Annotated in this window: 47 protein-coding genes (1 of these 47 only partly in view); 20 read left to right on the forward strand and 27 right to left on the reverse strand. The window is 63.7% G+C overall.

Features of this window, described 5'->3' with window-relative positions:
* Together stpA and R3F72_RS11015 are read left to right on the forward strand one after the other, a co-directional pair.
* Positions 1–506, forward strand: partial view of a glucosylglycerol 3-phosphatase gene (stpA, locus tag R3F72_RS11010; RefSeq protein WP_332779645.1) — the end only. The gene continues 790 nt to the left of window position 1, outside the view; only the last 506 of its 1,296 coding nucleotides appear in the window; its start codon lies beyond the left edge, outside the window; its stop codon occupies positions 504–506.
* A 75-nt stretch (positions 507–581) separates the two neighbouring features.
* Positions 582–2,030 carry an NAD-dependent succinate-semialdehyde dehydrogenase gene (locus R3F72_RS11015; protein WP_332779646.1) on the forward strand — a complete coding sequence of 483 codons (1,449 nt, stop codon included), beginning with the start codon at positions 582–584 and terminating at the stop codon, positions 2,028–2,030.
* Between the two features lie 98 nt (positions 2,031–2,128).
* Here the strand turns inward: R3F72_RS11015 and pgm are convergent, their stop codons facing one another.
* Positions 2,129–3,793: a phosphoglucomutase (alpha-D-glucose-1,6-bisphosphate-dependent) gene (gene pgm / locus R3F72_RS11020; RefSeq protein WP_332779647.1), complete on the reverse strand. Its 1,665-nt coding sequence runs from the start codon at positions 3,791–3,793 to the stop codon at positions 2,129–2,131.
* A 149-nt stretch (positions 3,794–3,942) separates the two neighbouring features.
* Entirely contained in the window at positions 3,943–4,665 is a 723-nt protein-coding gene (locus tag R3F72_RS11025; RefSeq protein WP_332779648.1) for a hypothetical protein, read from the reverse strand.
* Positions 4,666–4,745: 80 nt separating this feature from the next.
* Here R3F72_RS11025 and R3F72_RS11030 point away from each other — a divergent pair, with 80 nt between their 5' ends.
* Positions 4,746–5,723 carry an AraC family transcriptional regulator gene (locus R3F72_RS11030; protein ID WP_332779649.1) on the forward strand — a complete coding sequence of 326 codons (978 nt, stop codon included), beginning with the start codon at positions 4,746–4,748 and terminating at the stop codon, positions 5,721–5,723.
* A gap of 10 nt (positions 5,724–5,733) precedes the next feature.
* On the opposite strand, the gene R3F72_RS11035 is transcribed toward R3F72_RS11030, so the two are convergent.
* Positions 5,734–7,152, reverse strand: a complete 1,419-nt coding sequence (locus tag R3F72_RS11035) for an amidase (RefSeq protein ID WP_332779650.1) — start codon at positions 7,150–7,152, stop codon at positions 5,734–5,736.
* Positions 7,149–8,447, reverse strand: coding sequence for a Zn-dependent hydrolase (locus R3F72_RS11040; RefSeq protein WP_332779651.1), 1,299 nt, complete (start codon positions 8,445–8,447; stop codon positions 7,149–7,151). Before R3F72_RS11040 ends, R3F72_RS11035 begins: the two co-directional genes overlap by 4 nt.
* Positions 8,448–8,703: 256 nt before the next feature.
* Between R3F72_RS11040 and R3F72_RS11045 the strand changes: the two genes are divergently transcribed.
* From R3F72_RS11045 to R3F72_RS11055, 3 genes are all read left to right on the forward strand, one after another.
* Positions 8,704–9,198, forward strand: a complete 495-nt coding sequence (locus R3F72_RS11045; protein WP_332779652.1) for a YkvA family protein — start codon at positions 8,704–8,706, stop codon at positions 9,196–9,198.
* 105 nt (positions 9,199–9,303) lie between these two features.
* Positions 9,304–10,689, forward strand: coding sequence for a uracil-xanthine permease family protein (locus R3F72_RS11050; protein WP_332779653.1), 1,386 nt, complete (start codon positions 9,304–9,306; stop codon positions 10,687–10,689).
* A 96-nt stretch (positions 10,690–10,785) separates the two neighbouring features.
* Entirely contained in the window at positions 10,786–11,058 is a 273-nt protein-coding gene (locus R3F72_RS11055; protein ID WP_071230896.1) for a hypothetical protein, read from the forward strand.
* A 4-nt stretch (positions 11,059–11,062) separates the two neighbouring features.
* On the opposite strand, the gene R3F72_RS11060 is transcribed toward R3F72_RS11055, so the two are convergent.
* On the reverse strand, positions 11,063–11,713 hold the full coding sequence (locus R3F72_RS11060) for a hypothetical protein (RefSeq protein ID WP_218776975.1): 651 nt from the start codon (positions 11,711–11,713) through the stop codon (positions 11,063–11,065).
* Between the two features lie 208 nt (positions 11,714–11,921).
* On the opposite strand from R3F72_RS11060, the gene R3F72_RS11065 reads away from it, so the two are divergent.
* Positions 11,922–12,497 carry a gamma-glutamylcyclotransferase gene (locus R3F72_RS11065; protein WP_332779654.1) on the forward strand — a complete coding sequence of 192 codons (576 nt, stop codon included), beginning with the start codon at positions 11,922–11,924 and terminating at the stop codon, positions 12,495–12,497.
* 65 nt (positions 12,498–12,562) lie between these two features.
* Here R3F72_RS11065 and R3F72_RS11070 read toward each other — a convergent pair whose 3' ends face one another.
* The 5 genes from R3F72_RS11070 to R3F72_RS11090 all read right to left on the reverse strand — a co-directional run bounded on the left by R3F72_RS11070 (position 12,563) and on the right by R3F72_RS11090 (position 15,611).
* Positions 12,563–13,495, reverse strand: coding sequence for a DUF808 domain-containing protein (locus R3F72_RS11070; protein WP_332779655.1), 933 nt, complete (start codon positions 13,493–13,495; stop codon positions 12,563–12,565).
* Between the two features lie 51 nt (positions 13,496–13,546).
* Positions 13,547–13,873 (reverse strand): thioredoxin family protein, encoded by a 327-nt coding sequence (locus R3F72_RS11075; protein WP_332779656.1) that lies wholly within the window; start codon positions 13,871–13,873, stop codon positions 13,547–13,549.
* A 181-nt stretch (positions 13,874–14,054) separates the two neighbouring features.
* Positions 14,055–14,591 (reverse strand): gamma carbonic anhydrase family protein, encoded by a 537-nt coding sequence (locus tag R3F72_RS11080; RefSeq protein WP_332779657.1) that lies wholly within the window; start codon positions 14,589–14,591, stop codon positions 14,055–14,057.
* Between the two features lie 187 nt (positions 14,592–14,778).
* On the reverse strand, positions 14,779–14,952 hold the full coding sequence (locus R3F72_RS11085; protein WP_157957066.1) for a hypothetical protein: 174 nt from the start codon (positions 14,950–14,952) through the stop codon (positions 14,779–14,781).
* Positions 14,953–15,086: 134 nt separating this feature from the next.
* The gene (locus tag R3F72_RS11090) at positions 15,087–15,611 is read right to left on the reverse strand and encodes a DUF6438 domain-containing protein (protein WP_087718576.1); all 525 of its coding nucleotides are present in this window, start codon (positions 15,609–15,611) and stop codon (positions 15,087–15,089) included.
* A gap of 299 nt (positions 15,612–15,910) precedes the next feature.
* On the opposite strand from R3F72_RS11090, the gene mqo reads away from it, so the two are divergent.
* Positions 15,911–17,515, forward strand: coding sequence for a malate dehydrogenase (quinone) (gene mqo / locus R3F72_RS11095; protein WP_087718577.1), 1,605 nt, complete (start codon positions 15,911–15,913; stop codon positions 17,513–17,515).
* A 117-nt stretch (positions 17,516–17,632) separates the two neighbouring features.
* Here the strand turns inward: mqo and ampC are convergent, their stop codons facing one another.
* Both ampC and R3F72_RS11105 read right to left on the reverse strand, forming a co-directional pair.
* Positions 17,633–18,820 (reverse strand): class C beta-lactamase, encoded by a 1,188-nt coding sequence (ampC, locus tag R3F72_RS11100; protein ID WP_332779658.1) that lies wholly within the window; start codon positions 18,818–18,820, stop codon positions 17,633–17,635.
* 142 nt (positions 18,821–18,962) lie between these two features.
* Complete coding sequence (locus R3F72_RS11105; RefSeq protein WP_332779659.1) at positions 18,963–19,634, reverse strand: helix-turn-helix domain-containing protein; 672 nt, start codon at positions 19,632–19,634, stop codon at positions 18,963–18,965.
* Between R3F72_RS11105 and rhtA the strand changes: the two genes are divergently transcribed.
* The 3 genes from rhtA to R3F72_RS11120 all read left to right on the forward strand — a co-directional run bounded on the left by rhtA (position 19,633) and on the right by R3F72_RS11120 (position 22,205).
* A complete protein-coding gene (rhtA, locus tag R3F72_RS11110; RefSeq protein ID WP_303853766.1) occupies positions 19,633–20,526 on the forward strand; it encodes a threonine/homoserine exporter RhtA in 894 nt (297 codons plus the stop codon). The genes R3F72_RS11105 and rhtA overlap by 2 nt on opposite strands.
* Before the next feature lie 119 nt (positions 20,527–20,645).
* Positions 20,646–21,482, forward strand: a complete 837-nt coding sequence (locus R3F72_RS11115) for an AraC family transcriptional regulator (protein ID WP_332779660.1) — start codon at positions 20,646–20,648, stop codon at positions 21,480–21,482.
* A 117-nt stretch (positions 21,483–21,599) separates the two neighbouring features.
* Positions 21,600–22,205 carry a LysE family translocator gene (locus R3F72_RS11120; protein ID WP_332779661.1) on the forward strand — a complete coding sequence of 202 codons (606 nt, stop codon included), beginning with the start codon at positions 21,600–21,602 and terminating at the stop codon, positions 22,203–22,205.
* A 31-nt stretch (positions 22,206–22,236) separates the two neighbouring features.
* Here the strand turns inward: R3F72_RS11120 and R3F72_RS11125 are convergent, their stop codons facing one another.
* From R3F72_RS11125 to R3F72_RS11140, 4 genes are all read right to left on the reverse strand, one after another.
* Entirely contained in the window at positions 22,237–22,848 is a 612-nt protein-coding gene (locus tag R3F72_RS11125; RefSeq protein WP_332779662.1) for a cyclodeaminase/cyclohydrolase family protein, read from the reverse strand.
* A 232-nt stretch (positions 22,849–23,080) separates the two neighbouring features.
* Positions 23,081–23,233, reverse strand: coding sequence for an alternative ribosome rescue factor ArfA (gene arfA / locus R3F72_RS11130; RefSeq protein ID WP_087718583.1), 153 nt, complete (start codon positions 23,231–23,233; stop codon positions 23,081–23,083).
* Between the two features lie 100 nt (positions 23,234–23,333).
* On the reverse strand, positions 23,334–23,915 hold the full coding sequence (gene mntP / locus R3F72_RS11135; RefSeq protein ID WP_087718584.1) for a manganese efflux pump MntP: 582 nt from the start codon (positions 23,913–23,915) through the stop codon (positions 23,334–23,336).
* A gap of 398 nt (positions 23,916–24,313) precedes the next feature.
* Positions 24,314–24,874, reverse strand: coding sequence for a TetR/AcrR family transcriptional regulator (locus tag R3F72_RS11140; RefSeq protein ID WP_332779663.1), 561 nt, complete (start codon positions 24,872–24,874; stop codon positions 24,314–24,316).
* Between the two features lie 116 nt (positions 24,875–24,990).
* Here R3F72_RS11140 and R3F72_RS11145 point away from each other — a divergent pair, with 116 nt between their 5' ends.
* Entirely contained in the window at positions 24,991–26,220 is a 1,230-nt protein-coding gene (locus tag R3F72_RS11145) for an MFS transporter (protein ID WP_087718586.1), read from the forward strand.
* A gap of 325 nt (positions 26,221–26,545) precedes the next feature.
* Positions 26,546–27,787 carry a methyl-accepting chemotaxis protein gene (locus tag R3F72_RS11150; protein WP_303853657.1) on the forward strand — a complete coding sequence of 414 codons (1,242 nt, stop codon included), beginning with the start codon at positions 26,546–26,548 and terminating at the stop codon, positions 27,785–27,787.
* 122 nt (positions 27,788–27,909) lie between these two features.
* On the opposite strand, the gene R3F72_RS11155 is transcribed toward R3F72_RS11150, so the two are convergent.
* The 10 genes from R3F72_RS11155 to R3F72_RS11200 all read right to left on the reverse strand — a co-directional run bounded on the left by R3F72_RS11155 (position 27,910) and on the right by R3F72_RS11200 (position 37,455).
* Positions 27,910–28,608: a tellurite resistance TerB family protein gene (locus R3F72_RS11155; protein WP_087718588.1), complete on the reverse strand. Its 699-nt coding sequence runs from the start codon at positions 28,606–28,608 to the stop codon at positions 27,910–27,912.
* An 87-nt stretch (positions 28,609–28,695) separates the two neighbouring features.
* Complete coding sequence (locus tag R3F72_RS11160) at positions 28,696–29,316, reverse strand: NUDIX hydrolase (RefSeq protein WP_087718589.1); 621 nt, start codon at positions 29,314–29,316, stop codon at positions 28,696–28,698.
* Positions 29,317–29,482: 166 nt separating this feature from the next.
* The gene (locus tag R3F72_RS11165; protein ID WP_143543255.1) at positions 29,483–30,235 is read right to left on the reverse strand and encodes a hypothetical protein; all 753 of its coding nucleotides are present in this window, start codon (positions 30,233–30,235) and stop codon (positions 29,483–29,485) included.
* A 202-nt stretch (positions 30,236–30,437) separates the two neighbouring features.
* The gene (gene nrdF, locus R3F72_RS11170; RefSeq protein ID WP_442978346.1) at positions 30,438–31,421 is read right to left on the reverse strand and encodes a class 1b ribonucleoside-diphosphate reductase subunit beta; all 984 of its coding nucleotides are present in this window, start codon (positions 31,419–31,421) and stop codon (positions 30,438–30,440) included.
* 219 nt (positions 31,422–31,640) lie between these two features.
* A complete protein-coding gene (nrdE, locus tag R3F72_RS11175; protein WP_332779664.1) occupies positions 31,641–33,812 on the reverse strand; it encodes a class 1b ribonucleoside-diphosphate reductase subunit alpha in 2,172 nt (723 codons plus the stop codon).
* The gene (gene nrdI, locus R3F72_RS11180) at positions 33,794–34,198 is read right to left on the reverse strand and encodes a class Ib ribonucleoside-diphosphate reductase assembly flavoprotein NrdI (RefSeq protein WP_087718592.1); all 405 of its coding nucleotides are present in this window, start codon (positions 34,196–34,198) and stop codon (positions 33,794–33,796) included. The genes nrdE and nrdI overlap by 19 nt, the downstream gene beginning before the upstream one ends.
* Positions 34,199–34,280: 82 nt before the next feature.
* On the reverse strand, positions 34,281–34,505 hold the full coding sequence (nrdH, locus tag R3F72_RS11185) for a glutaredoxin-like protein NrdH (protein ID WP_087718593.1): 225 nt from the start codon (positions 34,503–34,505) through the stop codon (positions 34,281–34,283).
* 345 nt (positions 34,506–34,850) lie between these two features.
* Complete coding sequence (gnd, locus tag R3F72_RS11190; protein WP_332779665.1) at positions 34,851–35,753, reverse strand: phosphogluconate dehydrogenase (NAD(+)-dependent, decarboxylating); 903 nt, start codon at positions 35,751–35,753, stop codon at positions 34,851–34,853.
* An 80-nt stretch (positions 35,754–35,833) separates the two neighbouring features.
* A complete protein-coding gene (ubiM, locus tag R3F72_RS11195; RefSeq protein ID WP_332779666.1) occupies positions 35,834–37,042 on the reverse strand; it encodes a 5-demethoxyubiquinol-8 5-hydroxylase UbiM in 1,209 nt (402 codons plus the stop codon).
* A gap of 224 nt (positions 37,043–37,266) precedes the next feature.
* On the reverse strand, positions 37,267–37,455 hold the full coding sequence (locus R3F72_RS11200; protein ID WP_332779667.1) for a hypothetical protein: 189 nt from the start codon (positions 37,453–37,455) through the stop codon (positions 37,267–37,269).
* A gap of 281 nt (positions 37,456–37,736) precedes the next feature.
* On the opposite strand from R3F72_RS11200, the gene R3F72_RS11205 reads away from it, so the two are divergent.
* The 7 genes from R3F72_RS11205 to R3F72_RS11235 all read left to right on the forward strand — a co-directional run bounded on the left by R3F72_RS11205 (position 37,737) and on the right by R3F72_RS11235 (position 44,064).
* The gene (locus R3F72_RS11205; RefSeq protein ID WP_332779668.1) at positions 37,737–38,201 is read left to right on the forward strand and encodes a DUF2501 domain-containing protein; all 465 of its coding nucleotides are present in this window, start codon (positions 37,737–37,739) and stop codon (positions 38,199–38,201) included.
* Between the two features lie 49 nt (positions 38,202–38,250).
* On the forward strand, positions 38,251–39,354 hold the full coding sequence (locus tag R3F72_RS11210) for a serine hydrolase domain-containing protein (protein ID WP_332779669.1): 1,104 nt from the start codon (positions 38,251–38,253) through the stop codon (positions 39,352–39,354).
* Positions 39,351–40,967 carry a gamma-glutamyltransferase family protein gene (locus R3F72_RS11215; protein WP_332779670.1) on the forward strand — a complete coding sequence of 539 codons (1,617 nt, stop codon included), beginning with the start codon at positions 39,351–39,353 and terminating at the stop codon, positions 40,965–40,967. Before R3F72_RS11210 ends, R3F72_RS11215 begins: the two co-directional genes overlap by 4 nt.
* Positions 40,968–40,987: 20 nt before the next feature.
* Positions 40,988–41,920, forward strand: coding sequence for a 2-hydroxyacid dehydrogenase (locus tag R3F72_RS11220; RefSeq protein WP_332779671.1), 933 nt, complete (start codon positions 40,988–40,990; stop codon positions 41,918–41,920).
* 90 nt (positions 41,921–42,010) lie between these two features.
* The gene (locus tag R3F72_RS11225; protein ID WP_332779672.1) at positions 42,011–42,778 is read left to right on the forward strand and encodes an isochorismatase family protein; all 768 of its coding nucleotides are present in this window, start codon (positions 42,011–42,013) and stop codon (positions 42,776–42,778) included.
* 198 nt (positions 42,779–42,976) lie between these two features.
* Positions 42,977–43,810, forward strand: a complete 834-nt coding sequence (locus R3F72_RS11230) for an ABC transporter ATP-binding protein (RefSeq protein ID WP_332779673.1) — start codon at positions 42,977–42,979, stop codon at positions 43,808–43,810.
* Positions 43,807–44,064, forward strand: a complete 258-nt coding sequence (locus R3F72_RS11235; RefSeq protein WP_332779674.1) for a hypothetical protein — start codon at positions 43,807–43,809, stop codon at positions 44,062–44,064. Before R3F72_RS11230 ends, R3F72_RS11235 begins: the two co-directional genes overlap by 4 nt.
* On the opposite strand, the gene R3F72_RS11240 is transcribed toward R3F72_RS11235, so the two are convergent.
* Positions 44,052–44,342: IS66 family transposase (locus R3F72_RS11240; RefSeq protein WP_332778557.1), on the reverse strand; the 291-nt coding region annotated here is incomplete at its 5' end. The genes R3F72_RS11235 and R3F72_RS11240 overlap by 13 nt on opposite strands.

A 44,342-nucleotide genomic window follows, 5' to 3' on the forward strand; every position in this document is an offset into this window, starting at 1 on the left:
TCATACTCAACCGCTACTACCATCGCCATACCGGTCACTACCCGCTGGGCGAAACCTTCAACGCCCGGGAAGCGCCTCGTGACCACGCCGCACTGCTGCAGCTGGCTCGCGAGCATTTCGATCCCGCCCTGATGCCGCGTATCGTCGGTGTCGGGGATACCGTGACCTCGTTCGTCCAGCCGGGCGACCCGCAGGCCGAGCGCCAGCGCGGCGGCAGCGATCGCGGCTTCCTGACCCTGGTCCAGCAGCTGGGAGACGCGTTCGACAGCGGCAACCGGGTGCTCTACGTCGACAGCAGCGGCGGCGAAGTGCGGCGCGCCGGGGTGGATATCGAGCGGCTGTCACGCCATGCCGAGGATCCGGACATCGATGTCTGGCCGGCGCTGGAAGGGATCAGCGATGCCGACGATCCGCTGACGCTGGACGTGATCTTTCCCGGCGGCCACACCCAGTACATCGACTTCTTCTGTACGCTGACCGCGCGTTGGGCCAGCACGACGCCATAGCCGGCGTCGAACGGTTATGATGGCTGAACGGCGACGCATGGCACCGACAAACAACGCATCAATAAGGAGCATCGCATGTCCCTCGAAGCAGGATCCTACTCCGACGTAAAACTCTATATCGACGGCGAATGGCGCGAAGGCCAGGATGGCCGCCAGATCGATGTGGTCAACCCGGCTACCGGCGAAGTGATCGGCCGGGTCGCGCATGCCGCCACCAGCGATCTCGACGTGGCCCTGGCCGCCGCCGAACGCGGCTTCCAGACCTGGCGCGCCACTTCCGCGTTCGAGCGCTACAAGATCATGCGCAAGGCGGCCGAGCTGCTGCGCGAGCGCGCCGATGGCATCGCACGGCTGATGACCCAGGAACAAGGCAAGCCGCTGGCCGAGGCGCGCGGCGAAACCCTGGCCGCCGCCGATACCATCGACTGGCTGGCGGAAGAAGGCCGCCGAACCTACGGGCGCGTCGTGCCGGCCCGGGCAGCCGGCGTCGAGCAGCGTGTCGTCCGCCAGCCGGTCGGCCCGGTCGCGGCCTTCACACCGTGGAACTTCCCGATCAACCAAGTGGTTCGCAAGCTCTCCTCGGCGCTCGCCACCGGCTGTTCGATCATCGTCAAGGCACCGGAAGAGACGCCCGCCTCTCCCGCCGAGCTGATTCGCGCCTTCGCCGATGCCGGCGTACCGGCCGGCGTCATCGGTCTGGTCTACGGCGTACCGGCGGAAATTTCCAGCTACCTGATTCCTCATCCGACGATCCGCAAGGTCACCTTCACCGGCTCCACCCCGGTCGGCAAGCAACTGGCCGCCATGGCCGGCGAGCACATGAAGCTCGCAACCATGGAGCTGGGCGGTCATGCGCCGGCGCTGGTCTTCGACGATGCCGATGTCGAACAGGCCGCACGGCTTCTGGTCGGTTCGAAATTCCGCAATGCCGGTCAGGTCTGCGTCTCGCCGACCCGCTTCCTGATTCAACGCGGCGTGTTCGAAACCTTCCTCGAACGCTTCGTCGCCCTGGCCCGCGAGATCAAGGTCGGCAACGGACTCGACTCCGAGGTGACCATGGGGCCGCTGGCCAACGAGCGCCGCCGTCCGGCACTGGAAGCCCTGATCGACGATGCTCGCAGCCAGGGCGCGATCGTCCAGCTCGGCGGCAAGGGCTCCGACGGCCCCGGTTACTTCTTCGAACCGACGGTACTGACCGGGCTGACGCCGCAGATGCGTGCCATGAACGAAGAACCGTTCGGCCCGCTGGCGCTGCTGGTTCCGTTCGACGACCTGGAAGAGGCACTGGCCGAGGCCAACCGCCTGCCATTCGGGCTGGCCGCCTACGCTTTCACCGCCTCGTCGAAGACCGCCCAGGCGCTCAGCGACCGCCTGGAAGCGGGCATGCTGACCATCAACCATCTGGGCATCGCGCTGCCTGAACTTCCCTTCGGCGGCGTCAAGGATTCCGGCTACGGTTCCGAAGGCGGCAGCGAAGCGCTGGAAGCCTATCTCACCACCAAGCTGGTCACCCATATGGGGTGATTGGCATGACGTGATGGGTAGGGTTTAAACGCAAAAAAGAGCGGGCTGCATGCGCAGCCCGCTCTTGTTTTTCCTGCAGGGTCGTCTCGTCGCCGGATCTAGCCCGCCAGCACCTGATCGACCAGCGCCTTGGCCTCTTCCTGAATCCGCTTGAGATGCTCCTCGCCCTCGAAGCTTTCGGCGTAGATCTTGTAGACATCCTCGGTGCCGGAGGGGCGCGCGGCGAACCAGCCCGCCTCGGTGACCACCTTGAGCCCGCCGATGGCGGCGCCGTTGCCAGGCGCTTCGGTCAGCTTGCGGGTGATCGGGTGGCCAGCGAGCGTGTCGGCGGTGACCTGTTCCGGCGAGAGCTTGCCGAGCCTGGCCTTCTGCTCGCGGTTGGCCGGCGCGTCCACGCGCTCGTAGACCGGCGCCCCGAAGCGCTCGGTGAGCGCCTGATAGCGCTCGCCCGGATCCTTGCCGGTCACGGCGGTGATCTCGGCGGCCAGCAGGCCGAGAATGATGCCGTCCTTGTCGGTGGACCAGGGCTTGCCGTCCCGCGTCAGGAACGAGGCGCCGGCGGATTCCTCGCCGCCGAAGCCGAGAGTGCCCTCGATCAGGCCATCGACGAACCACTTGAAGCCCACCGGCACCTCGACCACGTCCCGGCCCAGGCCTTCGGCGACGTAATCGATCATCGACGACGACACCAGCGTCTTGCCGATGGCGGCCTTGTCGCCCCAGTCCGGACGATGAGTGAAGAGATACTCGATGGCGACGGCCAGGTAGTGGTTGGGATTCAGAAGCCCGGTCGAGCGCGCGACGATGCCGTGGCGATCATGGTCGGTGTCGCAGGCAAACGAGACGTCGAAGCGATCCTTGTTCTCGATCAGCCCTGCCATGGCGTGAGGCGACGAGCAGTCCATGCGGATCTTGCCGTCCCAGTCGACGCGCATGAAGCGGAAGGTCGGGTCGACGGTGGTGGAGATCACTTCCAGCGGCAGATCGTAGCGCTTGGCGATACGCGGCCAGTAGTGCACGCCGGCGCCGCCCAGCGGATCGACGCCGAACTTGAGTCCGGAATCGCGAATTGCGGCCATGTCGATGACCTTGTCCAATCCGCTGACATAGCTGTCGATGAAATCGAAGCGCTGGGTGGTCGGCGCCTTCAGCGCTTCGGCATAACCGACGCGACGAACGCCCTCGAGCCCGCCGGCGAGTAGCTCGTTGGCGCGCTCCTGAATCCACTTGGTGACATTGGTGTCGGCGGGGCCGCCGTTGGTGGGGTTGTACTTGAAACCGCCATCCACCGGCGGGTTATGCGACGGCGTGATCACGATGCCGTCAGCCAGACCGCTGGTGCGCCCCTGGTTGTAGACCAGAATGGCGTTGGAGATTGCCGGCGTCGGCGTGTAACCGACCTCACCACCGGTCTCCTCGCAGCCGGCGTCGATCCGCGTCTCGACGTCGTTGGCCGCCAGCACTTCCAGCGCGGAGACGAATGCCGGCTCGGACAGCGCATGCGTATCCATGCCGATGAACAACGGCCCATCGATCCCCTGGGCCTCGCGGTACTCGCAGATCGCCTGGGTCGTCGCCAGGATGTGCCACTCGTTGAAGCTCGTCTTCAGCGACGAGCCGCGATGGCCCGAAGTGCCGAAGGCGACCTGCTGGCCGGGATCGCTGGCGTCCGGGCGTTCGCTGTAATAGCGCGACACCAGACGCGGCAGATTGGCGAGACTGTGTTCATCGGGCAAGCGTCCTGCTTGGGGATCGATACTCATCGTCGGTTCCTTTCGATGGTCCTTGGGGCGGATTCCTTATAGCAGACCATCATCTCTGCCCGACAAGCAAGATGGGCTCACCCATCCTCCCGACCGAATCCCGGCCGAGACCCCGGCACCGCCGGCCGGATTTGCCGACGCTTTCACGTTTACTGACAGGTTGCCGTCATGGCGTCGCGATCGGCCGACGTCTCCGGCCGCGTCCTGACCGCCACCAGGATCAGCGCAGCAGCAGCCAGCAGCAGCGTGCCAGCCGTCGCACAGACGCCCAGGACCCCGCTGAGATCGAACATCACCCCGCCGACGGCCGCGCCCAGCGCGATTGCCAGTTGAATCGAGGCCACGATGAGGCCGCCGCCGCTTTCGGCTTCGTCCGGGACGACACGGGTGATCCAGGTCGACCAGGCGACCGGCACCGCGCCGAAGACGAAGCCCCATACCGCCACCATGATGGCGTCGGTGCCCATCGAGAAACCGCCCAGCGTGGCCAGCAACCAGCCCATTACGCCCATGAGCAGCGGCATCAGCAATAGCGTCAGTCTCAGGCTGCGCTCGAGCAGGAATCCCGCGACCAGCGTGCCGACGAAGTTCGCCACGCCGAACGCCAGCAGCACATGACGGCGATCGAGCCGCTGGGTCACTGCCGTCACCAGCAATCCTGAAAGCAGTGCCACGATCGCCGTTACGGTAACGGCCTGCCCGGTTTGCCCCTCGCTGATCGCGAGCGACTCCGCCATCGGCGTCAGCAGGCTGGCCGGCAAAAATTCCGCCATCACTAGGCTGAACACGCCCATCGTCAGCGAGAATACGGCGATCCAGCGCGAGGGCTCTGGCGCCGTCTGAGTCAAGTGTCGAGGTTCTTGCGTCGTCATTTCGAGATTTCCGATCAAGACTTGGGATGACGCCTAGACTAAAGTAGCATCTCAAGACCCTCTATCACTAAAGCTCCGACATGTTTGACCAAAAGTCCGAAAATGGGGCCAGCGTCGGCATCGAGGCCAGCTCCAGCGAATGGATCAACGAGCTGCTTCTCGGCATGCGACTATCCGGAGTGAGCTATCGGCGCGTCCAGATAGCGCCGCCCTTCGGCATTCGTTTCGATACCGACATCCGCTGCGCGCAATTCCACTTCGTCGCTCAAGGGCCAGTTCTGCTGCGGCTCGGCGACAGCGAGCAGGTGCTGGCATCCGGCGATGCCGTACTGCTCCCGCGGGGCGGCCGCCATGATCTGCTCTCCTCGCCGGAGGTGCAGAGCCGCGATATCGAGCAGATCGAGGCGCTGCCACTGTGCGAGGACTTCAGCTGCGTCGATGAATGTGCCGACAGGCTCGACGGCGCGCCGCCGGCTCGCCTGTTCAGCGGCTGCATGCAGTTCGACTTGGGGGGCATGCAGCCGCTGATGACGCTGATGCCGGGAGTGATGCATGTCGGCACGCTGCTCTCGCGCCATCCGGAGATGCTGCCGATGCTGGAGGCAATGGCGCGCGAAGCGAGTCTCGAACGCGCCGGTGCCGCCGGTATTCTCTCGCGGCTGGCCGATGTGGTGGCCGCCAGCATCGTGCGAGGCTGGGTCGAGTGTGACTGTGCCGATATCGGCGGCTGGGTCGAGGCGCTGCGCGATCCGCGTCTGGGCAAGGTCATCGCCGCCGTCCACCGCGAGCCCGGCCGCGACTGGACGGTCGCCGCCATGGCAGCGGAGATGGGCAGCTCCCGCTCGGTATTCGCCGAACGATTCCGCCACTCGCTGGGCGTGTCGCCGCTCGGCTATGTCACCCAACTGCGCATGCGCCTGGCCACGCAATGGATCGCCGAGCGGCAGCTATCGATCGAGCAGGTCGCCGAACGGCTCGGCTACGGCTCCCAGGCCGCCTTCAGCCGCGCCTTCAAGCGCGCCACGGGCAGGACGCCGGGCGCGGTGCGCAGCCATTGAGGGGGCTGACTCACTCTCTCGCCATCTGCGGCGTCAGCCGCGGCAACTGCGCCTCCAGCAGTCGCGCCACCGCCATCACCCGGTCATCGCGGTAGCGTGGCCCCACCAGATGCAGGCCAACCGGCAAGCCATGGTCATCCAGGCCACAGGGAAGCGATGCGGCGGGCTGCTGAGTGAGGTTGAACGGGTAGCTGAACGGGGTCCAGTCGACCCAGTCGACGTAGCCGCTGCCTGGCGGCACGTCGTGACCGGCGGCGAAGGGCGAGAGCGGCAAGGTCGGCGTCACCAGCAGATCGAACTCGCGGTGGAATTCGGCCATGTGGGCCGTGAGCGCCGTTCGCGCTTCGCGAGCGACGAGATAATCGGTCAGCGTGAGCGTCTTGCCATGCTCGGCGATGGCACGCAGACCGGGATCGAGCGCGTCCCGCTGGGCGTCGTTCAGCCCGTCCAGCAGGCGCGAGGCACCGGCGTGCCAGAGCGTATCGAAGGTCGCCTTGGGCGAGTCGAAGCCGGGATCGATCTCGACCACCTCGGCCCCCAGCGATTTGAGCCGTTCGACTGCGGCGTCAACGACGCGCAGGATGTCCGGCGCCACCGCGACATAGCCCAGATCGCGACTGTAGGCGATACGCATGCCTTCTAGGTTCCGTGGTCCGGTCGCCAGCCAATCGATCGGACAGGCGGTGCCGGCGTAGCCATCCCTGGCGTCGGGCCGGGCGATGACCGAGAGCATCAGCGAACTATCGGTGGCGGTGCGGGTCATCGGTCCCAGGTGTGAGAGCGTGCTCATGGCGCTGGCCGGCCATTGCGGAATCCAGCCGAAGGTCGGCTTGATGCCGAAGGTGCCGGTAAATCCGCAGGGAATGCGGATCGAGCCGCCAGCATCACTGCCCTGATGCAGCATGCCCAGGTTGAGCGCGGCCGCAGCGCCGGCGCCCCCGGAAGAACCCCCGGCCGTGAGCTCGGGATTCCAGGGGTTGCGCGTCACCCCGTAGAGCGGGTTGTCGGTGACACCTTTCCAGCCGAATTCAGGCGTGGTGGTCTTGCCCAGCAGCACCGCACCAGCCTTGCGCATATGGGCAGTCAACGGTGCATCGATCTCCCAAGGGCCCTCCGCCGGCGTGGTGGTCGAGCCCTTGCGCGTCGGCATGCCGGCGGTCAGGGTCAGATCCTTGATCGTGCCGGGTACGCCATCCAGCGGCCCCACAGGCTCGCCTCGTCGCCAGCGCTGTTCGGATGCTCGTGCCGCGTTCAGGGCACCCTCGGTATCGACATGACAAAACGCGTTGACGACCGGGTTGTGACGCTCGATTCGTGCCAGGCAGTCTCGGGTCAGCTCCAGCGGCGAGAGCTCGCCGCGCTTGAATAGTGCCAACGCCTCGTGCGCCGTCAGCTCGGCGAGCCTGGTCGCCTGGATATCGGGACTCATTCACCCACCCCGGCCAGACTCAGCGTTGCGTGCAGCAGCACGTTGGCGCCGGCAGTGATGTCCTCCGGCGTCGCGTACTCGGCTTCGTTGTGGCTGATGCCTTTCTCGCACGGGATGAAGATCATCGCGGCCGGTGCGATGTCGCCAATGAATACCGCGTCATGCCCGGCACCGCTGACGATGTCGCGATGAGCATAGCCGCCTGCCAGCGCACCCTGTCGCACCGCTGCGATGCATTCGGGATGAAAGTGCTGGGGCGGATAGTCCGCCGTCGGCGTGACGTCGATGCCGAGAGCGCTGTCGCCGACGATCTCGTCCAGTGCTCGCCGGAATTCGGCGACCATGGTCTCGAGCACTTCGCTCTCGCTGTGGCGAAAATCGACGCTGAGAATGACCTGGCCGGGAATCACGTTGCGGGAGTTGGGCAATAGCTGGAAGGCCCCCACGGTGCCTCGCCCGTCGGGCTGATGCGACTGGGCGATCCGATTGACCGCCTCGACGATCCGGGTGGCGCCGAGCAGCGCATCCTGGCGCAGATGCATCGGCGTGGAACCGGAGTGGGCGGCCATGCCGGTGATCGTGACGTCGAACCACTTCAGGCCCAGCGCCCCGGTCACCACACCGATGGTGTCGCCGGTATCCTCGAGAATCGGCCCCTGCTCGATATGCGCCTCGAGATAGCCGGCAAAGCGCGTCGGGCAAGCGGTATTGTCGCCAACGTAGCCGATCGCCTTCAGCGCCTCGCCGGCGGTGACGCCATCGGCGTCGGTACGCGACAACGCGTCTTCCAGTGCCACCTGCCCGGCGAAGACGCCGGAGCCCATCATGCAGGGCGCGAAGCGGCAGCCCTCCTCGTTGGTCCAGGAGACCAGCTCGATCGGCCGCTCGGTCTCGATGCCGCCGGCGTTCAGCGTGCGGATGACTTCCAGCGCCGCCAGCACGCCGAAGCAGCCGTCATACTTGCCGCCGGTAGGCTGAGTGTCGATATGACTGCCGATGACGATCGGGTCAGCGCTGTCCTCACGGCCGGCGCGCCGGGCGAAGATGTTGCCGATGGCATCGAAGCGCACCTCGAGGCCTTCGGCTTCACACCAGCGAATCAGCAGTTCACGCCCCTGCCGGTCGAGCTCGGTCAGTGCCTGACGGTTGCAGCCGCCCCTGGGCGTGCCGCCGATCTCGGCCAGTTCCATCAGCGTCTGCCACAGCCGTTCGCCGTCGACGTCGAGTGATTGCGTAGAATGTCGCGCCGGGCTTGTGCGCTGTGAAGAGTCCTGATTTGAAAGTGCCGAAGTCATGTCTTTGTCCTTGTTATGTTGGAGTGGATCCGCCTGGTTCGACGCCAGGCTTCCGGGCAGATAATCGCACTCCGAAAGCACCAGCCGTGAACGCGAGAAGTGTCGACAGTCGACGTTAGACTCAACATTAGCATGTCATCAGGATCCAGATCATCGGTATCGCCATTGCCGTCGGCGGATCGCCCTGGCCAGCGTTGTGCCCCCGCCGACGTGCTGACTAGACTGTAACGATTGCCCGCCACGACGGAGCACCATCATGCCCCTGTTTACCCGTGATTCACTGTCTAGCCGTGACCTGTTTTCTCGAGTCCGGGCTTCTCGCGATCGAGTGTCCGGCCCTGCTGGCGACATCGTCCATGACGATACCATTCACCTGCCGGAAGGCGACCTTGGCCTCCAGAACGAGAACGCCCATCACGACGTCTACAGCGACGAGCGCTTCTGGCGCAAGCTGACCCGCTTCGGCAAGCGGGCCGGGCGCGAGGTGGCACTGAAAGCGCTGCAGCTCTACTTCGTGCTCAAGCGGCCCGATGTCCCTCTCTGGGCAAAGTCGACGATCATCGGGGCGCTGGGCTATTTCATCTCGCCGCTGGATGCGATCCCCGACTTCGTCGCCGGCGTCGGCTATACCGATGACGCCAGCGTACTGGCGGCCGCGCTGGTGGCCGTGTCGATCTATATCGACGAGGACATCAAGCGCCAGGCGGAGTCCGTGCTGGCGCGCTGGTGGCCGGAGGACAACGGGAACTGAAGCCGGCGTCGCCCACGCCTTTCGCTTTAACGGTTTTTTTGTACACAAAAACGCTCTAGAGTAGTTCGACAAAGGTAGACAACAACAACGGACTTGGAGTTCCCGATGAGTCAGGATACAACCACGGTGAGCCGTCATGCCGGGCATGAGGACCGCCGCCATGCCGGTGAAAGCGACAGCCGGCTACGCGATGTCGACTACGTCCCGCCGCTCCGAAAGGCGATTCCACTTGGTATACAACATGTGCTGGCGATGTTCGTCAGCAATGCCGCCGTGCCGCTGATCATCGCTGGCGCGGCGGGCCTTTCGGGGGCGGATACCGTTTTCCTGGTACAGATGGCGATGTTCGTGGCGGGGATCGCCACGCTGATCCAGACGCTGGGTATCGGCCCGCTGGGTGCACGCCTGCCGATCGTCATGGGCACCAGCTTCGGCTTCGTACCAGTGATGATCCCGATCGCCGCTGCCCAGGGTCTGCCGGCCGTCTTCGGCGGCGCGTTGATCGGCGGCCTGGCCATGGCGGTGGTGGGCGTTTTCTACAAGCGCCTGAGCGTATTCTTTCCGCCGGTGGTGTCCGGCACTTTCGTGCTGCTGATCGGCATTCTGCTGCTACCGGTGGGTTTCGCCTATGTCGGCGGCGGCGTCGGCGCCGAGGACTTCGGAGCGCCGCATCACCTGCTGCTGGCCGCGCTGGTCTTCATCGTCACCGTGGCGTTTCATCAGTTCTGCCGTGGCTTTCTCTCCGAGGCCGCCGTGCTGATCGGCATCCTCGTCGGCTGTGCGGTCGCGGCGCCAATGGGCCTGCTCGACGTGTCCAAGGTCGCCGATGCCAGCTGGTTCCAGTTGCCGGTCCCCTTCGAGATCGGGCTGAGTTTCGATCCGGCGGCGATTCTGGCGATCACGCTGATGTCGGTGGTGACCTGTGCCGAATCGATCGGCGACATCTCCGGCACGGCGATTGGCGGCGCCGAGCGCGAGGCCACCAAGCGGGAGCTGTCCGGCGGCGTCATGGCGGACGGCCTCTCCAGCAGTTTCGCGTCGCTGTTCGGTGCCTTCCCGCAGATCAGCTTCAGCCAGAATGTCGGCCTGGTCGCCCTGACCGGTGTCGCCAGCCGTTTCGTCGTCGCCATCGGCGGCGGGTTTCTGGTGCTGGCGGGCCTGATCCCCAAGCTGGGCGCGCTGGTTTCGGCAATCCCGGCGGCGGTGCTGGGCGGCGCGGTCATCATCATGTTCGGGATGATCGCCAGTGCCGGCGTCAAGATGCTCTCCCGCGCTGCCTTCAACAAGCGCAACATGCTGATCGTCGGTATCTCCCTGGCACTGGCGATCGGCCTGCCGGCCCAGAGCGGGCTGTACGAAGGCGCGCCTCAGCAGATCGGCGTACTGCTGGAGTCGGGCCTGATCCCCGGGGCGCTGGCATCGATCATTCTCAACCTGATCCTGCCAAAGGCCGCCGGCGAAGCGGCAACGGCGGATGACCCTGTATCCTGAGCGCTCATGACCAACGGATTCGATCGGGGACAAGGACAAGCCGTCGCCGATCGGTCTACGCTGAAGGTTGGCTAATTCGGCAGCAAGGAGCATGCCATGGGCATTTACTGCCTGACCTTCGACAGACCGCTGGGAAGAATGGATAGCCATCGCCTGGAGTCGATGCTCGGACGGTTCGAATCCATCCCGCTGTTTCGCACGACCTGGCTGATCGAGTCGACCGACCCGATCGAGTTTCTGCGTTCGCGGTTGAACCGGGCGTTCGGCAAGCAGCCCCGCTTTTTCATCACCCGGCTGAGCGAGCCCTGGTGTACGGACGGCATCGGGCCGGTGGGCAAGTGGCTGAGCGACCCGAAGCGCCAGTGGTAGGCGCTCAGCCCTTGGCCGCGTCCCGCACGCCCTGGACATCCTTCTCCAGCTTGCAGCGCACCAGCGCGGCCATCAGCCTGGGGTAATCCTCGCGGGATACCTTGTCGGCGAGCTTATCGGCATCGGCCTTGAGCCCCAGTTTTTCGGCCGCGGAGAGCGCGGCCTTGTCGGCATAGGGGTAGCATTCGTCCCACACCAGCTGGATCTCGCGCAGAAAGATATCGGCGCCGGTGCCGCCGATTCCCTTGAAGGCCTTGAGCCGTTTCCGCAACGCCTTGGGGCTACCTTCCGCCGCTTCGCGCAACTTGCGCAGGTCGCCACCGTAGGTCTCCAGCAGCGCGGCGTTCATTTCCGCCAACTGCGTGGCGGTCTTTTCGTCGACGCGCGCGTAGCCGGACTCGTTGAGTACCCGCGCCCGGGTTTCCCAGTCGCTCGCCTGCAGTTTCTGCGGCGTCGTCCAGCCGGCCTTGGCCATCGCCCTGGTGCCACGCATCGCCAGCTCGGCACTGATCGGCGCACTGGTCAGCAGCGAATAGCAGAGCAGACGAAACAGTGGCGACGGTGTGTTCTTACGCAGGTCGATGCCCAGTTCGCTGGCGAAGGTGCGTCCATGACGCTGCATCAGTGCCGCGATGATCCGTTTTTGACTGGCCATGATGGCTCCCGGAAGCGATGACGGAGTTTCAATGATGATAGAGCTTCAACATGGCATCGCCGGGCCAACTGTCAAATCGGCAGGGGACTGCCACGATGAGTGGCGGAAAACGCGCGCCCCGCCGGCCTTGAGATCGAACACTCGCCACCGCATATTACTCTCCCGCCACGGCACACACCCGCTCGCCAGTCTTCAACACCGGAGTCTCATGTCTTTCGATACCACTGCCCACAATCGCCGGATGACCTACTTCGATGACCACGAATCGGTATGGCTGTTCAGTTACGGTTCACTGATCTGGAAGGCGGACTTCGACTACCTGGAACGCCGCCCGGCCTCGATTCGCGGCTGGACGCGGCGCTTCTGGCAAGGCTCCCACGATCATCGTGGCACGCCGGAAGCGCCGGGGCGGGTCGTGACGCTTACGCCGGATGCCGATGCGATCTGCCACGGCATGGCCTATCGCATCTCTCCCCGCGTGTTCGAACCGCTGGATATCCGTGAGAAGAATGGCTATCTGCGCGTCGTGACAGAGATGACCTTCGAGGACTCGCCCTCGGATCATGTCAGCCGAGTCGAGGGCGTGGTGTACTTGGCGGGAGAGGATAACGCCGCCTATCTCGGCCCGGCTTCGGAAGCCGAGATCGCGCGCCAGATCGCGGCCTCTCACGGCCCGAGCGGCCCCAACCGCGACTATCTGCTCAATCTGGCGGCCGCGTTGCGCGAGCTGGGATTCGAGGACGCCCATGTCTTCGCCCTGGAGCGCGCCCTGCTCGCGGGTTGATCCATGAGCTGATCATGGGTTGATTCGTGAGTTCGCCCGCTTCTCGCACGCAGCGCTTTGCCTTGTCAGTGGCCGCTGCCGGACCGAAGCTTCTTGAGCAGTTGCACCACGCCGAGCACTATCGCCCCCGCCACCAGGCCGCAAGCGAAGTTGAGCAACATGGGCGTCAACGGCTGGATGATCGCGCCCACGCCGGGAATATCGGCCGGCACTTCGGCGAAATTCTCGATGGCATGGTGAATGAAGGGAACGCCATGCGTCAGAATACTGCCGCCGACCAGAAACATCGCGATGGTGCCGACGATCGACAGCAGCTTCATCAGATAGGGCGCCGCCCACAGAATCCCGCGACCGATCGACTGGGCGAAGTTCGCCGAGCGTTCGGTGAGATAGACGCCGAGATCGTCGAGCTTGACGATGCCGGCCACCAGGCCGTAAACCGCCGCGGTAATGGCGACGGCGATGATCGCCAGGACCACGACCTGCTGGGTGAAACTGGCGCTGGCCACCGAGCCCAGCGTAATGGCGATGATTTCCGCCGAGAGGATGAAGTCGGTTCGCACGGCGCCCTTGATCTTGTCCTTCTCGAACGCCAGCCGCTCTTCCTTCGACTTCAGTTTCGCGGCGGCGCGGACGTCTTCCTTGCTTGCCTCGGCGCCACCGTGCAGAAACTTGTGGGCCAGCTTTTCCGCGCCTTCGTAACAGAGAAACGCGCCGCCCAGCATCAGCAGCGGGGTGATCAGCCAGGGAGCGATCACGCTGATCAGAAGCGCCGCCGGCACCAGAATCAGCTTGTTGCGCAGCGATCCTTTCGCCACGGCCCACACGATCGGCAGCTCGCGACTGGCGCGAACGCCGGTGACCTGCTGGGCATTGAGCGCCAGATCGTCACCCAGCACGCCCGCCGTCTTCTTGGCAGCCACCTTGGTCATGAGGGAAACGTCGTCGAGCAACGTGGCGATATCGTCGAGTAGTGTCAGTAGACTGCCTGCGGCCACGAAGAGTCCTCTATCGGTGAATCAGGAATGCGCCAAGCGTAGCGGAAATTCTCACGATGGCGTGACGACTTTCGCCAGCGCCTGCTTCAAGGGCGCCGCCGACTCCGGCCGGACACAGCGCGCGACCTCCTCGCCGTCACGCAGAAAGATCAGCGTCGGCCAGAGCTTGACCCGGAAGGCCCGCCCCAGCGGCCGGCCCTTGCCATCCTCGATCCTGAAGTACGGTAGCTCCTGCGCGCCTTCGAACGCTTCGGCGATCAGCGGCTGAGCTGCCTGACACCAGGGGCACCAGGGCGCGCCGAATTCGATCACGGCGGGCCCGGCGATGTCGTACAGCGCCTCCCGGGCGGGTTCGTCGGTCGTGTACTGGCTCGTCATGGCAGTCTCCTGAAACCGTTTTCTCGCCGTATTGAACACAAGCTAGCCGTGTTGAATACAAAGATAGTCGCAAATGACAAAACCCTCGCCGATGACGAAGGTTCATGCCGATATTCGGGAAGAAGCAGGAAAGCGGAATAGGTTTATCGGGTTGGATCAGGGGCTGGACAGGCCTCGAATGTCAATCGATGTCGAGCGGTTTCAAACCTCGAGAGAAGGCTTGCCAGCGTTCGACGTAATGCGCTGCCGAGGCCTTCAGCCCCTCGATTGCCTTGTCGTCCAGTGTGCGCACCGCCTTTGCCGGCGCGCCCACGATCAGTGAATTGTCGGGGAAAGACTTGCCTTCGGTCACCAGCGCGTTGGCGCCGACCAAGCAATTATTGCCGATCTGCGCGCCGTTGAGCACGGTCGCTCCCATGCCGATCAGTGTGTTGTCGCCCAGGGTGCAGCCGTGAAGAATGGCGTGATGGCCGATAGTGCAGCCACGGCCGACACGCAGCATGAAGCCGGGATCGGTATGCAGCATGCAGCCTTCCTGAATATTGCTGCCCTCGCCGATCAGGATCCGGTCATTGTCGCCACGGATCACTACGTTGAACCAGACGCCCACGTCCTCTCCCAGTTCGACCTGCCCGATGACGTGAGCACTAGGCGCGACCCAGGAGCGCCCCCTGTCCGGCAGATTCGGCACCGCATCGAAATAGGCATAGACAGGCATGGGCATGACTCCGGCTGAAAGATGACTTCATCCTCGCCTGCGGCGGCATCGACTGCCAGCCGACTTTAGGCCCAGAGATTCGACCCTGAGCTACAACGATAAACGTTACTGCCCACGCAGACGACGAGGCCCCGATATCGTGTCGACATCGGGGCCTCATCGTCATTTGCATCTCGCACATGGGGATTCAGGCCGACTCGTCGTCCTGCTTGTCCTCGCTGACCACGGAGGAATTGACGCTGGTGCCGCTGTAGGAACTCTGGTGCTGGCTGGCTTCGCTCTCCGCGGCCATGGAAAACGGCAACACGGCGGAGACGACGATGGCGGCCAACATCGAAAACAGTTTATTGAACGCTTTCATGACCACTCCTTCGGTAATGGCACGTCCTGCGACGTTTTGTCGCGACGCCTAATTAGCATGCTAAACGAATGTCCGCACGTCAAGCACTGAATGGTCGTAGCATCTCTGGTGCTTCGCCGTTCCCCGTTGGTCGGTCAGCGTTCGATCCAGGGCTCGATGTCCAACGTTTGCGGCAGAGCGCGAAGCTGCTCCGTCAACCGACGAGCCTCCGCCGAATGGCAGCCACTGTCATGCTCGAGGGTCGCCGTTTCTCCATCGCGGCTCGTCCACGTCACCGTGTAATGAGACAGGTCCGTCGCGCGCGGGCCACAATCCGGCGTGTCGATCGTCGTTCCCATCGTTGGCTGCCACGGGGCGAGCCGCCTCTCGATCCGCGTGAATCGCTCGGGATCATTGACGCGTACGCGCTCGCCATCGACAGCCGTGAATCGCTCCCCGGTGAAGCGCGTCGTGCCGTCTTCGCTGATTTCGACACTGTAAACCGGGCACGTACCGTGACAGGGACCGACCTGGTAACGAATATCAGTCACGGCCTGACCACTCCCGGCCGGCTGGCTACCTGCCGTTTCACCGTCCGGCAGTGTTCGAGACTGGGTGCATCCGGCGAGCAGAAGAATCGTGATCGCCACACTCAGATAGCGTGCTGCTTGTCGTGTCATGTCATTTTTCCTCGAGGTTCGATGATGTGAAGCCCGGTCGACAAGCTCCGGCTAGCGCCGTCTCCGGGTCCGCCAGCGTCCAGACGCCTGGATACAGATTCATCCCGCGCTCCTCTCAATGTTGTAAAAATTCCGTAATTTAAAGATAAAGCATTGATTTGTAATTTAAAAAAGAACTTCACACTACGTTCGCCGCCAACCCTGGGCCGTCATAATCATGGCACTAACGCCACGACCTCATTAAACTGTCGTCCTAGTCGCGTTCGCGCCTGTCCGTATCCATCAGACAGAGAACCTTCATGAAATTGCGTCACGGCATGACCTTCTGTTCTAGCCTGCAGACCCAGTCTGGAGCCGAATCCGGCGACACCCAAGACGTCGACGTCGTCCTCATCGGCGGAGGCACCATGAGTGCCACCCTGGGAACCCTGCTCCAGTCACTGCAGCCCGATTGGACCATTCACCTCTACGAGCGTCTGGACAAGGCAGCCGAAGAGAGCTCCAACGTCTGGAACAACGCTGGCACCGGCCACTCGGCCTTCGCCGAGATGAATTACACCTCGCCTCAGCCCGATGGCAGCGTGGACATTCAGCGCGCCGTCAAGATCACCGAGCAGTTCGAGGTTTCGCGTCAGTTCTGGGCGAGCCAGGTTCGCGAAGGCGTACTGGCCAATCCGCGCTCCTTCATCAATACCGTACCGCACCTGAGCTTCGTCTGGAGTGGCGAGCGCGTCTCGTTCTTGAAGACCCGCTTCGAGGCGATGCGCCAGAACCCGCTCTACGCCGGTATGGAATATTCCGACGACCCCCAGAAGATCTCGGAGTGGATACCGCTGGTCATGACCGGGCGCGATACCAGCGAGCCCGTCGCCGCGACGCGGATGCCGATCGGCACCGAGGTCAACTTCGGTGAGATCACCCGCCAGATGATGAACGCGCTGGCCCGCCGCGACAATTTCCACCTGTCCGTCAACACCCAGGTGCGGGATCTGAAGCGCAACGTGGACGGCACCTGGAAAGTCACCGTGGCCAACACCAGCGACGGTGGCAACGAGCGCACCGTCAACGCCCGCTTCGTGTTCATCGGCGCGGGCGGTGCGGCTCTGACGCTGCTGCAGAAATCCGGCATTCCGGAAGCCCGGCAGTACGGTGGTTTTCCGGTCGGCGGTCAGTTCCTCTTCACCACCAATCCGGAAATCGTCGCCAAGCACGACGCCAAGGTCTACGGTCTGGCGCCCGCCGGTTCGCCGCCGATGTCGGTACCGCACATCGACAAGCGCATTCTCGATGGCACCCCGGCAATCATGTTCGGGCCGTTCGCCACCTTCTCGAGCAAGTTCCTCAAGAACGGTTCCTGGACCGATCTGATGCGCTCGATCACGCCCAACAATCTGTGGCCGATGACCAAGGTCGGCATCAACAACATGGATCTGGTGCGGTATCTGATCAGCCAGCTGCGAATGTCCGAAAGCGGCCAGTTCAAGGAGCTCCAGCACTATTACCCGGAAGCCAACCGCGAAGACTGGAAGCTGTGGACCGCCGGACAGCGGGTGCAGACGATCAAGGACATCGAGGGCAAGGGCGGCACGCTCCAGTTCGGCACCGAACTGGTCACCGGTGCGGAAGGCTCCATCGCCGCGCTGCTGGGCGCATCGCCCGGCGCCTCGACGGCACCGTCGATCATGCTCGCGCTGCTCGAGAAAGTCTTTCCCGAGCAGGTAGCCAGCGACAAGTGGCAGACCAAGCTGAAGGCGATGATACCTTCCTACGGCAAGGCACTGGCCGATAATCCGCAGCTGCTCTACGATGTGCGCGCCATGTCACGCGAGCTGCTGGAGCTGAGCGAGCCGGACCTGACCACGACACCCGCCTCGACCTCGGAGCCGGAAACCAGCGGCAGCTGATCCGGATCGCGTCTCCGTAAGCGACGACCGCCCGCCTCGGCCAAGCCGAGGCGGGCGGTTTACGTTGGCAGACCTGAGTTTCCGTTGCGGCGGCTCGCCCCCACATCCCGAGACTGGCTATTCCACGGCGCTGCTGGCGTCGATCACATCGAGTTTCGACAGCATCTCGTAGGCCGCCTTCACTCGCGCCTCGTTGGGATAGTTGCGGTTGGCCAGCATGACCAATCCGACCTGTTTGCCGGGCACGAGGACCACGTAACCGCCGAAGCCGTTGGTGGAGCCGGTCTTGTTGACCCAGACGTCGTCCCGCGGCGCCTGAACTTGCGACGACTGAGATGGCTCGATCGCCTCGGCCTTGTTGGGCTTCAGGATCATGTCGTAACCGTTGCCCGCCAGCAGCGTATCGAGCGAAACGGGTAGCGGATACTGCTCCCAGATCAGATCCTGGGTCATCTCGCCGACCTGGACATGACCGTGGCGCGTAGCATCGATCGCTCGCTGCAGATCATCGTCGATCTCGAGCAGACCGAGATTGGCCTGCACCAACCGAGCCAGATCGCCGGCGGTGGTCTTGATGCCGTAGGCCTCGTCGTCGAGCACACCGGGCGACACGCGAACGGGCTGGCCCTGCTTGTCCTCGCCCATGGCGTAATGCGCCATCTGCGCGTCGGGAACGTCGTAGAAAGTATGCGCCAGTCCGAGTGGTTCCAGCACGCGAGCCTGCACCGCCGGCACGAACGCCTGATCGAGACTCGCGGCGGCTTCCAGCCCCAGCAGCCCGATGCCCAGGTTGGAGTAGGTGCGGCTTTCGCCGATCGGCTCGGTGGGCTGCCACTGGCGATACCAGGCCATCAGCGAGTCGCGGTCCGTCACCTCGTCGGGCACGAACAGCGGCAGCCCGCCGGTGGTGTGCGTGCCAAGATTGCGTCCGGAGATCTCGTCGAAGGCGCTGCCCTCGAGCTCGGGCAGATAACGGCTGACCGGCGCCTCGAGGTCGAGCTTGCCCTCGACGACGGCAAGCGATGCCAGGGCGGCGGTAAAGGTCTTGCTGAGCGAGCCGATCTCGAACAGGGTGTCGCCATCGACCGGTGTGCCGTCGTCACGGTCGGCGACGCCGTAGTTCAGAATCCGCGCCCCCTGCGGGCGAACCACCGCCACCGCCATACCGGGAATACTTTGCTCTTGCATCAACGACTCGATGATCGGATCGACGGCACTGCGAACATCGGCGTCATCGCCCTCCGCCAGCGCCACACTCGACGAGCCCAGCAACAGTAGCGACATTCCCAACGTGATTCCTTTCATGACGGTTTCGATCCTCGGCAGTGTGCGCCGACGGCATCGTCGGGCGCGGAAAACGGTGCCGCCCATCATGCGTGAAAAGGCCAGGAACCGGAACCGCCAGCCCCACTAAAGCGGCACCCTCCACGGTCTGTGCGCTGGCCGTTCAGTGCACCACGTTACGGATGAAGCGCAGCCGACCCGGCCCTTCATTGCGGTAGCGGTAGGACTGGTCGCTGGGGTAGACATGGAAGTCGCCGGCCTCGATCGTCACGCAGCGATCGTCCAGCTCCAGGGTCAGCGTGCCCTCGATCACCACCAGCATCTCGTGCCAGCCGGAGTCGTCGGCGGCCGATTCGTAGCTGTCTCCCGACTCCAGCGACCAGGACCACAGCTCGACCTCCTGCCGCGCCGGCTTGCTCGCCAGCAGCCGGGCGCGACTCGCGGGGTGCTTTCCTACCCAGGCGACTTCGTCGATGCGCGCCGAATCCTCGCTGTCCGGCGGCTGGACCAGCGCGTAGAACAGCACGCCCAGCGCTTCGGCGAGGCGATCCAGCGTGCTCAGGCTGACGTTGACGTCGCCCTTCTCGATATTGACCAGCATGCGCCGGCTCACCCCGGCCTGATCGGCCAGCGACTGCTGACTCAGCCCCGCGGCCTGACGCAGCCGCCGGACGTTGGTCGCCACATGAACCAGCACGTCGGGGCGCTCGTTAGACTTGTGCAATATATTGCCCATCCGTACAATCGCGGCTCTCGTCGAATGCCACTCGGCCGCCGGTTCGGCGAGTGGCAACGTCTGGCGAGCCATCATGCCGCAGACCTCAGGAGGTGTCATGTCAGTCGCCATGCGTGAATTCGTGGCCAGAGCCTGGCCAGTGGCCATGCTGATCGTGGCGATGTGCTCGATCCAGACCGGCGCGTCCATCGCCAAGTCGCTGTTTCCGGTCATCGGCGCCACCGGTACGACCTCGATTCGCCTGATTCTCGCCGCGCTGATCCTGCTGATCGTGATGCGGCCCTGGCGCCAGCCGCTGAGCCGCCGCGCCTGGAAGTCGACGCTCGTCTATGGCGTCGCGCTCGGCATCATGAACCTGCTGTTCTACCAGGCGCTGCAGACGGTGCCGCTGGGGATCGCGGTGGCGCTGGAGTTCACCGGGCCGCTCGCCGTGGCGATGCTCTCCTCGCGACGCTGGCTGGACCTGCTGTGGGTGGCATTCGCCATGTTCGGCCTGGCGTGTCTCCTGCTGCTGGGCGATGACAGCAACGGCCCGGTCGACCCTTACGGCGCGGCCTGCGCGCTGGGAGCCGGGGTCTGCTGGGCGCTGTATATCCTGTTCGGCCAGAAGGCGGGCTCGATCAACGGTGCCCAGAGCGCCACGCTGGGCATCACCATCGCCGCCGTCGTCATCGCCCCCGTCGGCCTGATCGACGTCGGCCCGGCGATTTTCGCCCCGGATGTCCTCCCGCTGGCGCTCGCCGTCGCCGTGCTCTCCACGGCCCTGCCCTATACGCTGGAGATGATCGCCATGCCGCGCCTGCCGACCCAGACCTTCGGCACCCTGATGAGTCTGGAACCGGCAATCGGGGCGCTCTCCGGCCTGCTGTTCCTGAGCCAGCTCCTGAGCGGGCTGCAGTGGCTGGCCATCGGTCTGATCATCGTCGCCTCGATCGGCACCACGCTGACGGTACGCCGACGCGACACCTTCGAAACGCCGGTGCCGGACTGAGGCGCTTCGGAAAAGGCCCGAAGGGCTGACTGCACGAACGTTCCAGACAAGCCTCTCTCGTGCTGGCATGCTGACGGATCGAGACGGCATACCGCATCGGCCGTGGCGCGGGAGGCAGCATGACATCGACGAACTGGATCGACCTGCAACAGGATGGCGATACGGGCATCGAGACGATCCGCGCCCATTTCGAGGGCCACGCCTACGATCCGCACTGGCACGACAGCTATCTGGTCGGCTTCACCGAACAGGGCGTGCAGCAGTTCCACTGCCGGCACTCGCGACACGACAGCACACCGGGCCGCCTCTTCTTCGTCGAGCCGGGGGAGATCCATGACGGACACGCACCGGCCAGCGGCGGCTTCACCTACTCCATGCTCTATCTCGACGCAGCCTGGCTGCAGCGCGAACTGCGCCAGTTCGGCACGCCGGGCCTCGCCTCGGGGGAGCCGGGCTTCGCCGCGACCCTGGTCGACGATGCGCCGTTGATCGCCGCCGTCGCCAACGCGTTCGCCACGTTGCGCGGGCCGGGCACGCGACTCCAGCGCGATGCCGCGCTCGATACGTTGCTGCAGGGCATGCTTCCGCACCTGGGCTGGCGCCGGCGACGCCGTGACGACGACCCGCGCCTGCCCCGCGTCGCGCGACGTGCCCAGGCATACCTGCATGCCCACAGCGGTGACGATATCGGTCTGCAGACCCTCGCCGAACAGTGCGGCGTCGACCGCTTCCGCCTGACCCGCGCCTTCAAGGCCGCCTTCGGCCTGGCGCCGCATGCCTATCTGGTCCAGCTGCGCCTGGCCCAGGCCCGCCAGCGTCTCGCCACCGGTGAGTCACCCGCCATCGTGGCCAGCCAACTGGGGTTCGCCGACCAGAGCCATCTGGGCCGCTGGTTTCGCCGCGCCTACGGTTTGACGCCGGCCGACTATCGCCGTCGTTGCCGGCCATCGCGCTGACGCTGGCTCACGGGGTCGAGTCGTTCAGCCCGCTCGTGCCGCACGGCTGCTCAAACCTTCCAGACGCCAACGCCCGCCGACGTCATAGTGACGCTCCCGACTTTCGAGGAGTTGTCCATGTCGTCCTGGTTGCCCTTCACGCTTTTCGCCTTCGTCGCCTCGATCACGCCGGGGCCGACCAACCTGTTGATCCTGACGCAAGGCGCGCGCCGGGGCTGGCAGCGCGCACTACCCGCGGTATTCGGCGCCAGCCTGGCGGCCGCGATGATCGTGCTGGTCATCGGCGGCGGTCTGGCGCAGACCCTGCTGGCCTATCCGCTCGTGCGCCACGTCATGGCAATGGTCGGCGTCGCCTGGCTGAGCTGGCTGGCCTGGAAGCTCTATCGCAGCCCGCCACCGATGCTGGAGAGCGTGGCAACCGGCCGCCTGCCGCACTTCGGCGCCCTGCAGGCTGCCGGTTTGCAACTGGTCAATCCCAAGACCTGGATGATGGCGCTTTCGGTCGTCGGCGTGTTCGCCGCTGGCAACGCCAGCACGACGCACGTCGCCGCGCTGGCACTCATCTTCGGTGTCGTCGCCGTGCCCTGTCTGGCGAGCTGGGCGCTGATGGGCAGCGGTGTCGGCCGGCTGTTTCGCACATCGCGTCAATGGCAATGGTTCAACCGGGGGCTGGCTTTTCTGCTGCTGGGTGTGGCGTGGTGGAGCGTGCTGATGCCGGGCTGAAACGCGTCGTCGATAGCGGCTGAGGGCACGATCAGGCGTCCAGGCCCAGCCGCCGGCAGTGGGCGCGAGCGTCGGCACGAAGCGCATCGCAGCGCTCTTCCCGCTCTCGGCGCGACGTCTGGTCGGCCAGCGCTTCCAGGTTGGCCTCCGCGCCGATCAACAACGCCTCCAGGGCCGCCCTGAGCATCGTGGCGCCGGCCAGGGTATCGCTGCGCATCGCCTTGGATGTCAGAGGCAACGCCTCGACCGCCAGCGCCAGCCCTTCACGACATCGCTCGGCGGCGGCCAGCGGAATCCGGATCGAGGCATCGCGAGCCTCGCGCAGCGCCGAATCGCGCCGGTTCGCCTCGGCATCGGTGTCATGTGGCAGATGCTGCGCATCGAGATAATCGGCAAACGCCGCGGCATCGTCATCCACGGCGCTGGCCAACGCGTCATGAAGCGCATCGCCCTCGGCAACCAGCCGGCGGTGAAGGTCGCGGTCGGATTCGCCGCGATGCAACCGCACCCCCTTGAGAACCAACGACAACCCTAGGCATCCATTCAGCGCCGCGGCGGCGCCACAACCCGGGGTGGAGCGCGTTTCGACGGCGTGCTGAAAATCGGCAAGCGAGCTCTGCCAGAGCGAAGACGAGGTCGACATGGGGACTCCCGGAGAGGATCGATGTCTCAGCATAGACGCCGCCAGACGAAGCGTGGCAAATCAAGAGGAGGCGAATACGAGCCGGGAGAGAGCGGACGGAGAGGAAGCGGAAGGAGAGGAAGCGGAAGGAGCGGTAGCAGATGAAGATGAAGATGAAGAGGACGGAGAGATAGCAGCAGAAAATGGGATAGGGGAAGACACCATGGCGAAACAGCCCGGGACCGAAATTGCCTCAGGCCGCTTGGCGATGGTGTCCTCCCCGAGGCGCGCGCCCCTTGCGCGAATAGCTGCCTTTGCCTTTCTTGGGCTTCTGTTGCTGCTGGCGGAATTGAGGCGAGCGCAACGCCGCCTTGAGCGCGTTGTCCCGGATGGGATGCGGTTTCATATCGGCTCCTGAATAGCGGGAGAATGTCGAAGTATCAGATACCAAACGACCGCATAGTCATGCGGCCGTGGCAGGAAGGTATGGGTCGGAAAGCGGCGCTTCAACCCATGTGGGCGAACAGATGTTCGTAGACGACCGTGATGCCGATGGCGATCAGCACCACGCCACCTGCGATTTCGGCGCGCTTGCCGATCAGCGAGCCGATCGCACGGCCAAGCATGATGCCGATGGTGACCATCAGCGTCGTCGCCAGCCCGATCGCCACCGCCGCCGCCACGATATTCACGTCGGCGAATGCCAGCGTCACCCCCACCGCCATGGCATCGATACTGGTCGCCAGGGCCGTGACGGCGAGCAGCCAGACCGACTTTCGCTCCGGCGCCTGCTCGTCGTTCGCCTCTGGCTCGACGGGCTTGAACCCTTCCCAGATCATGTGGGCACCGAGCGCGCCCAGCAGCACGAACGCGATCCAGTGATCCCACTCGGAGACGAAGCGAGTCGCCGCCAGCCCGATGGCCCAACCAATGACCGGCGTGATCGCTTCGACCGTGCCGAAGATGACGCCGATACGAAGCGCTTCGGGGAAGCGAGTACGTCTGAGAGCAGCACCCTTGCCGATCGACGCGGCAAACGCATCGGTCGACATGGCAAAGGCGAGTATGACGAGAGAAGCAGGGTTCATGATCTTATCCAGCCGGTGGTATCACCATGACATTCGCCGCACCCGACTCTGCACTGCGAAATGTCCATGGTCTCGCCAACCGGATCCGGCGTTCGTGCCACGGCATCGGCCGAGCATGTTGACACGAACATCACCGCCGAAGTCTGGTCGGCGGTGATCGGCTACTCCCCAAGGAGGAATCAGACTATAGACGCCTCCCCGCCAGATATCAATAAATGATTGAATTTAAAGAGAAAATTCACCACGGTTAATTCGTGTCGTTGACGTTAATCAAGTTAACGCGGGTTGGACTTTGATCGCCGGGTTGCCAATTCGACAGTTCAGGCTCGCCGCTGTCGCAACCGGACAACTACGAGCCAGGGCCCGGGGATGCCATGATGGCTCGTCTCGGTGTCGACTCACTTTTCGTTCGTCAACGTGCCGGCGATCCATCGCCGCAGATTGTCGACCGTCGCTGCTTCCGGATCGTAAAGCAGCCGGTAAGTCATCGGCGCGATGATGCCGTCGATGAGCTGCACTACCGATGGCGCCCCTTCGCCGCGCGCCAGGGCCCGCTCTCGCAGCGTGCCCATGAGCGACTCGCTGTAGCGATAGCAACGCTCCCGGCGCCCGCCGTCGGCACTGGCCATGACGTCGTTGAGCGCGCGCTGCCCCGGCACCGAGGTCATCTCCTCGAGATACTGCTCGCCCCAGGCCTGCAGGTCGCCGGCCAGCGTGCCGGTATCCAAGGGGTCGTCGTCGGGGCGCATCCGCTCCAGCGAGACGTCGGCGACCAGCTCCGAAAGGTTGCCCCAACGGCGATAGATCGTCGATGGCGTAACACCGGCTCGCTCCGCGATTCGGGGCACCGTCAGTTCGTCGCGTGGCGTCACGGCCTGCAGTTCGCGAACGGCCTGGTGAACGGCTTCTTGCACCCGGGCGCTGCGGCCGCCCGGTCTGACGGCTTCTTTGATCGGCATGACTATCCACTACACGAAAGAACTATACGAAAGATACAAACGCAAAATATTTGCTTTATGAGTCTGCTAAGCTCAAACTCCGCTAACGCAAAATTTTAGCATTAATGGATTCCTCGATGTCACCGCCCGCGTCTGCGCCCAAGACCAATGTCTATCCGTCTCCTCGTCTCGGTTCGCTGGTCTATTACGCAGTTTTGATGGTGACGTTTCTTGCGGCCTCCAGCGCACCCACGCCGCTGTATCAGCTCTACCAGACGACCTGGCACTTCTCGACCACCTGGCTGACGCTGGTGTTCGCCAGTTACGTGTTCGCGCTGCTGCTGGCATTGCTGACCACCGGTTCCTTGTCCGACTACATCGGCCGACGGCCGGTCGTCGCCATGGCGATCGTGGGCGAACTCCTGTCGCTGGCGCTGTTCCTGGCTGCCGACGGGCTGGCATGGGTGCTGGCAGCCCGGATCCTGCAAGGGGTGGCCACCGGAATCGTGACCAGCGCGCTGGCAGCGGCGATGCTCGACAGCGACCACAACCGCGGCCCGGTGCTGGCGAGCATCGCGCCGCTATCGGGCATGGGGATCGGGGCGCTGTTTGCCGGCGTGCTGGTGGCTTACGCACCGGCACCGATGCGTCTGGTCTACCTGATATTGATCGTGATGCTCGTCGTGATGGGACTATGGCTCAAGCGGATTCCGGAGAGCGTGACACCGCGGCCCGGTGCGTTGGCGGCACTGCGTCCGCGCGCGCACATCCCGCCGGCGGTGCGCGGCCCGCTGTTTCGCGTCATCCCGGCGGTGGTTTCCTCTTGGGCGCTGGGCGGCTTTTCGCTGTCGCTGGGACCGACGCTGGTAGAGAGAATCAGCGGCGTTCACAATCCGCTGGTCGGTTGCCTGATTACCTTCCTGCTGCCTTTCATCGGCGGTATCAGCGTGCTGACGCTTCGCGCCAGGCCGCCAAGGCTGGCCGTACTGCTCGGCACCGCCTGTCTGATCGTCGGCATGCTGGGACTGCTGCTGGGAGTCCATCAGCGGTCGGTCGCGATCCTGCTGGCGGGTACGGCGATCGCCGGCATCGGCTTCGGCGCCGCGTTCATGGGCGCCATGCGCGTCGTCATGCCCTTGGCGCCGCCCACCGAGCGTTCGGCGTTGATGGCGGCGTTCTACGTGGTCTGCTATCTCTCCGCGAGCACGCTGGCGTTGTGCGGCGGTATCGCGACCCAGCATCTGGGGCTGATCCCCACCACCTACGCCTACGGCAGCCTGGTGGCCCTGCTCTCTCTCGCCGCCTTCGTCGGCACGTTGACGCAGCGCCAGCCCGAGTCCCGGGCTCGCAGCCGCAACCCTGCCTAACGTGTATCTGCACAAAATCTTTCCCGCTGACGTTGCGGCACAAGGCGAGATCGTCGATCAGTTCACTGTAGCGTGACATTTCGTCGCCCCGGGTGTGCCGCGAAATCGCGATTAATTCCCTTCTTCAGCGCCAATATCCCTCCAAAATCGTCGAAAATACCGCTCCCGTCTTCTCCCTTCAGGTGATCGAAGCTACCGATCTCGTCGGACTCGTTGCAAGTCTCCACGGCCCATGCCGATAATCCGGCAGGTAACCAGCGTGTAACGACCGTGCCGGCAGGCTACGCAGGCCTGCCAGGCTTTCCACTCCTTGGGATGTTATCGCATGAAACGACTCGACGACCTGACGGTTAAAACCAGTTGGCTACTGGTAATATTGGCTTTTACCTTCCTGGTGCTCAGCGTTGCCGGGCTTGCCGCCTATGCAGCCAACGCTGGCGGCACGGTGTCGACGGGCTGGTTGAACCTCGCCATCGGCACCGCCATCGTGTTCACGCTGGTCCTGGTCGCGATCATTCTCTGGGGCGTGTCCGTCAACGTCATTCGACCGCTGAAGCGTCTGGTCGAGCATTTCGAGCGCCTGGCCGAGGGCGATCTCTCCGGCGAGATCGAAAGCCGGGGCAACAACGAGATCGGCCGCCTGTTTGCCGCACTGGAGCGCACCCAGGCGCATCTGTTGCACACTGTCGGCAATACCCGGAATGCCAGCGACAATGTACATCAGGGAGCCATCGAGATCGCCCAGGGCAACACCGACCTGTCGGCGCGCACCGAACAGCAGGCGGCAGCACTGGAAGAGACCGCGGCAAGCATGGAACAGTTGACCTCGACGGTACGCCAGAATACCGATAACGCCCGCCAGGCCAGTCAGCTGGCCGACGATGCCTCGGCCGTCGCTCGCGAGGGCGGCGATGTGGTGGGCAAGGTGGTCACCACCATGCATGACATCAGCGACCAGTCGCGCCAGGTGGTGGACATCCTCGATACGATCGACTCGATTGCGTTCCAGACCAACATTCTGGCGCTCAACGCCTCGGTGGAAGCCGCCCGGGCCGGAGCGCAGGGGCGCGGCTTCGCCGTCGTGGCGCATGAAGTCCAGACGCTGGCGACACGCTCCGCCGATGCGGCGAAGGAGATTCGTGAACTGATCCAGCGTTCAGCGGAGCGCGTCGAGGATGGTGCCCAGCTGGCGGACAAGGCAGGAGCGACGATGAAGAAGATCGTCACGGCCATTGGCAATGTCGACGCCATCATGCATGAAATCGCCACGGCTTCAGAGGAGCAGAGCCATGGCATCGACCAGGTGAACCAGGCGATCACCCAGATGGACCAGGTCACGCAACAGAATGCGGCGCTGGTACAGCAGGCAGCCGACAATGCCCGCGCGCTGGAGCGGGAGTCGGAGGCGTTGCAGGCCGCCGTGGCGGTCTTCCGGCTCAGCGCCAGCGAAAGCGTCGCCCTCCCGGCGGCGGCGCAGCCGACACGTCCCCAGCCCCGCACCCAATCTGGCACCCAGCCCCCGCTGGCCAGTGCGCGTCAGGAAGAATCCGAGTGGGAGACGTTCTAACCTCTGGCTTTCCCGTCCAAGGTCTAAGCTGTCTGAAAAATCGACGAGCGATAGCCAGACAAGGCAAAAATCGGCGAAAAAGCGGAGTTTACGCGGAGTAAATGAGCATTTTGAGTCGATTTTTAACGCCGTATGGGTGAACGCAGGCATTTTTCAGACAAAGCGTAGGAAGCGTCTTCCGCCTGGCGCTCCAACGTACGGCAGAGATCGCCGTCGAGCTTGAGCGCCGCTGCCAGTTGATCGAGCCAGGCCCGCTCCATCGGGTTCTGCTCGTCGATGATCGCCACGCTGGCCAGATAGACTTCCCGCGCTGCCTGCGGTGAATCGGTATCACGAGCGATCGCCTCGGCGTCCAGCGGCGCGGACATCTGCTGCTCGACCCAGGCATGCAGTTCGTCGTCCGCGCCCAGCGCGTCGATCTGTTCGGCCAGCGCGGCCCGCTCTTCGGCGTCGATATGACCATCGGCCCGCGCGGCGGCGATCATCGCACGCAGGATGACCAGGCTTCGGTTCTCCTGCCGATCGCCGGAGAGCTGCTCCAGCGGCTGATCGGCTCCGGTCGTCGGCGCGTTGGCCGGCGCTGCAGACGACTTCTCTTGATGAGCCTGCCAGGCTTTCCAGGCTAGTGCCCCCAGCCCGGCTAGTGCGCCGTACTTGATCGCCTTGCCGCCCATGCTGCGACCCCGCTTGCTGCCAACCAGCATGCCCAGCGCGCCGCCACCCAGCAGCGACTTGGCATCGAAACCACCACCGCTCGACGACGTTTTCCGGCTGCTGCCCGCCTGCTTCATGATCTGCGAAAGAATTTTCTGCGCGTTCATCGATCCTCCATCACCCCGTTGCCTGAATGTTCCGCACTGCTATAGACCGTCTCGAGGCGAGGAGGTTTAACGCTGGCGCCAATTCGATCAATCGATCAGCGCCGGACGCCGGGGATCGGCGTGAAACTCGAAGGCATCAAAGATATCCCGGGCGATGACGCGAGGCTCGGAGAGCGGCGGCAGTTCGTCCGGCGAGAAATAGGCGGCATCGAAGACTTCGTGACCGGGATCGAGCGGCTTGGTATCGAGCCGCTCGCAGAGGAAGAACAGCTTGTAGAAGTCGAGCACGTCCGCCGGATAGGCGTGCTTGGCCTTGTGGCGAACGGCATAGAGCCGCTTGGCCTCGACCGTGACACCGGCTTCTTCCCAAACCTCCTTGACCGTGTTTTCGGCCGCCGACAGCCCGATCTCGGCATAGCCGCCGGGCATCGTCCAGCGTCCGTCCATCTTCTCCTTGACCAGCAGGATCCTGCCGTCGTCGATGATCGCCGCGCGCACATCGATCTTGGGCGTGACATGTCCTTCGCCGTCGCCCAGCGCCAGGTTCACGCGACCGATGGGAATATCGCCCAGCATCGCCATCATCGACGTCGAAATCTCGGCGACCTCTTCATAGCGCTCGCGGTCGAACTTGTCGCGGCAGTAGTGCAGTCCGGTATCGGAGAGTGCCGATAGCCGCTTGGCCCAGGCGAGCCATTGATCTTCCATGAGGTGATTTCCGATTCAGGGGTGGGTAATGTTCACCTGAAGACTAACAACTGCGGCCGGCAACGTCAGGCAGCGGTGGCGTCAGGCACGAAAAAGCCCTTCCGGAGAAGGGCTAGTGTCGTACTTGTCGATACAGCGAGATCGACGCAGGCGGCATCCGACCGTATCAGCCCGCCGTGGGCGTTTCACCTTCCGGCTGCGGACCGTGTCGAGGCCCCTTGTGCATGCCGCGGGGCGGTTTCGTCAGCGCTTCGAAGGCGGCGACCTGCTCATCGTCGAGAACCGAGGAGAGTGCGCTGTGGCGCTGCTCCATCAGCTGCTTGAACTGCGCGCCGCGTGAATCCTTCGTCGCTTCGCCCGCCTTGGCATCGGGGCGCTTCAGTTGGTGCAACCCGTCGAAGAAGGTGCGCTCGGCATTCAGCACGGCGGCACTCTGCTCCTGGCTCAGATCCCAGGTGGCGAACAACGGGGCGTAGCGATCCTCCAACCCAGCCGTCATCCGCTCGGGATCCATTTTCGGGCCACCGTGATGACGCATATTCAAAGGGCGCGGCCGTTCCAGCATCTGATAGGCGTGCAGCTGCTCGTCGGTCAGTACATCGGCCAGCTGTTCGCGCTGCTGCTCGAGCAACGATTCCATCGCGGCGCGGCGCTGCTCGGGCGCCGTCTTGCCATCATCGCCACGCAGTTGCTGGAGGCCGGCACGGAAATCGCTGTCGGCCTGAGCCAGGCTGGCCAGCTCGTCTTCGTCGAGATTCCAGCTGGCGACCACGGCGTCCTTGAGAGGATTGCCGTGCGCCTTGTGCTCGCCATGGGCCGCCGGCGGTCGGGGTTGTTCGGTCTGCGCGGCCTGAGCGAGCGGTGACAGGATGGAGGCAGCAACGGCCAGCGCCAACAGGTTCTTTTTCGAAAAATTCATGACTTCACGCTCCTGGTTGCGCACCGAGACGCGGTGCAGGAACACTATCGCGTTGTTTCTTGCAGACAGTGTGCAGCGAGCGTGAAAGGTTGAATCACCAAATCGGCAAGTGACGAGGTCCACCGCTCGAGCCGACGCTGCCAGCAGACATAAAAAAACCGCTCCTGTCAGAGCGGTTTTCGTTCGAGAGTCGGCGAGCGGTCTAGAACGCCCAGTCGTCGTCCTCGGTGCTGACGGTCTTGCCGATCACGTAAGAGGAGCCGGAGCCGGAGAAGAAGTCGTGGTTCTCGTCGGAGCCGGGCGAGAGCGCGGCGAGGATCGCCGGGCTGACGTCGGTGACGCTGGCCGGGAACAGCGCTTCGAAGCCGAGGTTCATCAACGCCTTGTTGGCGTTGTAGTGAAGGAACTTCTTGACGTCTTCGGTCAGGCCGACGTCGTCGTAGAGCGCTTCGGTGTACTTGACCTCGTTGTCGTAGAGCTCGTGGAGCAGCTCGTAGGCATAGATCTTGATCTCTTCCTGACGCTCTGCCGGCAGCTGGGCAAGCTGACGCTGGAACTTGTAGCCGATGTAGTAGCCGTGGATCGCTTCGTCACGAATGATCAGGCGGATCAGGTCGGCGGTGTTGGTCAGCTTGGCGCGGCTGGACCAGTACATCGGCAGGTAGAAGCCGGAGTAGAACAGGAACGATTCCAGGAACACGCTGGCGATCTTGCGCATCAGCGGGTCCTCGGCGCGGTAACGCTCGAGAATCAGCTCCGCCTTCTTCTGCAGGAACGGGTTCTCTTCGCTCCAGCGGTAGGCGTCGTCGACATCGCGAGTCGCGCACAGCGTCGAGAAGATCGAGCTGTAGGAGCGGGCGTGAACCGACTCCATGAAGCTGATGTTGGTGAACACCGCCTCTTCGTGCGGGGTGATCGCATCCTCGATCAGCACCGGTGCACCGACGGTGCCCTGAATGGTGTCGAGCAACGTCAAGCCGGTGAAGACGCGAATGGTCAGCTGCTGTTCGTGCTCGGTCAGCGTGTTCCAGGCCGGGATGTCATTGGAAAGCGGGATCTTCTCCGGCAGCCAGAAGTTGCCGGTAAGGCGGTTCCAGACTTCCAGATCCTTGTCGTCCTGCAGACGGTTCCAGTTGATCGCGTCGACACGGTTCAGGTGGCGGGCAGCAGAGGTGGGCATATCCATGAGAGTGTTCTCGTTCGGTTGGCGCCGAGCCTTACTCGGCGCGTCGCTCGATTTGTATCAAAACTACGCTGCAATCGACTATGACATCACCACTCGCCAAATCGGCGAGCGATGGTCAGGCAAGGCGAAAGTCGGCGAGAACGCGGAGTTTACGAGTGTAAATGAGCATTTTGAGCCGACTTTCAACACAGCATGGCCGAGCGCAGCCATTTGGCGCCATCACAGCGTGCAGGAAACGCAGCCTTCTACCTCGGTGCCTTCCAGCGCGGCCTGCCGCAGACGAATGTAATAGATCGTCTTGATGCCCTTGCGCCAGGCGTAGATCTGCGCCTTGTTGACGTCGCGAGTCGTCGCCGTGTCGCGGAAGAACAGCGTCAGCGACAGGCCCTGGTCGACGTGCTGGGTCGCCTCGGCGTAAGTGTCAATGATCTTCTCGGGGCCGAGCTCGTAGGCGTCCTGGTAGTACTCCTGATTCTCGTCGGTCAGGTATGGCGCCGGGTAGTAGACGCGACCCAGCTTGCCTTCCTTGCGGATCTCGACCTTGGCCGTCACCGGATGGATGCTCGAGGTGGAGTTGTTGATATACGAGATCGAACCAGTCGGCGGGATCGCCTGCAGGTTACGGTTGAACAGGCCGTGAGCCATGACCGAGGCCTTCAGCTCGCGCCAGTCGTCCTGGGTCGGGATCTCGATGCCGCTCTTCTCGAACAGGCCGCGCACTTTCTCGGTCTTCGGCTCCCACGCCTGTTCGGTGTACTTGTCGAAGTACTCGCCGCTGGCATAGGTCGACTTCTCGAAGCCGGCGAAGCGCTGGTTGCGCTCGATGGCGATGCGGTTGGACGCCCGGATGGCATGGAAGGCGATGGTATAGAAGTAGATGTTGGTGAAATCCAACCCTTCTTCGCTACCGTAGAGAATGTGCTCGCGCGCCAGGTAGCCGTGCAGGTTCATCTGCCCCAGGCCGATAGCGTGGGATTTGGCGTTGCCTTCGGCAATCGACGGCACCGAGGTGATGTTGCTCATCTCGGAGACCGCGGTCAGACCGCGAATGGCCGCCTCCACCGTGGTGCCGAAGTCCGGCGAGTCCATGGTCTTGGCGATGTTGAGCGAACCCAGGTTGCAGGAGATGTCCTCGCCGATGTGACGATAGCCGAGGTCGTCGTCGTATTCGGTGGGCGTGTTGACCTGCAGGATCTCCGAGCAGAGATTCGACATGTTGATCCGGCCATGGATCGGGTTGGCACGATTGACCGTGTCCTCGAACATCAGATACGGATAGCCGGATTCGAACTGCAGCTCGGCGATGGTCTGGAACAGCTCGCGGGCGTTGATCTTCTTCTTGCGAATGCGCCCGTCGGCGACCATCTCTTCGTACTTCTCGGTGACGCTGATGTCACCGAACGGCACGCCGTAGATGCGCTCCACGTCGTAGGGCGAGAACAGGTACATGTCCTCGTTGCGCTTGGCCAGCTCGAAGGTGATGTCCGGCATCACGATGCCCAGCGACAGCGTCTTGATACGGATCTTCTCGTCGGCGTTCTCGCGCTTGGTGTCGAGGAACCGCAGGATGTCCGGATGGTGGGCGTTGAGATAGACCGCGCCCGCGCCCTGTCGCGCTCCCAGCTGATTGGCGTAGGAGAAGGCGTCCTCGAGCATCTTCATGATCGGGATGATGCCGGAGGACTGGTTCTCGATGCGCTTGATCGGGGCGCCGGATTCGCGCACGTTGGAGAGCGAGAACGCCACGCCACCGCCGCGCTTGGAGAGCTGCAGCGCCGAATTGATGGAGCGCCCGATGGACTCCATGTTGTCTTCGATGCGCAGCAGGAAGCACGACACCAGCTCACCGCGCTGACGCTTGCCGCAGTTGAGGAAGGTCGGCGTCGCCGGCTGGAAACGGCCATGGATGATCTCGTCGACCAGCTGTCTGGCCAGTGTTTCGTCGCCCCGCGCCAGACTCAGCGCGACCATGCACACGCGGTCCTCGAAGCGTTCGAGGTAGCGCTTGCCGTCGAAGGTCTTGAGCGTATAGCTGGTGTAGTACTTGAACGCGCCCAGAAAGCTCTGGAAGCGAAACTTCGCCGCATAGGCCTGATCGAACAGCGACGAGACGAAGCCGAAGTCGTACTGGTCGAGCACCTGCTGCTCGTAGTAGCCCTCTTCCACCAGGTAGTCGAGCTTTTCCTTCAGCGAGTGGAAGAACACCGTATTCTGGTTCACGTGCTGCAGGAAATACTGACGCGCCGCTTCACGATCCTTGTCGAGCTGCAGATGACCATCAGCGTCGTACAGGTTCAACATGGCGTTGAGCGCGTGGTAATCGAGCGTCTTGGCGTTGTGATCGGCAGCGGGTCGCGCTGCCGTATCTTTTTCTAGGCTGAGCGTTTCCAAAATTCATTCACCCCTGCAAGAACGCGACGGACATCTTCTGCAGTGCCCATCAGTTCGAACCGATAGAGAAGCGGTACCCGACATTTCTGCGCCACGACCCGTCCGGCGAGGCCGAATGCCTCGCCGAAATTGGTGTTGCCACCCGCGATCACGCCGCGAATCAGGGACCGGTTGTGTTCGTCATTGAGAAATCGTATGACCTGAGGCGGCACCGAACTGAGCGGATCGCCGTCACCGTAGGTCGGTACGATAAGAATATAAGGTTCGTCGACCCGCAGGGGCTGGTCGTTTCGACTCAAAGGAATGCGACTGGCCGACAGGCCCAGCTTTTCGACGAAGCGCCGCGTATTGCCTGACTTGGTCGAAAAATAGACCAGCTCAGCCATGACGGTTCTCCTGCGCCCCTGCGCGGCATTCAGACGGCGCGGAACAATCCCGATGCGCGCCTAGAAAAACGAAAAAGAGAGATCAGGCAACCAGCGTGCTGATCTTGTCCGGGCGGAACCCGGCCCAGTGATCGTCACCCGCGACCACAACCGGCACCTGGCGATAGCCCAGATTCTGGACACGCTGCATCGCATCGGCGTCTTGCGTCAGGTCGACCACGGTATAGTCGATTCCTTGCTTGTCCAGAGCGCGATAGGTGGCGTTGCACTGGACGCAGGCAGGTTTGCTATAGATCGTGATGCTCATGAATAACCATCCTTGACTGGGGAAGACGCCATCGATGTCCGATGGTGCAGGCTTGGACGACTGGAATTCACGCTTTCTGAGCGTGTCCGCCGCTTCTGCAAAATACTATATATGGTAGCCGCGCCTTTTTCCAAGCATAGATGTGCTGTTTTTCTGTTAATCTCCTGTGGACAACTTTTTGCCCTCGCGGAGGCCGCATGGTAGCCCGCCTCCCGTCATGTCAAGGGTGAAAACGCCCTGCCCCGGAATTGGAAACGCGCCGATGGCTTGTGCCAAACCGGCGCGTCGAAACACACTATGTGGTAGCAGGAAAAGAGAGATCGGGTAGCGAAGACAGAACGCGAATCACCCCTTCTTGATCGCGTGCCCGCCAAATTCGTTACGCATGGCAGACAGCAGTTTGTCGCCATAGGAATCCTGTTCGCGGGAGCGCAGGCGCTCGAGCAGCGACAGGGTAATCACCGGCGCGCTGACGTCAAGCTCGATGGCTTCCGCCACGGTCCAGCGCCCTTCGCCGGAGTCCGACACGAAGGGCGCGATACCCTCTAGCGAAGGGTTCTTCTCCAGCGCATTGGCAGTCAGATCCAGCAGCCAGGAGCGCACCACGCTGCCATGACGCCAGATCTCGGCGACCTGATGCAGATCGAGATCGAAATCCTTGCGCTCCATGATCGCGAAGCCTTCGGCATAGGCCTGCATCATGCCGTACTCGATCCCGTTGTGGACCATCTTGGTGAAGTGACCCGCGCCGTTGGGACCGACATGGCCCCAGCCCTTGTCGGCGGCCGGCGCCAGACTCTCGAGCAGCGGCCTGAGCGATTCGACGGTCGGCGTCTCGCCGCCAACCATCATGCTGTAGCCTTCCTGCAGGCCCCAGACACCGCCGCTGGTACCGACGTCGACATAATGGAGATGGCGCTCGCGCAGTGTCTCGGCCCGGCGCACCGTGTCCTTGTACATCGAGTTGCCGCCGTCGATGACGATGTCGTCCTTCGACAGCAGCGGTTCGAGCTCGCCGATGAGCGTATCGACCAGGGGGCCGGCCGGCACCATCAGCCACACGATTCTGGGCGACGGCAGGGCGTCGATCGCCGCCGTCAGCGAGTCCGACGGTTCGATCCCCTTCTCTGCCGCCTTCGCCATCGCTTCCTCGCTGGGATCGTGCCCCACCACCCGGTGCCCGCCGCGCACCAGGCGCTCTGCCATGTTGGCGCCCATGCGCCCGAGTCCCACCATTGCAAGATCCATACGAACTCCTCCTGAGTCGAGAAAGGCGTCGTCGGCCGAGATGCTCCTCGCGCTCGGCGCCTACGGAGTGGCGTGTGTGGCTAGCCGATCGAGCGTGTCAGATGACTCGCGACCAGGCGTCTGGCCGGCCAGGCCGCTTCACCGGCGCGCAGTACCGCCTTGCGCAGCCATCTGGCCGGGGTGCGGTCATCGGTGTAGAGGCCGACGATCGCCAGCGTGGCGGCGAACAGCGGCGCCGTCGCCAGACGCTGCTCGCGCTGATAGCGTGCCAGCAGCGTTGGCGAGGCGATATCCCGCCCTCGCGCCCGCGCCTCGCCGATCAGGCCTGCCAGTCGCGACAGCCCCTGCAGCCCGAGGTTGAAGCCATGCGCAGTAACCGGATGCATGCCCACGGCGGCATCGCCGATCAGCGCCTGACGGTGCCCGACGAAGCGTTCGGCATAGACACTGACCAGCGGATAGCGATGAGGCTCCGCAACCCGACGCATGACGCCCAGTCGGCCGCCAAAGCGCCGGGTGATATCGGCGTCGAAGTCCTCGTCGCTCAATGACAGCTGCTTTTCCATCTCCGCCGGCGACAGTGTCAGTACCAGCGACGAGCAGTGCGTATCCACCGGCAACAGCGCCAGCGTCTGGCCGTAGCCGAACCACTCCCATGCGGTCTGGTCGTGCGGCTCTTCGTGGTGCATCCGACAGACCAGCATGTGCTGACCATGCTGGTAGGTATGGGCGGGAATGCCCATGGCACGGCGGGTGGTGGAAAAGCGGCTGTCCGCCGCCACCAGCAGCGAGGCCTGCAGCCGCTCGCCGCCGGCCAGAGTGATATCGACCTCGGCGTCGTTGGCCTCGAACCGCTCGATCTGCTGTTCATCCCGCCACAGGATCTCTCCCGCGCCCGCCGAGCCGGCCGGCAACGCCGCATAGGCGGCACGTCGAATCACCTGATTGGGTACCAGGCAGCCGAGGGGCTCGTTGCGAGAAGCGCCTGGTGCAATTTCCATCGCGAACAGCGACTGACCATCGAAGACTTTGGCGGCACGCATCCGAGCGCGTTCGGCCGGCTCGACTCGCGACCATACGCCGAGCTTGTCGAGAATCTGTTGGGCGGCCCGAGTCAACGCGATCTCTCGCCCATCGCTGGCCGGCTCCACCATCGCCGACCGCGACTGACGATCGATCAGCACCGAACTCACGCCATGACGCGACAGCGCGTTGGCAAAACACAAGCCAATCGGCCCCGCACCGACGATGGCGACGTCGACCTGCGTCACAGAGATTGAATCATCCATTCGTGCCGCTCCCTAGCGTCAATGGGGCGTAACGGTAACGGAAAAAGATGCCACGGCGAAGCCTCACCCGTCGCATCCCAGGTTAACGCCGCCATCATCCCGTCGGTTCGGCATTGGATGGTCAATACTGCCTCTAACGGCGTTAGAACTAGCGGCATTCGAACTGGCAGTGTTCACGCCATCGGTGTTCGAGCCGATGCGACTTCCAAGGCCGACAGGCGCGTTCACTGCTTTTCACTGTGAACCTTGACGTGGCCCAACTTGTCCTTGAAAACCTTCTCCTCGAACTCGACCTCCAGATGCTTGTCGCCTTTGGCTCGGACGCGATGGTACTCCAGACCACTGAAGCTCAGTTCCAGCTGGTCATCGTACTCTTCGAGCAGTTTTCTGAATTCGCCAACGGTAATGATCATGACCTCTCCTTTTTTCGAGGGAACGATTCGAGAAAACGTTCGAGAGAACGTCGAACGCCTCCCGATACTCCAAGCCTAGACCATGACGCCGGGCAGCGTTTCGTCATCGTATCATTCGGTCACGGAATGACCGTTGCCACCCGCCCCCGAACCACCGACCATGGTCACCCTAGCGCAGGATGGCGCTAGCGCGGCGCCTCATCGCCCTGTCGTCACCATTTGCGGACCGCTTCATCGAACCCTCGCTTGCAGGGTGTCTTTTCCGCCAGGAGTGTCAATTCATGAATCTTCGTTTCCTTTCCGCCGCCTTGCTGACCGCTTCCGTCGTCGCCTCCCCGATGGCCGCGGCCGTGAGCTTCGATAGCGTCAAGAAAAGCGCCGGAGAAATGCTGTCCGGCCAGTCCTCTCAGAACACCGATACCGCCGGTGGCGCCTCGCTGCTCGGCGCGCTGAGCTCTGGCTCCCTGAATCTGGGCAGCATGCAGAACGTGGCCGGCGTTCTCGGTTACTGCCAGGAACAGGGCTATACCGAAAGCACCACCGACAAGGTCAAGAACCGCCTGCTCGAGCAGATCGGCGGCCAGAGCCAGGCCGAGGAGAGCGACGGCTACCAGAAGGGGCTGGGCGGGATGCTCGATAGCGGCAACGGCCAGACCTTCAGCCTGACCAACCTCAAGGATCAGGTCGGCGAGCGCGCCTGCGGCATGATTGCCGACAAGGCCATGTCCTCTTTCCTCGGCGGCTGATACCCGCCGGCGTATCGCACGCTGCCGCAATCGTCCACGGCTTGACGTCATGGAAGAACCTCTCGGCATGCGCCAGACTGGACGCATGCCGATACTGCCCTCGTTTCGATTTTCGACCGTCGCCGCCCGTACCTGCGGGCGACGTTTCGCCTTTGCCCTGCTGCTGACGACGCTGACGTCACCAGCCTTGGCCGTCCCTCTGCCCGAGGCCGCTCGCGACAGCATTGCCGAGCAGGCGGGCGCCCTGCCGCGCAGTCACTCCCTGCTGGTCGCCATCGACGGCGACACGGTGATCGACGAAGGCTTTCGCGGCCACGGGACGAACGAGACGGCCAACATCAAGTCGCTTTCCAAGACGCTGGTCTCGGCGCTGGTGGGCGCGGCCATCGACCGTGGCGTGATCGAGAGCGTCGATCAGCCGGTGATCGAACTGCTGGGCGACCGGGTTTCCGCGGATATCGATCCGCGGGTGAGCGATATCACCGTCGGCAACCTGCTTTTGATGCAGGCGGGGCTCGAACCCACCTCGGGCGGCAACTATGGCGCCTGGGTGGCAAGTTCGAACTGGGTCACCGACGCACTGGAACGCCCTTTCGTCGCCGAACCCGGTGAACGCATGCTCTACTCCACCGGCAACAGCCACCTGCTCTCGGCGGCGCTCACCGAAGCGACCGGCCGCAGTACCCTGGCACTGGCGCGCGACTGGCTGGGCGATCCGCTGGGGATCGCGATTCCTCCCTGGACACGGGACCCGCAGGGCATCTATTTCGGCGGCAACGAGATGGGCCTGACACCGCAGGCGCTACTGCGCTTCGGCGAGATGATCCGCCAGCACGGGATCCGCGACGACCGCACGGTGCTCTCGGCCGACTGGATCGAACGCTCCTGGCAGCCGCGCACCCGCTCGTTCTTCAACGGCGACGATTACGGCTACGGCTGGTTCATCACCCGCATCGCCGGCCAGCCCGTCTACTACGGCTGGGGCTATGGCGGCCAGCTGCTCTACGTGGTGCCATCTCGCGCCATGACCGTGGTGATGACCTCCGACCCGACGCCGCCCTCCAATGGCAGCGCCTATCTGGAAAAAGTCGAAGCGCTGATTGCCGATTTGATCGAGGCGACCCATCGTCCCAATCAGGAACCCTCCCCGTGAAACATCCTCACCGAGACCGCGACAACTGGCTCCTCACCACCCCCGCCGTCCGATCGACACGCGGCGCGGTGGCCTCGCAACACCGCATGGCGGCGCAGGCGGGCGCGGCCCAGCTCGATGCCGGCGGCAATGCCATCGATGCCATTATCGCCACCGCCTATGCGCTCAACGCCGTCGAGCCGTGGATGTGCGGCCTCGGCGGCGCCGGTTTCATGTTGATCTGGCTGGCGAAGGAACGGCGCGCCGTGGCGCTCGATTTCCAGGGCGTGCTGGCCGGCGATACGCGACTCGAGGACTATCCCGTCGATCCGGCTCTGCCCGCGACGCCAATGGGCTTTCCCGGCGTGGTCGACAATGCCAACATCGAAGGCTACCGCTCGATCACCGTTCCCGGTGCCGTGGCCGGGCTCGATCACGCGCTCGCCCGCTTCGGTTCAAAACCACGTGCCGACGTCATGGCGCCCGCGATCGCTCTGGCCGAACGAGGCCTGCACGTCGACTGGTTCACCAGCCTGCAGATCGGCGTCTGCGCCCGAACGCTGGCCCGCGATCCGATCTCGAGGGCAATCTATCTGCCTGGCGGGCACCCGGCGACGCCGGAGAGCCGGCTGCGCATTCCGAACCTGGCCGACACCCTGCGCGAGATCGCCGAGAACGGCGCCGATACTTTCTATCGCGGCGCCCTGGCCGAGAAGATCGTTGGCGATCTGCAAGCGGGCGGCTCGCGCATCTCGCGAGAGGACCTCGCCGCCTACGAGGTATTCGAATACACCCCCATGGCCGCCGAGCATCGCGGCTACACGCTCTATACGCCGGGCGAGGTTTCCGGCGGCCTGCGCCAGCGCGAGATGCTGGCGCACGCGCGGGAGGCGATGCCGACCCCGCCGGAAACGCCGACACCGGAGACCTGGCTCGTTTATGCCGAAGCGCTGGAGCAGTGCTGGAAGCGGCACAAGCTTCGCAACGGCGTGCTAACGGAGACGGACGGTGAACAGGGCGCCTGTACTTCGTCGATGTCCTCGGTGGACGCCGAGGGCAACATGGTGGCGCTCACCTACACTCTGCTCAACCGCTTCGGCTCCGGCGTCACGCTGCCCTCGACCGGCATGCTGATGAACGACAGCGTCAGCTACTTCGACCCGCGCCCCGGCTATCCCACGACGATGGAAGGCGGCAAGCGCATCAACTCCTCGAACATGTGCCCGACGGTAGCGGTGAAGGGCGGCGAGGCGCGCTTCTCGGTGGGCGCCTCCGGCGGCAACCTGATCATGCCGGCAGTGACCCAGGTAGCCGCGCTGATGATGGACTTCGACATGAGTCTGGAAGATGCCGTGCATCATCCGCGCCTGGACGCCAGCTATCGCGGTTCGGTCCGTGTCGACCCGCGCTTCGATCCCGAGACACTGGCGAAGCTGGGCGAGCGCTTCGAGCTGGAGATCGCCCAGCAACTGGTATTTCCCAAGCTTTATGCCTGCGTCTCGGCGGTTTCGCGAGATCCCGAAAGCGGCGAGTGCACCGGCATCAACGACCCGACCCAGCCGGTCGGCGGCGGTGCCGCACCGGCGCCGTTTCAGATTGAACCGCTCGACGACGAGCCGGTCGTGCGCCCCTGATTCACTACCAGGATTCCGAGATGTCTATCGTTGTATCAATACCGGGTGTGGATAAAACAAACTGGTGGATCGAGCAGCTTCAGGCCCTGCTCCCGGACTGGACGATCCGCCCCATTCACGACCCGGGTGATGTCGAGGCAGTCACCTATGCCGTGGTGTGGAAGCCGGCAACCGGCGCTTTCCTGCCCTTCCCCAATCTCAAGGCGATCGTCTCGCTGGGCGCCGGCATCGACCATGTGCTGGCCGATGCCGAACTGCCGCGCCAGATGCCGATCATCCGCACTGTGGGCACGGACCTGACCCAGCGCATGCGCGAGTACGTGGCGCTGCACGTGCTGCGCCATCATCGCGACATGCCGGCCATTGCCGCCAACCAACGAGAGAAGCGCTGGAAACAGCTGGTCGTGCCGCCGGCGACGCAGCGCCGCGTGGGCGTCATGGGGCTGGGCAATCTCGGCGGCACCGCGGCGCGAACGCTGGCCTCGCTCGGCTTCGAGACACTGGGCTGGTCGCGCACGAAGCGGAAGATCGAAGGTGTCACCACTTATGCCGGCGATGCCGAGTTCGGCGCTTTTCTCGCGCGCTGCGAGATCCTGGTCTGCCTGCTGCCATTGACCGAGGCGACGACGGGGATTCTCGACGCCGACCTTTTCGCTACCCTGCCGCGTGGTGCGAGCGTGATCAACGCCGGTCGCGGCCCTCATCTGGTCGAAGGCGACCTGCTCGACGCGCTGGAAAGCGGCCAGTTGAGCCACGCCACGCTGGATGTCTTCCATATCGAGCCGTTGCCGAGCGAGCATCCGTTCTGGGCGCATCCCGCCATCACGGTCACGCCGCACATCGCCTCGCTGATCGACGCGCCGACCGGCAGTCGCATCGTCGCCGCCAATATCGAACGCTTCGAGGCGACCGGGCACGTCGAGGATCTGGCCGACGCCGAACGCGGATACTAGCCTGTTGCCCGCTGTGATGACGCCTCCAATCACCCCATGGCACTATGCCGACCATGATCCAAGCCAATGACCAGCGACTCACGATACCTCATGTATGACAATAAGCTCGCCACGATATCAGAAGTCTCGAAACTACTTGGCTTGTCACCCAGCACGCTGCGCCGCATGGAAGTGGAAGGGGAGCTCACCCGCTACGGCCTGACGGTCATCTACACACCCGGGGGGCAGCGTCGATATTTGTTCAATCCCACACGGCACCTCTATTCACAGCAGGGTTTCTCAGCCCCCCTCGCTTTCGGTCAGCGGCCAGCGCTACTGATCCGCGACTTGACCATAGGTTTCTGCACCGCCGAAAGTCAGTTATGCGTTCAACTCGACGATCAACTCAACGCAGCACGCACTCTGATCGAAACCTTCGCCGCCCAAGGCCATCCAGTAATATTTAGCCGCACGGTCTACGACCCCGCCCACGCCTTTTCAGCGCTCTGGGGCGAGAAATTCCCGGCCATGCGCATCCTCGAGGCGGAGTCGCACTGGATCCGGAAGCATGAGGCACTTGCGAACTACGTCTACGACCTGGAACTCAGTACCCACTACGTCTCGGATCTGAAGGCATCCAAGCTGGAAGCATTTCTGGATCGAAATCGGATCGATACCGTGGTCTTGGCGGGGGTTACCACCAGCGGCAGCATACGCACCAATGCCATCGACCTGTTCCAGAGCGGCCGCCGGACGGTGATTCCCAGCGAGGCTGTCGCCGACCGCACACGGCCGCTACAGGACTTCACCTTGCTTGACCTCAACTCCCGCTATGCCGAAGTCACCACGCTCTCCCGCACGCTGGCCGAATTGGCGTAAAGCGGTTGACAACCGCCTGACGAAGGGCGTAATGATAATAGCGCCTGGTAAGTTTGGTAGGTTTTAGCCAGGCGCGCCTTGAATCGCGACAATCTGACGATCGCTCCCACAGGACGGTCACATAAGATCGCGGCCATGAGCCTACGCCAGCCAGAACTCCGACAAGACGAACAAACACAAACCGTCAGGAGCCATGGCATGACCCTTTCCACTCAACTGCGCGAAATCGCGGCGATACCCAGCGGCGGCCCTAACGTCGCGATCGCCCTGGACCACGTCGAAAAGCACTTCGAGGACCAGCAGGGCAACCCGATCCCGGTGATCCGTAACATTACCCTGGATATTCGGGAGCACGAGTTCATCAGCATCGTCGGGCCCAGCGGCTGCGGCAAAAGCACGATGTTCAACATCATCGCCAACCTGCTCGAGCCCAGCGCCGGCAGCATCACCCTGCGCGGCAGCCACCCGATCCGCGGCGCCCACATCGGCTACATGCTGCAGCGCGATCTGCTGTTCCCCTGGCGAACCATCCTGGAGAACGTCGCTCTCGGACTTGAGGTGGCCGGTGTTCCCCGCGCCAGACGTTTGGCGATGTCCCGAGAGTACCTGGAGCGCTACAACCTGGCGGATTTCGCCGACGCCTATCCACATACGCTGTCCGGTGGCATGCGCCAACGGGTGGCGCTGATCCGCACTTTGATCACCGATCCCGATGTGATCCTGCTCGACGAACCGTTCTCGGCGCTCGACTACCAGACCCGACTGGTGCTGGAAGAGGAGATCCTGTCAATCCTCAAGTCGTTCGACAAGACGGTGGTGCTGATCACCCACGACATTGGCGAGGCAATCGCAATGTCGGATCGCGTCGCGGTCATGACCCAGCGTCCGACCTCGGTCAAGCGGCTCTACGAGGTCGGCCTGTCGCGACGACTGGGCTCTTGTCTCAAGGCCCGCAGCGATCCCCGATACCAGACTCTGTTCGACCAGATCTGGGCCGATCTCGACATTCAAATGGGAGGACAGGCATCGTGAGCACGGCATCGCTCTATACTAGGCGTATCGAAGTTTCGGCCGGCGGGACCAAGCCCAGAAAGCACCAGGATCATTCTCTATGGAAGGAGAACCTATGGCGGCTGGCCATCGTCGCAGTACTGATCGTCGCCTGGCAGTTCGCGGTCGACTTCGGCTGGGTCAACGCCTTCCTGATGGGCTCGCCCGGTGGCATTGCCATCGAAGCTTGGCGCCAGTTGCAAAGTGGACGTAACTATTCAGGTCACGCTGCCTGATCCAGGCCGTCCCGACGCATGAATTCGGGCACTTCACCGGCAAACAACTGTTCCAGTGCGGTGTGCGCTGCCAGGCCCTGCTTGACCGCCGTCGAGAGGAAGCTGCGCATCCGGCAGAAGATCTCGGCACCTTCCCAGGAGCGGAAACAGCCTGAAATCTTCTGCTGGACCTTGGTCATCCGCAGGTCACGCTCCCCTTGGTTATTGGTGAAGGGCGCGGCGGGGTCGTCGAGGAAACGCAGCACGTCGTCCTCGTACGCCTGGAGACGTTCGAGCAG

Origin of the sequence: Salinicola sp. 4072 (assembly GCF_036663415.1) — a bacterium.
In the GTDB taxonomy this organism is placed as follows: domain Bacteria; phylum Pseudomonadota; class Gammaproteobacteria; order Pseudomonadales; family Halomonadaceae; genus Salinicola; species Salinicola salarius_A.

Excerpts from the sequence above, each read along its gene's own strand:
- gnd (WP_332779665.1), bottom strand. The coding sequence starts at position 35,753 with ATGGATCTTGCAATGGTGGGACTCGGGCGCATGGGCGCCAACATGGCA.
- R3F72_RS11115 (WP_332779660.1), top strand. The coding sequence starts at position 20,646 with ATGACATCGACGAACTGGATCGACCTGCAACAGGATGGCGATACGGGC.
- ubiM (WP_332779666.1), bottom strand. The coding sequence starts at position 37,042 with ATGGATGATTCAATCTCTGTGACGCAGGTCGACGTCGCCATCGTCGGT.
- R3F72_RS11040 (WP_332779651.1), bottom strand. The coding sequence starts at position 8,447 with ATGACTTCGGCACTTTCAAATCAGGACTCTTCACAGCGCACAAGCCCG.
- R3F72_RS11015 (WP_332779646.1), top strand. The coding sequence starts at position 582 with ATGTCCCTCGAAGCAGGATCCTACTCCGACGTAAAACTCTATATCGAC.
- R3F72_RS11225 (WP_332779672.1), top strand. The coding sequence starts at position 42,011 with ATGTATGACAATAAGCTCGCCACGATATCAGAAGTCTCGAAACTACTT.
- R3F72_RS11105 (WP_332779659.1), bottom strand. The coding sequence starts at position 19,634 with ATGACACCTCCTGAGGTCTGCGGCATGATGGCTCGCCAGACGTTGCCA.
- R3F72_RS11220 (WP_332779671.1), top strand. The coding sequence starts at position 40,988 with ATGTCTATCGTTGTATCAATACCGGGTGTGGATAAAACAAACTGGTGG.
- R3F72_RS11085 (WP_157957066.1), bottom strand. The coding sequence starts at position 14,952 with ATGAAAGCGTTCAATAAACTGTTTTCGATGTTGGCCGCCATCGTCGTC.
- R3F72_RS11140 (WP_332779663.1), bottom strand. The coding sequence starts at position 24,874 with ATGCCGATCAAAGAAGCCGTCAGACCGGGCGGCCGCAGCGCCCGGGTG.
- ampC (WP_332779658.1), bottom strand. The coding sequence starts at position 18,820 with ATGAAAGGAATCACGTTGGGAATGTCGCTACTGTTGCTGGGCTCGTCG.
- R3F72_RS11065 (WP_332779654.1), top strand. The coding sequence starts at position 11,922 with ATGTCTTTCGATACCACTGCCCACAATCGCCGGATGACCTACTTCGAT.
- rhtA (WP_303853766.1), top strand. The coding sequence starts at position 19,633 with ATGTCAGTCGCCATGCGTGAATTCGTGGCCAGAGCCTGGCCAGTGGCC.
- nrdH (WP_087718593.1), bottom strand. The coding sequence starts at position 34,505 with ATGAGCATCACGATCTATAGCAAACCTGCCTGCGTCCAGTGCAACGCC.
- R3F72_RS11125 (WP_332779662.1), bottom strand. The coding sequence starts at position 22,848 with ATGTCGACCTCGTCTTCGCTCTGGCAGAGCTCGCTTGCCGATTTTCAG.
- R3F72_RS11205 (WP_332779668.1), top strand. The coding sequence starts at position 37,737 with ATGAATCTTCGTTTCCTTTCCGCCGCCTTGCTGACCGCTTCCGTCGTC.
- R3F72_RS11120 (WP_332779661.1), top strand. The coding sequence starts at position 21,600 with ATGTCGTCCTGGTTGCCCTTCACGCTTTTCGCCTTCGTCGCCTCGATC.
- R3F72_RS11060 (WP_218776975.1), bottom strand. The coding sequence starts at position 11,713 with ATGGCCAGTCAAAAACGGATCATCGCGGCACTGATGCAGCGTCATGGA.
- R3F72_RS11210 (WP_332779669.1), top strand. The coding sequence starts at position 38,251 with ATGGAAGAACCTCTCGGCATGCGCCAGACTGGACGCATGCCGATACTG.
- R3F72_RS11030 (WP_332779649.1), top strand. The coding sequence starts at position 4,746 with ATGTTTGACCAAAAGTCCGAAAATGGGGCCAGCGTCGGCATCGAGGCC.
- R3F72_RS11160 (WP_087718589.1), bottom strand. The coding sequence starts at position 29,316 with ATGGAAGATCAATGGCTCGCCTGGGCCAAGCGGCTATCGGCACTCTCC.
- R3F72_RS11025 (WP_332779648.1), bottom strand. The coding sequence starts at position 4,665 with ATGACGACGCAAGAACCTCGACACTTGACTCAGACGGCGCCAGAGCCC.
- R3F72_RS11090 (WP_087718576.1), bottom strand. The coding sequence starts at position 15,611 with ATGACACGACAAGCAGCACGCTATCTGAGTGTGGCGATCACGATTCTT.
- nrdF (WP_442978346.1), bottom strand. The coding sequence starts at position 31,421 with ATGGATATGCCCACCTCTGCTGCCCGCCACCTGAACCGTGTCGACGCG.
- nrdI (WP_087718592.1), bottom strand. The coding sequence starts at position 34,198 with ATGGCTGAGCTGGTCTATTTTTCGACCAAGTCAGGCAATACGCGGCGC.
- pgm (WP_332779647.1), bottom strand. The coding sequence starts at position 3,793 with ATGAGTATCGATCCCCAAGCAGGACGCTTGCCCGATGAACACAGTCTC.
- R3F72_RS11230 (WP_332779673.1), top strand. The coding sequence starts at position 42,977 with ATGACCCTTTCCACTCAACTGCGCGAAATCGCGGCGATACCCAGCGGC.
- R3F72_RS11045 (WP_332779652.1), top strand. The coding sequence starts at position 8,704 with ATGCCCCTGTTTACCCGTGATTCACTGTCTAGCCGTGACCTGTTTTCT.
- R3F72_RS11050 (WP_332779653.1), top strand. The coding sequence starts at position 9,304 with ATGAGTCAGGATACAACCACGGTGAGCCGTCATGCCGGGCATGAGGAC.
- arfA (WP_087718583.1), bottom strand. The coding sequence starts at position 23,233 with ATGAAACCGCATCCCATCCGGGACAACGCGCTCAAGGCGGCGTTGCGC.
- R3F72_RS11150 (WP_303853657.1), top strand. The coding sequence starts at position 26,546 with ATGAAACGACTCGACGACCTGACGGTTAAAACCAGTTGGCTACTGGTA.
- R3F72_RS11055 (WP_071230896.1), top strand. The coding sequence starts at position 10,786 with ATGGGCATTTACTGCCTGACCTTCGACAGACCGCTGGGAAGAATGGAT.
- R3F72_RS11155 (WP_087718588.1), bottom strand. The coding sequence starts at position 28,608 with ATGAACGCGCAGAAAATTCTTTCGCAGATCATGAAGCAGGCGGGCAGC.
- mqo (WP_087718577.1), top strand. The coding sequence starts at position 15,911 with ATGAAATTGCGTCACGGCATGACCTTCTGTTCTAGCCTGCAGACCCAG.
- R3F72_RS11165 (WP_143543255.1), bottom strand. The coding sequence starts at position 30,235 with ATGAATTTTTCGAAAAAGAACCTGTTGGCGCTGGCCGTTGCTGCCTCC.
- R3F72_RS11200 (WP_332779667.1), bottom strand. The coding sequence starts at position 37,455 with ATGATCATTACCGTTGGCGAATTCAGAAAACTGCTCGAAGAGTACGAT.
- R3F72_RS11145 (WP_087718586.1), top strand. The coding sequence starts at position 24,991 with ATGTCACCGCCCGCGTCTGCGCCCAAGACCAATGTCTATCCGTCTCCT.
- R3F72_RS11035 (WP_332779650.1), bottom strand. The coding sequence starts at position 7,152 with ATGAGTCCCGATATCCAGGCGACCAGGCTCGCCGAGCTGACGGCGCAC.
- R3F72_RS11075 (WP_332779656.1), bottom strand. The coding sequence starts at position 13,873 with ATGACGAGCCAGTACACGACCGACGAACCCGCCCGGGAGGCGCTGTAC.
- R3F72_RS11080 (WP_332779657.1), bottom strand. The coding sequence starts at position 14,591 with ATGCCTGTCTATGCCTATTTCGATGCGGTGCCGAATCTGCCGGACAGG.
- mntP (WP_087718584.1), bottom strand. The coding sequence starts at position 23,915 with ATGAACCCTGCTTCTCTCGTCATACTCGCCTTTGCCATGTCGACCGAT.